The 57,671-nt window shown below is 60.1% G+C and carries 47 protein-coding genes and 1 pseudogene (2 of these 48 only partly in view); 7 read left to right on the forward strand and 41 right to left on the reverse strand.

Annotated elements, in window-relative coordinates; translation table 11 throughout:
* Positions 1 to 1,339: the 3' end of an NEL-type E3 ubiquitin ligase domain-containing protein gene (locus KVG95_RS08530; RefSeq protein WP_217855650.1), read on the forward strand. The gene continues 3,944 nt to the left of window position 1, outside the view; only the last 1,339 of its 5,283 coding nucleotides appear in the window; the start codon falls outside the window, past its left edge; its stop codon occupies positions 1,337 to 1,339.
* A 67-nt stretch (positions 1,340 to 1,406) separates the two neighbouring features.
* On the opposite strand, the gene ureC is transcribed toward KVG95_RS08530, so the two are convergent.
* From ureC to cbiE, 25 genes and pseudogenes are all read right to left on the reverse strand, one after another.
* A complete protein-coding gene (gene ureC, locus KVG95_RS08535; protein WP_217855652.1) occupies positions 1,407 to 3,107 on the reverse strand; it encodes an urease subunit alpha in 1,701 nt (566 codons plus the stop codon).
* Between the two features lie 141 nt (positions 3,108 to 3,248).
* Positions 3,249 to 3,554, reverse strand: a complete 306-nt coding sequence (locus KVG95_RS08540) for an urease subunit beta (protein WP_030128285.1) — start codon at positions 3,552 to 3,554, stop codon at positions 3,249 to 3,251.
* On the reverse strand, positions 3,554 to 4,087 hold the full coding sequence (locus tag KVG95_RS08545) for a GNAT family N-acetyltransferase (protein WP_123721456.1): 534 nt from the start codon (positions 4,085 to 4,087) through the stop codon (positions 3,554 to 3,556). The genes KVG95_RS08540 and KVG95_RS08545 overlap by 1 nt, the downstream gene beginning before the upstream one ends.
* A gap of 5 nt (positions 4,088 to 4,092) precedes the next feature.
* Positions 4,093 to 4,626, reverse strand: coding sequence for a GNAT family N-acetyltransferase (locus KVG95_RS08550; protein WP_217855654.1), 534 nt, complete (start codon positions 4,624 to 4,626; stop codon positions 4,093 to 4,095).
* A gap of 9 nt (positions 4,627 to 4,635) precedes the next feature.
* Positions 4,636 to 4,938 (reverse strand): urease subunit gamma, encoded by a 303-nt coding sequence (gene ureA, locus KVG95_RS08555; RefSeq protein WP_007937143.1) that lies wholly within the window; start codon positions 4,936 to 4,938, stop codon positions 4,636 to 4,638.
* 173 nt (positions 4,939 to 5,111) lie between these two features.
* Entirely contained in the window at positions 5,112 to 5,951 is an 840-nt protein-coding gene (locus KVG95_RS08560; RefSeq protein WP_217855656.1) for an urease accessory protein UreD, read from the reverse strand.
* Positions 5,952 to 5,981: 30 nt separating this feature from the next.
* The gene (urtE, locus tag KVG95_RS08565) at positions 5,982 to 6,680 is read right to left on the reverse strand and encodes an urea ABC transporter ATP-binding subunit UrtE (RefSeq protein ID WP_007907370.1); all 699 of its coding nucleotides are present in this window, start codon (positions 6,678 to 6,680) and stop codon (positions 5,982 to 5,984) included.
* 129 nt (positions 6,681 to 6,809) lie between these two features.
* On the reverse strand, positions 6,810 to 7,682 hold the full coding sequence (gene urtD / locus KVG95_RS08570; protein ID WP_217855658.1) for an urea ABC transporter ATP-binding protein UrtD: 873 nt from the start codon (positions 7,680 to 7,682) through the stop codon (positions 6,810 to 6,812).
* Positions 7,679 to 8,758 (reverse strand): urea ABC transporter permease subunit UrtC, encoded by a 1,080-nt coding sequence (gene urtC / locus KVG95_RS08575; protein WP_217855660.1) that lies wholly within the window; start codon positions 8,756 to 8,758, stop codon positions 7,679 to 7,681. The genes urtD and urtC overlap by 4 nt, the downstream gene beginning before the upstream one ends.
* Positions 8,758 to 10,260 carry an urea ABC transporter permease subunit UrtB gene (urtB, locus tag KVG95_RS08580; protein ID WP_217855662.1) on the reverse strand — a complete coding sequence of 501 codons (1,503 nt, stop codon included), beginning with the start codon at positions 10,258 to 10,260 and terminating at the stop codon, positions 8,758 to 8,760. The genes urtC and urtB overlap by 1 nt, the downstream gene beginning before the upstream one ends.
* Positions 10,261 to 10,424: 164 nt before the next feature.
* On the reverse strand, positions 10,425 to 11,690 hold the full coding sequence (urtA, locus tag KVG95_RS08585; protein WP_217855664.1) for an urea ABC transporter substrate-binding protein: 1,266 nt from the start codon (positions 11,688 to 11,690) through the stop codon (positions 10,425 to 10,427).
* 501 nt (positions 11,691 to 12,191) lie between these two features.
* Positions 12,192 to 12,563 (reverse strand): DUF6124 family protein, encoded by a 372-nt coding sequence (locus KVG95_RS08590; protein ID WP_217855666.1) that lies wholly within the window; start codon positions 12,561 to 12,563, stop codon positions 12,192 to 12,194.
* 429 nt (positions 12,564 to 12,992) lie between these two features.
* Positions 12,993 to 14,003 carry a FecCD family ABC transporter permease gene (locus tag KVG95_RS08595; RefSeq protein ID WP_217855669.1) on the reverse strand — a complete coding sequence of 337 codons (1,011 nt, stop codon included), beginning with the start codon at positions 14,001 to 14,003 and terminating at the stop codon, positions 12,993 to 12,995.
* On the reverse strand, positions 14,000 to 14,959 hold the full coding sequence (locus tag KVG95_RS08600) for an ABC transporter substrate-binding protein (RefSeq protein WP_217855671.1): 960 nt from the start codon (positions 14,957 to 14,959) through the stop codon (positions 14,000 to 14,002). The genes KVG95_RS08595 and KVG95_RS08600 overlap by 4 nt, the downstream gene beginning before the upstream one ends.
* Complete coding sequence (locus KVG95_RS08605) at positions 14,956 to 15,744, reverse strand: ABC transporter ATP-binding protein (protein WP_217855673.1); 789 nt, start codon at positions 15,742 to 15,744, stop codon at positions 14,956 to 14,958. The genes KVG95_RS08600 and KVG95_RS08605 overlap by 4 nt, the downstream gene beginning before the upstream one ends.
* A gap of 219 nt (positions 15,745 to 15,963) precedes the next feature.
* Positions 15,964 to 17,343, reverse strand: a complete 1,380-nt coding sequence (locus KVG95_RS08610; protein ID WP_217855676.1) for a PepSY-associated TM helix domain-containing protein — start codon at positions 17,341 to 17,343, stop codon at positions 15,964 to 15,966.
* Between the two features lie 215 nt (positions 17,344 to 17,558).
* Positions 17,559 to 19,676: a TonB-dependent copper receptor gene (locus KVG95_RS08615; protein WP_217855681.1), complete on the reverse strand. Its 2,118-nt coding sequence runs from the start codon at positions 19,674 to 19,676 to the stop codon at positions 17,559 to 17,561.
* A gap of 84 nt (positions 19,677 to 19,760) precedes the next feature.
* A complete protein-coding gene (locus KVG95_RS08620) occupies positions 19,761 to 20,198 on the reverse strand; it encodes a DUF2946 domain-containing protein (protein WP_217855683.1) in 438 nt (145 codons plus the stop codon).
* Between the two features lie 21 nt (positions 20,199 to 20,219).
* Positions 20,220 to 20,699, reverse strand: coding sequence for a copper chaperone PCu(A)C (locus KVG95_RS08625; RefSeq protein ID WP_217855685.1), 480 nt, complete (start codon positions 20,697 to 20,699; stop codon positions 20,220 to 20,222).
* 48 nt (positions 20,700 to 20,747) lie between these two features.
* Positions 20,748 to 21,146, reverse strand: coding sequence for a DUF2946 domain-containing protein (locus KVG95_RS08630; RefSeq protein WP_217855687.1), 399 nt, complete (start codon positions 21,144 to 21,146; stop codon positions 20,748 to 20,750).
* Positions 21,147 to 21,245: 99 nt separating this feature from the next.
* A complete protein-coding gene (locus KVG95_RS08635; RefSeq protein WP_074873403.1) occupies positions 21,246 to 21,536 on the reverse strand; it encodes an addiction module antidote protein in 291 nt (96 codons plus the stop codon).
* 3 nt (positions 21,537 to 21,539) lie between these two features.
* Positions 21,540 to 21,843: pseudogene (locus tag KVG95_RS08640) on the reverse strand (type II toxin-antitoxin system RelE/ParE family toxin).
* Positions 21,844 to 22,037: 194 nt separating this feature from the next.
* Positions 22,038 to 22,766: a cobalt-precorrin-6A reductase gene (locus tag KVG95_RS08645; protein ID WP_217855689.1), complete on the reverse strand. Its 729-nt coding sequence runs from the start codon at positions 22,764 to 22,766 to the stop codon at positions 22,038 to 22,040.
* Positions 22,763 to 23,860: a cobalt-precorrin-5B (C(1))-methyltransferase gene (locus tag KVG95_RS08650; protein ID WP_217855691.1), complete on the reverse strand. Its 1,098-nt coding sequence runs from the start codon at positions 23,858 to 23,860 to the stop codon at positions 22,763 to 22,765. Before KVG95_RS08650 ends, KVG95_RS08645 begins: the two co-directional genes overlap by 4 nt.
* Positions 23,853 to 25,064, reverse strand: a complete 1,212-nt coding sequence (cbiE, locus tag KVG95_RS08655; protein ID WP_217855693.1) for a precorrin-6y C5,15-methyltransferase (decarboxylating) subunit CbiE — start codon at positions 25,062 to 25,064, stop codon at positions 23,853 to 23,855. Before cbiE ends, KVG95_RS08650 begins: the two co-directional genes overlap by 8 nt.
* A gap of 144 nt (positions 25,065 to 25,208) precedes the next feature.
* Here cbiE and cobG point away from each other — a divergent pair, with 144 nt between their 5' ends.
* The 5 genes from cobG to KVG95_RS08680 all read left to right on the forward strand — a co-directional run bounded on the left by cobG (position 25,209) and on the right by KVG95_RS08680 (position 37,246).
* A complete protein-coding gene (gene cobG, locus KVG95_RS08660; RefSeq protein ID WP_302470495.1) occupies positions 25,209 to 26,531 on the forward strand; it encodes a precorrin-3B synthase in 1,323 nt (440 codons plus the stop codon).
* Complete coding sequence (locus KVG95_RS08665) at positions 26,524 to 27,150, forward strand: precorrin-8X methylmutase (RefSeq protein ID WP_217855697.1); 627 nt, start codon at positions 26,524 to 26,526, stop codon at positions 27,148 to 27,150. Before cobG ends, KVG95_RS08665 begins: the two co-directional genes overlap by 8 nt.
* Entirely contained in the window at positions 27,150 to 27,881 is a 732-nt protein-coding gene (locus KVG95_RS08670) for a precorrin-2 C(20)-methyltransferase (protein ID WP_052965857.1), read from the forward strand. The genes KVG95_RS08665 and KVG95_RS08670 overlap by 1 nt, the downstream gene beginning before the upstream one ends.
* Complete coding sequence (gene cobJ, locus KVG95_RS08675; protein WP_217855699.1) at positions 27,881 to 29,584, forward strand: precorrin-3B C(17)-methyltransferase; 1,704 nt, start codon at positions 27,881 to 27,883, stop codon at positions 29,582 to 29,584. The genes KVG95_RS08670 and cobJ overlap by 1 nt, the downstream gene beginning before the upstream one ends.
* Before the next feature lie 576 nt (positions 29,585 to 30,160).
* Positions 30,161 to 37,246, forward strand: a complete 7,086-nt coding sequence (locus KVG95_RS08680; protein WP_217855701.1) for a TcdA/TcdB pore-forming domain-containing protein — start codon at positions 30,161 to 30,163, stop codon at positions 37,244 to 37,246.
* 70 nt (positions 37,247 to 37,316) lie between these two features.
* Here KVG95_RS08680 and KVG95_RS08685 read toward each other — a convergent pair whose 3' ends face one another.
* From KVG95_RS08685 to gcbA, 16 genes are all read right to left on the reverse strand, one after another.
* The gene (locus KVG95_RS08685) at positions 37,317 to 37,913 is read right to left on the reverse strand and encodes a MarC family protein (protein ID WP_017336334.1); all 597 of its coding nucleotides are present in this window, start codon (positions 37,911 to 37,913) and stop codon (positions 37,317 to 37,319) included.
* Positions 37,914 to 37,977: 64 nt separating this feature from the next.
* Positions 37,978 to 40,755, reverse strand: coding sequence for a hybrid sensor histidine kinase/response regulator (locus KVG95_RS08690; protein WP_217855702.1), 2,778 nt, complete (start codon positions 40,753 to 40,755; stop codon positions 37,978 to 37,980).
* Positions 40,756 to 40,854: 99 nt separating this feature from the next.
* Complete coding sequence (gene purD / locus KVG95_RS08695; RefSeq protein ID WP_038978776.1) at positions 40,855 to 42,150, reverse strand: phosphoribosylamine--glycine ligase; 1,296 nt, start codon at positions 42,148 to 42,150, stop codon at positions 40,855 to 40,857.
* A gap of 152 nt (positions 42,151 to 42,302) precedes the next feature.
* Positions 42,303 to 43,910, reverse strand: coding sequence for a bifunctional phosphoribosylaminoimidazolecarboxamide formyltransferase/IMP cyclohydrolase (purH, locus tag KVG95_RS08700; protein WP_217855705.1), 1,608 nt, complete (start codon positions 43,908 to 43,910; stop codon positions 42,303 to 42,305).
* A gap of 81 nt (positions 43,911 to 43,991) precedes the next feature.
* The gene (gene fis / locus KVG95_RS08705) at positions 43,992 to 44,312 is read right to left on the reverse strand and encodes a DNA-binding transcriptional regulator Fis (RefSeq protein ID WP_007907419.1); all 321 of its coding nucleotides are present in this window, start codon (positions 44,310 to 44,312) and stop codon (positions 43,992 to 43,994) included.
* Complete coding sequence (gene dusB / locus KVG95_RS08710) at positions 44,309 to 45,319, reverse strand: tRNA dihydrouridine synthase DusB (RefSeq protein ID WP_007907421.1); 1,011 nt, start codon at positions 45,317 to 45,319, stop codon at positions 44,309 to 44,311. Before dusB ends, fis begins: the two co-directional genes overlap by 4 nt.
* 185 nt (positions 45,320 to 45,504) lie before the next feature.
* The gene (locus KVG95_RS08715) at positions 45,505 to 46,725 is read right to left on the reverse strand and encodes a DUF3426 domain-containing protein (protein ID WP_217855707.1); all 1,221 of its coding nucleotides are present in this window, start codon (positions 46,723 to 46,725) and stop codon (positions 45,505 to 45,507) included.
* 30 nt (positions 46,726 to 46,755) lie between these two features.
* Positions 46,756 to 47,634: a 50S ribosomal protein L11 methyltransferase gene (prmA, locus tag KVG95_RS08720; protein ID WP_052965847.1), complete on the reverse strand. Its 879-nt coding sequence runs from the start codon at positions 47,632 to 47,634 to the stop codon at positions 46,756 to 46,758.
* 340 nt (positions 47,635 to 47,974) lie between these two features.
* The gene (gene accC / locus KVG95_RS08725; protein WP_052965846.1) at positions 47,975 to 49,333 is read right to left on the reverse strand and encodes an acetyl-CoA carboxylase biotin carboxylase subunit; all 1,359 of its coding nucleotides are present in this window, start codon (positions 49,331 to 49,333) and stop codon (positions 47,975 to 47,977) included.
* A 17-nt stretch (positions 49,334 to 49,350) separates the two neighbouring features.
* Positions 49,351 to 49,812, reverse strand: coding sequence for an acetyl-CoA carboxylase biotin carboxyl carrier protein (accB, locus tag KVG95_RS08730; protein ID WP_038978781.1), 462 nt, complete (start codon positions 49,810 to 49,812; stop codon positions 49,351 to 49,353).
* Between the two features lie 48 nt (positions 49,813 to 49,860).
* Positions 49,861 to 50,313, reverse strand: a complete 453-nt coding sequence (gene aroQ / locus KVG95_RS08735; RefSeq protein WP_007937215.1) for a type II 3-dehydroquinate dehydratase — start codon at positions 50,311 to 50,313, stop codon at positions 49,861 to 49,863.
* A 132-nt stretch (positions 50,314 to 50,445) separates the two neighbouring features.
* Positions 50,446 to 52,185, reverse strand: a complete 1,740-nt coding sequence (locus KVG95_RS08740) for a protein-disulfide reductase DsbD (RefSeq protein WP_217855709.1) — start codon at positions 52,183 to 52,185, stop codon at positions 50,446 to 50,448.
* 360 nt (positions 52,186 to 52,545) lie between these two features.
* Entirely contained in the window at positions 52,546 to 53,010 is a 465-nt protein-coding gene (locus KVG95_RS08745; protein ID WP_217855711.1) for a hypothetical protein, read from the reverse strand.
* Positions 52,988 to 53,326 (reverse strand): polymorphic toxin type 44 domain-containing protein, encoded by a 339-nt coding sequence (locus tag KVG95_RS08750; protein WP_217855713.1) that lies wholly within the window; start codon positions 53,324 to 53,326, stop codon positions 52,988 to 52,990. The genes KVG95_RS08745 and KVG95_RS08750 overlap by 23 nt, the downstream gene beginning before the upstream one ends.
* A 198-nt stretch (positions 53,327 to 53,524) precedes the next feature.
* Complete coding sequence (locus KVG95_RS08755) at positions 53,525 to 55,474, reverse strand: methyl-accepting chemotaxis protein (RefSeq protein ID WP_437180786.1); 1,950 nt, start codon at positions 55,472 to 55,474, stop codon at positions 53,525 to 53,527.
* Positions 55,475 to 55,522: 48 nt separating this feature from the next.
* Complete coding sequence (gcbA, locus tag KVG95_RS08760) at positions 55,523 to 57,193, reverse strand: diguanylate cyclase GcbA (RefSeq protein WP_217855715.1); 1,671 nt, start codon at positions 57,191 to 57,193, stop codon at positions 55,523 to 55,525.
* A gap of 289 nt (positions 57,194 to 57,482) precedes the next feature.
* On the opposite strand from gcbA, the gene KVG95_RS08765 reads away from it, so the two are divergent.
* A protein-coding gene (locus tag KVG95_RS08765) for a DUF2333 family protein (RefSeq protein ID WP_048396187.1) crosses the window boundary here: on the forward strand, positions 57,483 to 57,671 show its start. It continues 879 nt past the right edge of the window; only the first 189 of its 1,068 coding nucleotides appear in the window; the start codon lies at positions 57,483 to 57,485; its stop codon lies beyond the right edge, outside the window.

Here is a 57,671-nt window from a genome sequence, read left to right on the forward strand (position 1 = left end):
CAGCCAAATGCCCCGGCTACAGGTGCTGCTGTTGAGCGAAACGGGGCTGGACAGTTGGCCTGTCGGACTGTTTTCCCAGCCGCGCCCGCGCAATATTTTCCTCGATCTGCGCAACAATCCGCTCAGTCGAGTACCGGAGGTAGCACCGGGTTCGTTCCGCGCCGAATTGCTGGCCCGCACATTTCTCAGTCGCGAACCGCAATGGCTATCGGCGAAGAATCTGAACACCCTCAAGCTTTACATCGAATCGGTCGGCCTGGATCCCGAGCGCACATTCCCGCCCCGAGGCACACTGGACAGCGCCGATTGGGCGCATGGAATGTCCGAGCTCCAGTGGCAGGCCAGAGAGGAGATCTGGAACGCGGTTGAAGATGAGTTCCACTCGGAGGCCTTTTTCAATGAGATCAGGCAACTCACCCAGTCCGCCGATTTCAATGAAGGCGGCACCTATTGCGAAGAGTTGACGGCGAAAGTCTGGCGAATGCTGGAGGCCATGGCCGATAACAGCGAGTTGCGGGCAAAGCTCTTCAGCGAGGCTGTTACGCCCACGGAGTGCGTGGACGGCGGCACGCAGCTGTTCAATGCCATGGGGGTGGAAGTGCTCATTCACGAAGCCTACAGGTTGATCCGCCCGGACCTGATTGAACCTCAGTTGCTTGAACTGGCTCGAGGAAAATCCCGGCTGGATGAGCTTGGGGCCATCGCTCGTCAGCGAGTCGCTGCACGGTTGGCCGAGGGGGAACAGTTCAGGCGAATCGACCCTGAAGGGGAAGTCACCGGAACCATTGATGAAGTCGAAGTCCATCTGGCCTACATGACTGATCTGGCCGAGCGTCTGGATCTTCCGTGGCAAGCCCGGGGCATGCGATTTCGCAAGATGGCGGGTGTGACGAAAGAGATGATCGAGGCGGCGTTTGAGCGGGTCAAAGCCTTGGAGGAAGGTGACCTGCTGCGCGACCAGATTCTCAAGCAACCGCTCTGGAAAGCCTGGCTGGAGGATTCGAACCGGGAAGCTTTCAACGGCTTCAAGCGCCGAATCGACGTAACCACTGACTTACAGGACGCCTTGCAGAGACGGGCCAACGGGACAGATCTTTCTGTAGCGCAAATGGCCGACCTTGAGATGCAAATCAAAGCGCTGGCCGTAGAGTCAGGCAAACCGGAAGACGAGTTCGCTCACGGGCGTGCCATGACGGAGGAGGAATACACACAAGCGTTGAGTGAAATAGACGAGCAGATGAAGGCGCTGATGAATCGGCTCACTCAACAGGCTATAGATCGAGCGGGTCTACAAAGGGTTGATATTCCCTTCACGATTGACCCCGAGTATTCGCTATAGGTCGTAGCTGAAGCCTCGGCTCAAGGGATATGCCTTGGCCGAGGCTTTTTTCATTGCGGGTGAAGGCTCAGAACAGGAAGTAGCGCTGCGCCATCGGCAATACATCCGCCGGTTCACACCACAGCAACACACCGTCGGCCTTGACCTGATAGGTTTGCGGATCGACGTCGATGTCTGGCAGGTAATCGTTGTGGATCAGGTCGGTTTTCTGCACGTCGCGACAGCCTTTGACCACGGCGATTTTCTTCTTCAGCCCCAACGCTTCGGGCAAGCCAGCCTGCTGCGCCGCCTGACTGATAAAGGTCAGGCTGGTGGCGTGCAACGAGCCGCCGTAACTGGCGAACATCGGGCGGTAGTGCACCGGCTGCGGTGTCGGGATCGAAGCGTTGGCGTCGCCCATCAGGCTGGCCGCAATGGCGCCACCCTTGAGGATCAGCGTCGGTTTGACCCCGAAAAACGCCGGGCGCCAGAGCACCAGATCGGCCCATTTACCCACTTCCACCGAGCCCACTTCATGGCTGATGCCGTGGGTGATCGCCGGGTTGATGGTGTATTTGGCGATGTAGCGTTTGGCGCGGAAGTTGTCGTTACCTTCGCCGTCACCGGGCAGCGGGCCACGCTGCTTTTTCATTTTGTCAGCGGTCTGCCAGGTGCGCGTGATGACTTCACCGACGCGGCCCATGGCCTGACTGTCGGAGCTGATCATCGAGAACGCGCCGAGGTCGTGAAGGATGTCTTCGGCGGCGATGGTTTCGCGGCGGATGCGGCTTTCGGCGAAGGCCACGTCTTCGGCAATGCTCGGGTCCAGGTGGTGGCAGACCATCAGCATGTCGAGGTGTTCGTCGATGGTGTTGCGGGTGAACGGCCGGGTCGGGTTGGTGGAGCTCGGCAGCACGTTGGCAAAACCGCAGGCCTTGATGATGTCCGGGGCATGACCGCCACCGGCGCCTTCGGTGTGGTAGGTGTGGATGGTGCGGCCCTTGAAGGCGGCGAGGGTGGTTTCGACGAAGCCGGACTCGTTCAAGGTGTCGGTATGGATCGCCACCTGCACGTCGTACTGATCGGCCACGTTCAGGCAGTTGTCGATACTCGCCGGGGTGGTGCCCCAGTCTTCGTGCAGCTTGAGGCCGATAGCGCCGGCCTTGACCTGTTCGATCAACGGCTCTGGCAGGCTGGCGTTGCCCTTGCCGGTGAAGCCGATGTTCATCGGAAACGCATCGGCGGCCTGAAGCATGCGCGCCAGGTGCCATGGCCCGGAGGTGCAAGTGGTGGCATTGGTGCCGGTGGCCGGGCCAGTGCCGCCGCCGATCATGGTGGTGACGCCGCTCATCAGCGCTTCTTCGATCTGCTGCGGGCAGATGAAGTGGATATGGGTGTCGATGCCGCCGGCGGTGAGGATCATGCCTTCACCGGCGATCACTTCGGTGCTGGCGCCAACCGCGATGGTGACGTTGGGCTGGATGTCCGGGTTGCCGGCCTTGCCGATGGCCGCGATGCGCCCGTCCTTGAGGCCGACGTCCGCCTTGACGATGCCCCAGTGGTCGATGATCAGCGCGTTGGTGATCAGGGTGTCGACCACTTCTGCGGCCAATAATTGGCTCTGGCCCTGGCCATCGCGAATGACTTTGCCGCCGCCGAATTTCACTTCTTCACCGTAGGTGGTGAAGTCCTGCTCCACTTCGATCCACAGCTCGGTGTCGGCCAGACGGACCTTGTCACCGACGGTGGGGCCGAACATGTCGGCGTAGGCCTGACGGGAGATTTTCATTCGTTCGCCTTGAGATTCAATTGAGTTTGAGACTGTTCGCTTCGCTCACAGATTCGCGAGCAAGCCCGCTCCCACATTCGATCGCATTCCTATGTGGGAGCGGGCTTGCTCGCGAAGGGGCCGGGACAGACGCTGCATCACTTAGAGATCCCCCATAATCCGCCCGGCAAACCCGAACACCCGGCGATGCCCGGCCAGATCCACCAACTCGACCTCGCGGCTCTGCCCCGGTTCGAAGCGCACGGCGGTGCCGGCGGGGATGTTCAGGCGCATGCCGCGGCTGGCGGCGCGGTCGAAGGTCAGGGCGTCGTTGGTTTCGAAGAAGTGATAATGCGAGCCGACCTGGATCGGCCGGTCGCCGCTGTTGGCCACCTTCAAACTGAGGGTGCGGCGGCCAACGTTGAGTTCGATGTCGCCGGGCTGGATCTGGTATTCACCGGGAATCATCAATGGGCTCCTTGGAGAATCTTGTAGTAAAGGGCCGTCGGTTTGTAGCGGCCGTTCGGGTCGCAGGCGTAGTCGGGGATTTCGCCGGCGCGGGTGTAGCCCATCGCCTTGTAGAAGTCTTCGGCGGGGGAGCCGGCCTCGGTGTCGAGGTAGAGCATGCCGCGTTTGTGTTGGCGGGCTGCAAGCTCAAGGGCATGCATCATCTGTTGGCCCAGACCGCGACGGCGGGCGTGTTCACGCACCAGCAATTTCTGCACTTCGGCGCGATTGAGCCCATTGGCTTTCTGGCACAACGTCAGTTGCACGCTGGCCTGCACCTGTTCGTCCTTGACCACCACCCACAGCAGTACGTTGCCTTTGTTCAGGTTCTCCTGGACTTCATCGAAATAGGCTCGGGCCTGAGTCGCGTCCAGGTCCGCCATGAACCCGACACTGGCGCCATAGCCGACGGCGTCGAGCAGCAAATCAATCAAACCCTGACGATAGTGCGCAAAGCTTTCAACATTGACGCGGCGCAGTTGGGCGGCGTTCATGGGTATCACTCCTTGTGGGGACCGGGTGGCATTGCGCCCGGGTCGAGGATCAGTTGCATGAAGGTCAGATCCAGCCAGCGGCCGAACTTGGTGCCCACCTGCGGCATTTGGCCGGTGACGACGAAGCCGGCCCTCTCGTGCAGCCGAATCGAGGCGCCGTTACCGCTTTCGATGGCGGCGACCATCACGTGTTTGTTGCAGCCTTTGGCGCGTTCGATCAGCGCTTCCATCAGTTGCGGCCCGAGGCCATTGCCCCGCTGGTCGTTGCGCACGTACACCGAGTGTTCGACCGTGTGGCGGAACCCATCGAACGGGCGCCAGTCACCGAATGAAGCGTAGCCGAGTACGCTGTTATCGCCGTCGACGATCACCAGGATCGGATAACCCTGGTCTTGTCGGGCGCTGAACCAGGCCTGGCGGTTGCCCAGGTCCACGGCCTGTTCGTTCCAGATCGCCGTGGTGCTCCGCACGGCGTCGTTGTAGATGTCGCGGATCGCGGGCAGGTCGGCGAGCAGCGCATCGCGTATGTGGTAAGTCATGGCGCGGCCTCAGGCGATCGGTTGGTGAACGGTGACCAGTTTGGTGCCGTCGGGAAACGTCGCTTCAACCTGGATCTCCGGGATCATTTCCGGGATGCCTTCCATCACTTGTTCGCGGCTCAGCAGGGTGGTGCCGTAATGCATCAGCTCGGCCACGGTCTGGCCGTCCCGCGCGCCTTCGAGCAGCGCCGCGGAAATATAGGCCATGGCCTCCGGGTAATTGAGCTTCACGCCGCGAGCCAAACGCCGCTCGGCCACGAGGCCGGCGGTGAAGATCAGCAGCTTGTCTTTTTCGCGTGGGGTCAGGTCCATCGTTTGGAATCCATCTGGGCAGATAAAAAGGTATTCGGATTTGTGAATAAAAAACCTGTGGGAGCGGTGGTGCGGCATTCCGACTTGCTCGCGAAAGCGGTGTGTCATTCGACAACGATGCTGACTGACCCGCCGCCTTCGCGAGCAAGCCCGCTCCCACATTGAATCGCATTTCAGGTACTCCAGATTCGCGGTGGTATGGCTTCGCGGCCCAGTAGCGCCGGGCGCAATAACCGCCACAAATCAATCAGCCAACCACGTGCCAACAGCGCTTCACTGGCCAGGCAGCGGGCGACCAAAAGCCCCGGCAGCTGCGTCAGATCTCCGCGCACGTCATTGGGCAGCGAGCGGCACTTGTCCAGCAATTCGCTATCGATTTCACCCGTCACCAGCAACGACGCAAACACCGGTTGGCCATCCAGGCCTATCGGCGAATCCAGCAAGCCATCATTCCCGACAATGCGCTGGCGTTCGTGCCAGAGCAACTGGCCGTCGCGGCGGATATCCAGGTGCGCCTGAAAGTGCCCGAGGTCGAAGCGCTCGCCACTGGCCGGGCGACCCAGCGCCACCACGTCCCAGTAGAACAACCGCGCATCGCCCTCAAGGTCGATGCTGGTGCTGAGTTCCGCCTGAGCATCGCTGAAGATAATCGTCTCTTGCGGCAGCCACTCCAACGTAGCACCGGCAGCCACGTGCAGGTCGAGTTTCTGATAAGCCGGCCCCGCCGCGCGATACCACTTGGCGGCGCCGGGGCTGGTGATTTGCGCCCAGGCGTCCGTGCCGACGCTGGCCGAGATGTCCAGCCGATCACCCCCGGCAATCCCGCCCGGCGGGTGGACGATAATGTGCTGACACACCTCGGGGCCTTCGGCGTACAAATGCTTCTGCACCCGCAGCGGGCCTTTGTGGCGACGCTGCACCGGGCGTGTGCTGTCGCCGAAACGGGCGTAGCCGAGTTCCAGTTCGGCATGCCAGCTGGGGGTGAACAGCGTGATGGGGGCAGGTAAATTCATGATTTCTAATTATCGTCAGGAGGCTGCAGGTTAGATCGTAACCAGTCCACGGACACCTTCGGCTTCCATATTTTCACCGCGACCCTGCTGCACGATCTCTCCCCGGGACATCACCAGGTACTGATCGGCCAGTTCGGCGGCGAAATCGTAGAACTGCTCCACCAGCAAGATCGCCATATCGCCGCGTGCTGCAAGCTGCTTGATCACCGCGCCGATTTCTTTGATCACCGACGGCTGAATGCCTTCGGTGGGCTCGTCGAGAATCAGCAGCCGTGGTCGGCTGGCTAGTGCTCTACCAATAGCCAGTTGCTGTTGCTGACCACCAGACAAATCACCGCCGCGCCGTTGCTTCATTTGCAGCAGCACCGGGAACAGCTCGTAGATGAACGCCGGGACTTCCTTCGCTTCAGAGCCGGGAAACCGCGACAGGCCCATCAGCAGGTTTTCTTCCACGGTCAATCGACCAAAGATTTCCCGCCCCTGAGGTACATAGGCGATGCCGGCATGCACCCGTTGGTGCGGCTTGAACGTGGTGATCGGTTTGCCTTCCCAGTTCACCGCACCTTCCTTGGCCGGCAGCAAACCCATCAGGCATTTGAGCAGGGTGGTCTTGCCCACGCCATTGCGTCCGAGCAGGCAGGTGACTTCGCCGACCTTCACCTCAAACGTCAAGCCCCGCAGGATGTGGCTACCGCCGTAGTATTGGTGCAGCTTGTCGACTTGCAGCATGTTCTAAATTCCCCTCAATCCCCTGTGGGAGCGGGCTTGCTCGCGAAGACGGATTCAAATTCAACATTTGGGTCGCCTGACACCGCCTTCGCGAGCAAGCCCGCTCCCACATTGGAATGTGTTTGCAATCTAACGACCGAGGTACACCTCGATCACCCGTTCATTGTCCTGCACCTGTTCCAGCGACCCTTCGGCCAGCACGCTGCCCTGGTGCAACACGGTGACGTGGTCGGCGATCGAGCCGACGAAGCCCATGTCGTGTTCCACCACCATCAGCGAATGCTTGCCCGCCAGGCTCTTGAACAACTCGGCAGTGAATTCGGTTTCGGCGTCGGTCATGCCCGCCACCGGCTCATCGAGCAGCAGCAGTTGCGGGTCTTGCATCAGCAGCATGCCGATTTCCAGAAACTGCTTCTGACCGTGGGACAACAACCCCGCCGGGCGATTGACCGAGGCGGTCAGGCGAATGGTTTCCAGCACTTCGCTGATGCGATCTTTCTGTTCGCCACTGAGACGAGCCCGCAGGCTGGCCCATACCGACTTGTCGGTTTTCTGCGCCAACTCCAGGTTTTCGAACACGTTCAGGGCTTCGAACACCGTCGGCTTCTGGAATTTGCGGCCGATGCCGGCCTGGGCAATCTGCACTTCACTCATCTGCGTCAGATCGAGGGTTTCACCGAACCAGGCTTTGCCGTGGCTGGGCCGGGTCTTACCGGTAATTACGTCCATCAGCGTGGTCTTGCCTGCGCCGTTGGGGCCGATAATGCAGCGCAATTCGCCGACGCCGATGTACAGGTTCAGATCGTTCAGCGCCTTGAAACCATCGAAGCTGACGCTGATGTCTTCGAGGGTCAGGATGGTGCCGTGTCGGGTATTCAGACCTTTGCCGGCGCTCTGGCCGAGGCCGATGGCATCGCGGCTGCTGCCGGCGTCCCTGTTGGGCTCCAGCGGCGGAAAAAAGGCCGGCTCAAGCATGAATTCAGCCGTTGCAGTCACTCTCATTGCTCACCCCTTTTCTTCAGCAACCCGATCACACCTTTGGGCAGGTACAACGTCACGACGATGAACAGCGCGCCGAGGAAGAACAGCCAGTATTCCGGAAACGCCACGGTGAACCAGCTCTTCATCCCATTGACCACACCCGCGCCGAGCAGCGGACCGATCAACGTTCCGCGACCACCCAGCGCCACCCACACGGCGGCTTCGATGGAGTTGGTCGGCGACATTTCACTCGGGTTGATGATCCCGACTTGCGGCACATACAGCGCGCCGGCCAAGCCGCACAGCACCGCGCTCAAGACCCAGACAAACAACTTGAAGCCGCGCGGGTCGTAGCCGCAGAACATCAAGCGGTTTTCCGCATCGCGCAACGCGGTCAGCACCCGGCCGAACTTGCTCTGCGCCAGCCGCCAACCGATGAACAGGCTCGCCACCAGCAACAGCACCGTGGCGAAAAACAACACCGCACGCGTCCCCGGTTCAGTGATGCCAAACCCGAGAATGGTGCGGAAGTTGGTGAAGCCGTTGTTGCCACCAAACCCGGTTTCGTTGCGGAAAAACAGCAGCATCCCGGCGAAGGTCAGGGCCTGGGTCATGATCGAGAAATACACGCCCTTGATCCGCGAACGGAAGGCGAAGAAACCGAACACCAGCGCGAGCAGGCCCGGCGCCAACACCACCAGGCACATAGCCCAGAGGAAGCTGCTGGTGCCTGTCCAGTACCACGGCAATTCGGTCCACGACAGGAACGTCATGAACGCCGGCAAGCCATCACCCGAGGCCTGGCGCATCAGGTACATGCCCATCGCATAACCGCCGAGGGCGAAGAACAGACCGTGACCCAGCGACAACAGACCGGCGTAACCCCAGACCAAATCGAGGGCCAGAGCGACGATGGCGTAGCAAAGGATTTTGCCCACCAGGGTTAGCGTATAGGCCGAGACATGAAAGGTGCTGTCCGCCGGCAATAACGACAGCAATGGCAACGCCAGCAGCAGAGCGAGGATCACTGCGCCAACGGCAATCGTGACTTTGGGGCCGGCTTTTTGTGTTGCGGTAACGAGTAGGGGCTGGTTCATCAGTCGATCACCCGTCCTTTCAGTGCGAAGAGGCCTTGCGGACGTTTCTGGATGAACAGAATGATCAGCGCGAGGATCAGGATTTTGCCCAGCACCGCACCGATCTGCGGTTCGAGAATTTTGTTGGCGATGCCCAGACCGAAGGCGGCCAGCACGCTACCGGCCAATTGACCGACACCGCCGAGTACCACCACCAGGAACGAGTCGATGATGTAGCTCTGGCCGAGGTCTGGGCCGACGTTGCCGATCTGGCTGAGCGCCACACCGCCGAGGCCGGCAATGCCGGAGCCGAGGCCGAAGGCGAGCATGTCGACGCGCCCGGTCGGTACGCCGCAGCAGGCGGCCATGTTGCGGTTCTGGGTGACGGCGCGCACGTTCAAACCGAGGCGAGTCTTGTTCAGCAACAGCCAGGTCAGCACCACCACAAACAAGGCGAACGCGATGATCACGATGCGGTTGTACGGCAGCACCAGGTTCGGCAGCACCTGAATCCCGCCCGACAACCACGCAGGGTTGGCCACTTCGACGTTCTGCGCGCCGAACACCAGGCGCACCAACTGAATCAGCATCAGGCTGATGCCCCAGGTGGCGAGCAGGGTTTCCAATGGGCGACCGTAGAGGTGACGAATCACCGTGCGCTCCAGCGCCATGCCGATCCCGGCGGTGACGAAAAACGCTACCGGCAGGGCAATCAGCGGGTAGAACTCGATGGCCTGCGGGGCGAAGCGCTGGAACATCAGCTGCACCACGTACGTCGAGTAAGCGCCGAGCATCAGCATCTCGCCATGGGCCATGTTGATCACACCGAGCAGGCCGAATGTGATTGCAAGACCTAGCGCCGCCAGCAACAGAATTGAACCGAGGGACATGCCGCTGAAGGCCTGCCCAAGCATCTCGCCGATCAGCAATTTGCGCTTGACCTGGGCCAGACTGGTTTCGGCGGCGGTGCGCACATTGGCATCGGCTTCGACGCCGGGTTCGAGCAAGCCTTCGAGGCGGGTGCGGGCCAATGGATCGCCGGTTTCACCGAGCAGACGCACAGCGGCGAGGCGCACGGCCGGATCGGTATCGACCAGCTGTAGATTGGCCAACGCCAGACTCAGGGCGGCGTGAACGCTTTCGTCTTTTTCACTAGCCAGTTGCTGGTCGAGGAATTTCAACTGCGCGGGTTTTGCGCTTTTCTGTAATTGCTGCGCGGCGGCCAAGCGGATTTTGGCGTCGGCGGCGAGCAACTGGTGGCTGGCCAAAGCGGTGTCGATCAGACCGCGCAGGCGGTTATTCAGGCGCAGGGTTTTCGGTTGGCCATCGACAGTCAATTCGCCTTGTTGCAGGGCGTTGATCAGTTCGATACGGACCGGATCAGGCTGCGCGGCCCAGGCTTCCAGAAGTTTTGCTTGTTGCACGGGATTGGCTGCGACGAAGTCTTCGGCGTCGCCGGCGTGGGCGGCCATCGGCAGCAAAAGTGCGATGGCGAAAATGAGTCGGTAAAGGGCAGTGGGCATGTCATTGGCCTTGCGCGAACTTAATGTGGGAGCGGGCTTGCTCGCGAAGGCGGTGTGTCAGTCGCCATCGATGTTGCTTGTCACACCGCTTTCGCGAGCAAGCCCGCTCCCACAGGGGGTTATGTCAGCCCTGAGCTCCATGCCCGGGCCCGACATTCAGTGGCTTAGTTGCTCTTCACCGCATAATCCGGCTTCTTGTCATTACCCGAGATAAAAGGGCTCCACGGTTGGGCGCGGATCGGCCCCTCGGTCTGCCACACCACGTTGAACTGACCGTCGGCCTGGATCTCGCCGATCATCACCGGCTTGTGCAGGTGGTGGTTGGTCTTGTCCATGGTCAGGGTGTAGCCGGACGGCGCAGCGAAGGTCTGGCCGGCCAGGGCTTCACGGACTTTGTCGACGTCGGTGGACTTGGCTTTCTCCGCCGCTTGCGCCCACATGTGGATGCCGACGTAGGTGGCTTCCATCGGGTCGTTGGTCACCGCTTTGTCGGCGCCCGGCAGGTTGTGTTTCTTGGCGTAGGCTTTCCAGTCGGCGACGAACTTTTTGTTCTGCGGGTTCTCGACCGACTCGAAGTAGTTCCACGCCGCGAGGTTGCCCACCAGCGGTTTGGTGTCGATGCCACGCAGTTCTTCTTCGCCCACGGAGAACGCCACAACCGGAACGTCGGTGGCTTTCAGGCCCTGGTTGGCCAGCTCTTTATAGAACGGCACGTTGGAGTCGCCGTTGACCGTGGAGATGACTGCCGTCTTGCCACCGGCGGAGAATTTTTTGATGTTGGCCACGATGGTCTGATAATCGCTGTGGCCGAACGGGGTGTAGACCTCTTCGATGTCCTTGTCCGCCACACCTTTGGAGTGCAGGAACGAGCGCAGAATCTTGTTGGTGGTGCGCGGGTAGACGTAGTCGGTGCCGAGCAGGAAGTAGCGCTTGGCGCTGCCGCCTTCTTCACTCATCAGGTATTCCACCGCCGGAATCGCCTGCTGGTTGGGCGCCGCGCCGGTGTAGAACACGTTCGGCGACATCTCTTCGCCTTCATACTGCACCGGGTAGAACAGCAGGCCGTTGAGTTCTTCGAACACCGGCAGCACCGATTTACGCGACACCGAGGTCCAGCAACCGAACACCACCGCCACCTTGTCCTGAGTCAGCAACTGCCGGCCCTTTTCGGCGAACAGCGGCCAGTTCGATGCCGGGTCAACCACCACCGGTTCGAGCATCTTGCCGTTCACGCCGCCCTTGGCATTGATTTCGTCGATGGTCATCAACGCCATGTCTTTGAGCGAGGTTTCGGAGATCGCCATGGTGCCGGACAACGAATGCAGAATACCGACCTTGATGGTCTCGGCGGCCTGGACCGTCCAGGCCATGCCCATCGCGGCAATGCTTGCCGATAGTGTGAAAGCCTTGATCAAACTGCGACGCTTCATTGTGCGATCTCCATGAACGTTAAAGTTTTTTATGGTTGGCAGATGCGGACGACTGAAGGGTCTTTAGCAAGGGCTGTGCCCGGTCGGACAAGGGCAAGGAAATGTCGTATTAGAGCGGTTGCGCGGTGTGGGCGACGCACCATGAAGGACCGCGACTGGCGCGTTGGTGCGAAGAGATGCGCCACATTGGGGCGCAGGCAGTGCAGACACCGCAGATCAAATGTGGGAGCGGGCTTGCTCGCGAAAGCGGTGGGTCAGTCACAGTGATGTTGAATGTGTCGCCGTCTTCGCGAGCAAGCCCGCTCCCACAGTAGATGTGTGTCGTGCGCGGAATCCGTGAGCAACGATAATCCCTGTGGGAGCGGGCATATACAAAATCTGTGTACGACACAAATCCTGTGGGAGCGGGCTTGCTCGCGAAAGCGGTGTGTCAGTCTCGGTGATGTTGGATGTGCCGCCGTCTTCGCGAGCAAGCCCGCTCCCACATTGTTTGCGGTGTGTCTACGCCGGATCGACGTTATCCAGCGCCCGGTTCACCGCCAGCTCTGCCAGCATGATGACCTGTTGGATCGCCAATGCCGTGTGGCGCTGCGGGCCGATCAGATCGTTGGCGAAATCGCTGGCCAGGACACTTGCTGTGGCCAACGATTCGTAGGCGTGGGCCAGGAGGCTTTCGGTATCCATATTCGGGGCGACGATGAACATGGTGCTGGGGCGACGGGGTTTTTCGGTGTATTGCGCCGGGGGATCGAGGTAGTAGTCGAGGGCGCGTTTTATGGCTTCGCGGTCTTTGAGTAATTCTTCAGTGCGCGAGGCTTCGGCGTTGGGGGTGGTGGTATTGAAGGGTGGGTCTGGTACGAGTTTCTTATTCATTGAAATGTCCTCTAATCAGTTGAAGCCATCACTCGTCGTTTCTCACGCGACGGAGTGGTGGCAGCTATGTGCGGAGTGAGAAACCGGTAGAGGATCAAACCCGGCCGGACCGAAGTCCGCCCGCACACAGCCGCCATAGAGCATTGCTGGCAGCGGATAAGCTGTCGGCGATTATGGTGGTACTGGCGATGGATTAAAACCTCTTCCGGGCTCTCACACCCGATCGCTGAGTTTTCAGCGACAGCCCAAGACTAGAGGGCTCGCGTCCGACGAACAACCTGAAAAAGGCGTGGGAAAGTTCCCTGTTTTGACACATCCATTAAACATTCAAAAGCGGAACGCGGAGCGTCCCTGGCGGCATTCCCACGCGGGAGCGTGGGAACGATCAAAACAGGCACAGGATCGCAACTCCTGTGGGAGCGGGGTGTGTCAGCGGCGGCGCATCAGGCCGATGAAGAACAACCCGCCAATGGCGGCGGTGGCGACGCCGATGGGCAAGTCTTCCGGGGCGATCAGAGTGCGTGCGGCCACATCGACCCAGACGAGGAACAGGCTGCCCAACAACACGCACACCGGCAGCAATCGCCGGTGTTCAGCGCCCACCAACCGCCGCGCAATGTGCGGCACCATCAGCCCGACAAACCCGATGGACCCGCTGATCGACACCAACACCCCAGTCATCAACGAAGCAATCAAAAACACCCGCAACCGCACGGTGCGAGCATTCAAGCCGAGAGTCACGGCGGTCTGTTCACCCGCCATCAACGCATTCAACGGCCGAGCCATCCCCAGCAACAACACCAACCCGAGCAACACACTCGCCGCCGGCACCGCGAGCAATTCCCAGCGCGCCAGACCGAGCCCGCCAAGCATCCAGAACATCACCGCAGAACTGGCGCGATGATCCCCGAGAAACAACAGCAAATTGGCGATCGCCATCATCACGAACGACACCGCCACGCCGCACAACAGCAGCCGATCACTGTCCAGCCGCCCATGACGATTGGCAATCATCAGCACGATCAACATGCTCAGCAGCGCGCCAATAAATGCCGCGATGGGCAACGTCAGCAACCCGACAATCTCACCGACATGCAGCACCACAATCACCGCGCCGAGGGTCGCGCCGGAGGTCACACCGAGCAGGTGCGGATCCGCCAGCGGATTGCGCGTCACCGCTTGCAGCACCGCGCCAATCAACGCCAGGCCGGCGCCCACCAGTGCACCGAGCAACATGCGCGGCACGCGGATCAGCCAGACGATGTGTTCCTGGCCGGCCGTCCAGTCCGGAACACCGAAACCAAAAATCTTGTGCAGCAATATTCGCCACACCACCTCCACCGGAACCCGCGCCGGGCCGAAGCCTAGCGACACCACGCACGACACCAGCAACAGCGCGCCGAGGGCCATCAGCAACAAGGCATAGCGACGATCGATCATTCGCCGTGGAAACCCTTGGCCAGGGTTTCGACCGCCAGCACGTTGTCGATCCCGGGCGTGGCTTGCACGTACGGGATGACGATGAAGCGCTGGTTCTTGATCGCATCCACCGATTGCAGAGCCTGATTGTTCAGCAGGAATTGTTCCTTCTGCTCGGCGGTGACTTCGCCGTAATCGACGATCACAATCACCTGCGGATTGCGCTCGACCACGTTCTCCCAATTCACCCGAGTCCAGCTCGCCTCGACGTCGTCGAGAATGTTGCGCCCGCCGGCAGCGTCGATCAGCGCTTGAGGCATGCCGAGACGACCGGAAGTCATGGCCCGATCCTCGCCGCTGTCATAGAGAAACACCCGAGGTTTTTCCGTCGGCAGATCCTTGCGCACCTCGGCCACTTGCGCCTGCATCTCGGCGATCACGGTGTTGGCGCGGTCCTGCACGTCGAAGATTTTCCCGAGGTTGCGCAGGTCGTTGTAAGTGTCTTCCAGACTGGCGGGCGGGCGCTTCATGACGAAGGCGCAGGACTCGGTGAGTTCGTAGACGTTGATGCCCAGCGGTTGCAGGGTTTGCGGCGTGAGATCACCGCCGACGCGCATGCCGTAATCCCAACCGGCGAAGAAGAAGTCGACGTTGGCGTTGAGCAGGGTTTCCACCGACGGGTACTTGGCTGCGAGTTCTGGCAAGCCATCGAGGATGGTCTGCATCTCGGGCGTCACCGACTTCCAGCCTGTGACGCCGCTATACCCCGTCATCCTTGGTTTTAGGCCGAGGGCGAGCATCATCTGGGTCATGTTGATGTCATGGCTGACCGCGTGTCTCGGCGCTGCCTTGAAGGTGACTTCGCGGTTGCAGCTCTGAATCGTCAGCGGGTAATGCGTGGCTTCGGCAACCACTTGGGCGCTGCCTAGCAATAGAGCAATGGTGAGGCTGGAGAGCAGCAGGGAACGCAAAGTCATGGTTGGGTTATCCAGGTAATTCGTGGGTAGCCGTGCAAGGGGTGGTCATCGATCAGGGCGTCGACGCCGAACACGTTGTGCAGCAGTTGTGCGGTCAGGACTTCTTTGGGCGGGCCGCTGGCCACGATGCGACCGTGATTGATCACGTACAGCCGATCGCAGAAGGCCGCTGCCAGATTGAGGTCGTGAATACTCGCCAGCGTGCCGATCTGCAGACGCTTGACCAGTTGCAACAGCTCCAGCTGATAGCGCGGGTCGAGGTGATTGGTCGGTTCATCGAGGATCAGCAATTGCGGTTGTTGAGCCAAGGCGCGGGCGAGGATCACGCGCTGTTTTTCACCGCCGGAAAGGGTGGCAAAGGCGTGCTCTTCGAAGCCCTTGAGGCCGACCGATTCGAGGGCGTGGGTCGCGAGTTTTCGGTCTTCAAGGGTGTCGCCATCAAACAACCCTTTGTGCGGCGTGCGGCCCATGGCGACCACTTCCTCGACAGTCAGACCAAAGGCGTCGGGGAATTCCTGCAACACCACGGCGATGCGTTGCGCGCACCAGCGTGAGGATTGCTTCCAGACGTTGTGGTGATCGAGTTTGACCTCACCGCTTTCCGGTTTGCTGAAACGATAGGCGCAACGCAACAGGCTGGTTTTGCCGCTGCCGTTGGGGCCGATCAACCCGACGAACTCACCGGCGGCCACGTGCAGTGATGCATCACGCAGCTGGAACTGGTGATGGCAATGGCCGTGGCCCAGAGGTGTCCAGGCGAGGTTCGTGAGGTTCAGCGAGGTCATGCAGTTCTCTTGGGTTTTTTGGTGTTGCTGATGACGCCTTCGCGAGCAAGCCCGCTCCCACATGGGAATGCGATCAAATGTGGGAGCGGGCTTGCTCGCGAAGGGGCCCTATACTTCAAAACCGATAATCAGTAGTGACAAAAAATGATCGCGGTTCGCCGAGGATCCACTGCTGGCCCGTATTGTATTGGCTTTGCGCGTACGCGTATCTCACCTGCTTCATGATGAAGCTGAAGTGGATTCAGTTTGCCGGCTCAAGCGCGACAGCAGCACCCGATCCAGTACCCACACGACCACCAGCGAAGCCCCCACCAACGGAAATATCACCGCCAGCCCGAGCATGATAACCATCGCGTTTTTCCATTTCGGCAGGTCGTGACGCAACGGTGGTACGCCGAACTTGCCCTGTGGCCGGCGCTTCCACCAGATCACCACACCGCTGACCGCGCTGAGCAAAATCATCAGGCAGATCAGCAGCACGATGATCTGATTGAACGGGCCGAACATCTTGCCTTCGTGCAGCATCACGCCGACTTCGGTGGCCCGGGCGACGTTGCTGTAATGATGCCAGCGCACGTCGGCGAGGACGTCGGCGGTGTACTGGTCGACATGCAAGGTGGCGTCGTTGCGCGGGTCGTCGGCGAACACCGCAATGGTGAACACGCCGGTGGCTGTCGTCGGGAAGGTGATGCTGTAACCGGGCTCGACCTTGCGTTGCACGGCGATGTTTTGTACGTCTTGCAGGCTGATGGTCGGCGCTGCCGGACCGGTTTGCGTGCTGGCGTGGGCCATGTGTTCGGCGTGGTCGCCGGACATCGGCATCGGCGTGTTTTCCATAGCCCACGGTATGGTCTGGCGCGTGGCGCTGTTGAGGCTGCGGGCCTCGACGTCGGACTTTGGCACGTCATTCCACATGGCTACCGGGAAGCGGTTCCAGAGGTCGGCGTATTGCTTGCCCCAGAACCCGGTCCAGGTCATGCCGCTGAGCAGCATCACCAGCAACAATGCCGCGCCCCAGAACCCGGTCACCGCGTGCAGGTCACGCCAGAGCACTCGGCCACGACTGTTCAAGCGGGGCCAGAGAATCCCGGCGGACTGGCCGCGCGGCCACCACAAAAATACCCCGGAGACCACCAGCACGACGCCCCAACCGGCGGCCAGTTCCACCAGTCGATCACCGACGGTGCCGATCATCAATTCGCCGTGAATCGAGCGCGCGACTGCTTGCAGATTCTGCTTCGCGTCTTGCTCGCCAAGGATGTCGCCGTGGTACGGATCGATGAATACGTTCAGTTCATGACCTTCATTGATCACCACAAATTGCGCACTGCGCTCGGCGTTGACCGGCGGCAGGTACTGTTTGATCTGACCTTGTGGGTACGCCTCTTTTACGCGTTTGAGCAGGTCGTCGGCGGAGACTTTGTGATGAGCAGCCGGGACGTTCAGCAGGCTGCCGTACATCAACGGATCGAGTTGCGGTTTGAACAGGTAGATGATGCCGGTCAAGGCCAGCATCACCATGAATGGCGCGACGAACAGGCCGGCATAGAAATGCCAGCGCCAGGCCAGGTTGTAGAAATTCGGTTTGGGGTGTTGCATTTAGAGTGCTCCGCTAGGCTTGGATCTGTTTTAGTTGTATGGCAATCGATCGCGGGTAAGGAGTGAACACCGCCCCCCTGTGGGAGCGGGCTTGCTCGCGAAGACGGCGGCACAGCCAACATTGATGTCGTCTGACACACCGCTTTCGCGAGCAAGCCCGCTCCCACAGGTTGCGCGTCTTGACTGAGAGGCATTGAGGCTTGCCCGCGATGCTTTTAGAAGCTCATATCAACCTTGGTCCAGAGCGTACGCCCTGGTTCGTTGATGGCTTGCGGATCATTGGCCGGGAAGCCGAAACCGGCGTTGCCCGCCAAGTTCAAGTGTTCGGCGTAGGCCTTGCCGAACAAATTGTCGACGCCACTGCTGACCTTCCAGTTCTTGTTGATCCGGTACGCGCCGTTGAGCGAGAACACGCCAAAGCCCGAGCTCGTGTCGAAATCTTTGCCGACCACGTTGCCCTTGTTCTGGTCGATGCGGTTTTGCGCCGCAACCACTCGCCACAAGGCGCCGGCGCTCCAGTTGTCTTCGCTGTAGGTCAGGCCGAAACGTGCATCCAGCGGTGGCATCTGCGGCAGGGCGCTGCCGTCGCTGCTGTTCTTGCCCCAGGCGTAGGCCAGGGTCGCGTCGGCTTTCCAGTTGGCCGTCAGCTTGTAGGCTGCACCGAGTTCGCCGCCCATGATTCGCGCGTCGATGTTTTCGGCTTGCGAGGTCATGCCCATCATCCCCGGCGTGTAGTTGAACAGGATGTAGTCACGCACCTGCCCGACGTAACCCGAGGCCCAGGCTTCGAGGTCTTCGGTCTTGTATTGCAGGCCAAAGTCGAGCTGGGTGGTTTTCTCCGGCTTGATCGAGTCGAAGGCATTCACCGAGCCGGCGGGACCGGACTTGGGCGAAAACAGCTCCCAGTAATCCGGGAAACGCTGGGAGTGACCGAGGCCCGCATACAGCGTGGTCGGGCTGTCAGCCAAGTCATGTTCGTAACGGACGAAACCGCTGGGCAGTGTGTCGGCGCGGGTGTCGTCGGCCGTCGGGTTCGGGCGGGCCATCATCCCGGAGCCGATGGTCTGCCGATAATCCTTGGCCGACGCGCGATCCAGTCGCGCACCGGTAATCAGCCGATCACGGTCGGCGGCGTACCAGGTCAGTTCGCTGAACACGCCGTAATTGTGGAAGTCGGCGTCCTTGTTGCGCGGTACATCCTTGTAGGCGTCGACGCCCATGGCGCTGCGTTGGCGATGCTCGTTGGTTTGCGCATCCAGGCCACCGATCAGTTGCACATCGGCCCAGCGCCAAGTGGCTTTGATCCGCGCGCCGAGGGTCCGGCGGTCGACGTTGGAGGCCATGGGGCCGGCCATCATCCCGGTGCCGGACGGCGTGCGCAGGGTGTAGTTGTCCATCACGTGGTCGGCGTAGTTGTAGTAGACCTGCGCCTCGACCTTATCCAGCACCTCACCGATGTTCGACTGCTCGAAACGCAGGCCCAGGCTTTCGCGCAAGAACTGCGAACCGTCCATGCCACGCCCGGCGTAACGGGCTTCGCCATCGCCCTTGCCGGCGGTCAGTTCCAGCAGCGTGTCGGAGCTTGGGGTCCAGCCGACAGCAACGTCGCCGTTCCACTTGTCATAGCGCGAGGGCACGGTGTCGTTGTTGCCGTCCTTGTAATCGTCAGAATGCGCGGTGTTGCCGATCACGCGCACGTAACCCAGCGGCCCACCGGCAGCGGCGTCCACCACTTTGTCGAAACGGCCGTTGGAACCGGCCAGCACGCTGGCGTTCACCCGGGTGCCGAGTTCGCCGAAGCTTTCCGGCTCACGGTCGAACAGGACGGTGCCGGCCGATGCGCCGGGGCCCCAGAGCACGGTTTGCGGGCCTTTGATGACGGTGAGTTTGTCGTAGGTTTCCGGTGAAATGTACGAGGTCGGGGCGTCCATGCGGCCGGGGCAGGCGCCGAGCATCATGCTGCCGTTGGTGAGAATATTCAGTCGCGAGCCGAACATGCCGCGCAGCACCGGATCGCCGTTGGTGCCACCGTTGCGCACCAGCGCGAAGCCGGGGATGGTCTTCAGATAATCGCCGCCGTCGCTGGCCGGCACCGGTTGGCGCGGGTCCTTGGGGTTGGTGACAATGGTCAGTGGCGAACTCGGCGCGATGGCGGTGATCACCGTCGGGCTCAGTTCTTCGGTGTGGTCGGCGTGTTCATCGGCCAGCACCATCGGTGTCAGCAGCAAGCCGCAAAGAACGGCAGTGGCGTGCCTGAAACGAACGCGAGATTCGTTCAGGGCAAAAGAAGCCTGGGCAGCGCCCAAACGTGTGTCAGCAGAAAACCTGGACATGACAATTTCCATCGAACAGTCGTAAACGACACGGCCGGCAGCCTGCGGCTGTCTTCTAAACCGTGTGAGATCGGAGGTGGGTGTTTACGCGACGATGGGCGGCGCACGGGTGCGGGCGCCGGGGAAGAAGGTTTGCCGGGCGTGGCCCAGGCGGGTAGCGGGAGTGCTGAAAGTGGTTGTCTGTGGACTGTCGAAAGCGACGAAGGACTGACCGCCAGTGAGCGCAGGGCAATTGAACAGCAGGCTGCAATAGCCGCATTTTTCCCAGAGTGCGTGATGGTCAGTTTTGGGCGGGCAGTGCTCGGCGGCGGGTTGCGCGCCATGCTCCATGGCCGGCATGTCCATGGGCATGTCCATCGACATGCTCAAGGACATCGAGGCGCGTTGATCCATCGGCATCGATTGAGAAATCAGCGGGCCGATAAAGATCATCAGCATGGCGAACAGGCTGATCCAGCTGCCGCGCGTCAGGCTCATTGGCTGACGGCGGTGCACGGATGACCTGGTGCCAAGCGGGCGCATGGGCGTTTTCAACGTCGGCGATTACTGAGCGTGCATGTGTTCTTGCATGCTGTCAGGCGCCTTTTTCTGCACCGCGACCTCGACCGTCACATCGCCGGACTTCTCGAAGTGCATCGTCAGCGGGAAGCGCTTGTCGTCGCTCAACAGGCTGCGGTCTTTCAGTTCCAGCAGCATCACGTGATACGCCATTGGGGCGAAAGTGACTTCGCCGCCCGCCGGAATCTCGACGCTCGGCACTTGCTGCATTTTCATCAGATCGTTTTGCTTCACGTGCTCGTGCAGCTGGGCAACACCTGCGATCGGCGAGTCGACGCTCAGCAGTCGGTCGGCGGTTTTGCCGTTGTTGTGGATCACGAAATACGCTGCGACGGTGGGCGCGTTGGGCGGTAACTCTTGCGACCACGGATGGGCGATCTCAAGCTCGCCAGCCTTGTATTCGTGAGCATTGGCAAAACAGGCAGGTAGCAGTAATACAGCCAGAACGATGAGTTTGTTCAACATGGCAGTTCTCCAGAACGATTCAAAACGCAGGTCAATTGCGAGAAGGAATCACGCCAGAGGGGACGCTCGGGGGTTGAGACTCGGCCATTGCTGGCGCGGTGTAGGGAAGTCGAGCGTGGCAGGCGGCAGGCTTCGATTGGCCTCGAAACGTGCAAAATACAACTGCGGCGCATGCCCCGGCAACGCCACCAATGGCGCGGAGCCCGAGCAACACCAGCAATGTTGCATATTGGAATGATCGTCGCTCTGTGGAGCTTTCTGCTCGATATCGCCCAGGGAAATCGCCACCAGCTTGGTGCCGTTGGAAGAGCAGAAACTGCCCCACAACAACTGCTCTGCAGGCGATTTCGCCGTTTGCGCCATCGCTCCGGACATCGGCATGGCGAGCATGTTGAACAGCACTGCAAAGCAGGCGATCCAGGCAAATGCAAGCCGTTGTCGGGACATGAGGGCAGATCCGGTTGAGTGAGCAATCAGGCGCGGCTATTTAGCCTGATCAGGGGCGATAAGTAAAAAGGCCGGGTGCGGTGTGGTGTCGCAGTGCAATCATAGAGCGCTGGCATGCAGCCGCAGGCCCAATGCTTTCATCACTTTCATGATAGTCGCGAATTCCGGGTTGCCAGTGCTGCCCAATGCTTTGTAGAGACTCTCGCGGCCGAGCCCGGCATCACGGGCAATCTGTGTCATGCCTTTTGCACGCGCTATGTCGTTAAGTGCGGCACGTATGAGAACGCCGTCACCTGCATCTTCTTCAAAGCAGGCATCCAGATAAGCGGCCATTTCTTCTGGTGTTTTGAGAAACTCGGCGGCGTCGAATCGGGTGAATTGTTCGGCCATGACTTACTCCTCATTACCGATGTTTTGCGCCATTTGGAGAGCGCGTTTGATATCTCGTTTTTGAGTCGACTTGTCACCGCCCACCAGCAGCAGATAGACCACTGCCCACTCGACGAGTGAAATACATCCTGTAGCCGGGGCCGTAATGAACACGCATTTCATAAACAGCCTCGCCTACGGATTCGCAATCACCAAAATTACCGTGTTCGGCAGCTCGGAGCCTGGCGATAATGCGAGCTTTACCGATGATGTCTCTCAATGAGTTGAGCCAATCGGCAAACGCACGAGATCGTTCGAAGTCGATCATGTCGGATCGTATTCCTTGGGATACAAGTTGGCAAGCCACACTTTTCTCGGCCCAATGGGAGGCCTTACCCATGAGTGGTATGGGTGGTGTTGCTAGCTAGGATCAGGGGAATCGAATATAGAGTTGAAGCGCTTGCCGGGAACAGTCGGCCCTCTCCTGGAAAGTTGTCGGCAAAGTCGCAAGGTCGTGCAGGCTCAGGAAATGTCTGACACTGACAAAGCCGCCAAGACGTCATCCACCGCCCCAAACTCCCGCTCAACTCCCGGCAACACCGGCCGCTTCAACACCAGCACCGGCACTCCACGCTCTCGCGCCACTTCCAGTTTCGGTTCAGTCGCGGTGCTGCCGCTGTTTTTGCTGATCAGCACATCGATCTGCCGACGCTCGAACAGCTCGCGTTCATCCTCGATCAGAAATGGCCCACGCGCGCCGATCACTTCGCAGCGCTCATTCCCGGGATAAACGTCCAGTGCACGCAACGTCCAGAATTGCTCTGGCGGGATTTCGTGCAGGTGCTGCAGCGGTTCGCGTCCGAGTGTGAACAGCGGTCGCCGGAAGGGTTTGAGCGCTTCGATCAGTTCGGCCCAGTCGCTGACTTCGCGCCAGTCATCCCCGGCTTGTGGTTGCCAGGTGGGACGGCGCAAAGCCCAGCACGCAATGCCGCTCAACTTCGCGGCGGTGGCGGCGTTCTGGCTGATTTGGGCCGCGTAGGGGTGGGTCGCATCCAGCAGTAGATCAATGCCTTCATCCCGAATGAATTGCGCCAGACCTTCAGCGCCGCCATAGCCGCCAACCCGAACCTGGCAGTTCAGATCCGTCGGCACACGACCGACACCGGCGAGGCTATAGATGTGTTCCGGCCCCAGAGTCCGGGCGATGGCCAGGGCCTCAGTGACGCCGCCGAGCAACAACACGCGCTTCATTGAAATACTCCTGCATGGCCGACAATCCCGCCCTGGCGATCGATGGCGAATACTTCGACCTGAACCTGCGCCGGCACCACGCTGCGGGCAAAGTCCAGAGCGTGTTGACACACTGCGTCACCGAGAGCGATCCCGGCAGCGCTGGCCATGGCCAATGCCTGCTGACTGGTATTGGCTTCGCGGATCGCCTGTTGCAGCGCCGCATCGGCACCGACCGCCGCGGCCCATTCGGCCAATTGCGGCAGGTCGATGCTTGAATGCCGACTGTGCAAATCCATATGCCCGGCCGCCAGTTTGCTGATCTTGCCGAAGCCGCCGCACAGGCTGAGTTTATCCACAGGCACTTTGCGCAAATGTTTGAGCACCGCGCCGACGAAGTCGCCCATTTCGATCAGGGCGATTTCCGGCAAGTCGTAGACTCGGCGCATGGTGTCTTCGCTGGCGTTGCCGGTGCACGCGGCGATGTGTAGGTATCCGTTGGTTTTGGCGACGTCGATGCCCTGGTGGATCGAGGCGATGTACGCCGCGCAGGAGAATGGCCGGACGATGCCGCTGGTGCCAAGGATCGACAAGCCGCCAAGAATCCCGAGTCGCGGGTTCATGGTTTTCAGCGCCAGGGCTTCACCGTCCTCGACGTTTACCGTGACCTCGAAGCCGCCCGGGTAATCAAGCTCCTCGGCCAGCAGCGTCAGGTGCTCGCTGATCATTTTGCGCGGCACCGGATTGATCGCCGGTTCGCCGACGTTCAGCACCAACCCGGGCCGAGTGACGGTGCCCACGCCCCGGCCGGCGCTGAAGCGAATGCCCGGCTCGCTGTGCAGGCGCACCTGGGAAAAGAGCAGGGCACCGTGGGTCACGTCCGGGTCGTCGCCGGCGTCCTTGATCGTTCCGGCTTCGGCGCCGTTGTCCATCAGTCGACAGAATTCCAGGCGCATCTGCACCCGTTTGCCTTTGGGCAAAATGATCTCGACGGCGTCTGCTTCCACGCCACTGAGCAGCAGGCGTGCCGCCGCGAGGCTGGTGGCGGTGGCGCAGCTGCCGGTGGTCAGGCCGCTGCGCAGCGGTGCGGGTTGTTCGGCGGTTTCGTCACGCATCGAGGGGTTTCGTCACGTCCAGCAAGGTAATCGGCAGCGCCTGCCGCCAGGTGTCGAACTCGCCCAGGGGTTGCGCCTGAGCGACGTGGATGCGGGTCAGTTCACCTCCATGCCGTTCGCGCCAGGCCATCAGGGTCACTTCGCTCTGCAGGGTGACGGCGTTGGCAATCAACCGGCCACCGGGTTTGAGTTGCGCCCAGCATGTGTCGAGCACGCCTTCGCGGGTGACACCGCCACCGATGAAAATCGCGTCCGGGCGTTCTAGCCCGTCCAAGGCTTGCGGCGCTCTGCCGCGAATCAGTTGCAGACCGGGGACGCCCAAGGCATCGCGGTTGTGTTCAATCAACAACTGTCGCCCCTCATCAGCTTCGATCGCCAGCGCCCGGCAACTCGGATGAGCGCGCATCCATTCAATGCCGATCGAACCGCTGCCGGCGCCGACGTCCCACAGCAGTTCGCCGGGTGTCGGTGCGAGACGGGCGAGGGTGATGGCGCGCACGTCGCGCTTGGTCAGTTGGCCGTCGTGCTGGAAGGCTGAGTCCGGCAGGCCGGCCAGTCTGGACAGGCGCGGCGTGTTCGGTTCGGCGATGCATTCGATGGCGATCAGGTTCAGATCGGCGATCACCAGCTCGCTCCAGTCATTGGCGATACCCTCAATGCGTCGTTCGGCTTCGCTGCCCAAATGTTCCAGCACGGTGAGGCGACTTGGCCCAAAACCGCGCTCGCGCAGCAACGCCGCGATGGCCGCCGGACTCTGGCGATCGTTGCTCAACACCAGCAAGCGCACACCACTGAACACATGGGCATTGAGCGCGGCGATGGGGCGGGCGACTACTGAAAGCGTCACCACGTCCTGCAACGGCCAGCCCAGGCGAGCGGCCGCCAATGACACGGAAGACGGGGCGGGCAGGATCAGCATTTCCGCACCGGGCAGTTGCCGCGAAAGGCTGGCACCGACGCCATAGAACATCGGGTCGCCGCTGGCCAACACACACACCGGCTCGCCACGCAGTGCCAGTAATGGTTCAAGGGAAAACGGACTTGGCCACAATTGCCGCTCGCCACGAATGCACACCGGCAACAAATCCAGTTGCCGCTGGCCGCCGAAGATCCGCGAGGCGCCCAGCAGGGCGCGACGGGCATTCTTGCCCAGGCCCTTGAAGCCGTCTTCACCGATACCTACTACTGTCAGCCAGGGTGACATCTGCCGTCCTCAAAAAAAGTCCACAAACGGACTGTTCCGACGGGCAGGCTTTTCATGCCGTCGGACAAAGCAGGCATAATACCGCGCCTTCGCCCGCGAAGCGCCTTTCCCACACAGCCGGTCGCCCCTTTGAACGAACGCCCGATGTCCACCGCCTTACGCCCCTCGGCCTGCCCGGGGTTACTGCGTATTGTCCCGGCGCTGGACGGCGGCATCTGCCGGATCAAATTGAACGGCGGCTGGATCAGCGCCGCCCAGGCTGAAGCGGTGGCCAGCGCGGCCGAGCGGTTTGCCGGGGGCGTGATCGAGGCGACCAACCGCGCCAATCTGCAGATTCGCGGGATTGGCAGCGAGCAGACGGCCTTGATCGACAGCCTGCTCGCCGCAGGATTGGGCCCGCGTACCGCGGCAGGCGACGATGTGCGCAATCTGATGCTCAGCCCGAGCGCCGGGATCGACCGGCAGATGTTGCTCGATACGCGCCCGCTGGCCGAACAGATCCTCACCAGCCTGCAAAACCATGAGCGTTTTCACCAGTTGAGCGCCAAGTTTGCCGTGCAACTCGATGGCGGCGAAGGCCTGGCGATGCTCGAGCATCCTCACGACTTGTGGTTGAGCGCCGTTGAGCAAGAGGGCGAGTGCGTGCTGGCCTTCGGTCTGGCGGGTTGCCCGACGCAGACTCCGTCGGGCGCGGTGCGACTGGAGGACGGCCATGCGCTGGTGATCGCGGTGCTTGAGTTGTTCCTCGATCTGGCGCGTTCCGACCAGACGCGCATGCGTCATCTGCTGGCCGAATACCCGGTGGCCGGGTTTGTCGCTCAAGTGGCCGAACGTGTGCCGTTATTGTCCACCGTGAGCGGGGCGCGCGTTACGAACTCGAACGTTCTGCACTCGAGTGTTCTGCATGTAGGCGCTCATCCTCAGCGTGAAACCGGCCGTGTCTATGTCGGCGCGACGCCGCCTCTGGGCCGGCTCGATCCCGCCATGCTGCGGGGCGCCGCACAACTGGCCCGCGAACGAGGTGACGGCAGCCTGCGTTTCACACCTTGGCAAAGCCTGCTGTTGCCCGATATCCACGAACGCGATGCCGCTGAAGTTATCCACAGCCTGGAAAACTTGGGCCTGCGCTGTTCGGCAGACGATGCCTTGGCGCATCTGATTGCCTGTACCGGTTCGGCGGGTTGCGGCAAAGGTCAGTCCGACACCAAAGGCGATGCGCTGCAACTGGCGACGTTGTTGCAACGTCACGGCCAAGTCTTTGATGTGCATCTGTCTGGCTGCGCGCGTTCCTGCGCGGCGGCACACATTACGCCAGCGACGTTGCTGGCCGTCTCACCCGGTCACTACGACCTCTATTTTCGCGACGCAGCTCAGCCGGGTTTCGGCGCGCTGCACGCACGCAACCTTACTATTGAAGCGGTCGCGGCCTTGCTCGACGCCCGCTCACGGAGCCCCCTTGATGCTTGATTACATCCGCGACGGTCAGGAGATCTATCGCAACTCCTTCGCGATCATTCGCGCCGAGGCCAACCTTGCGCGTATTCCGGCCGATCTGGAGAAACTCGCGGTGCGGGTGATCCACGCCTGCGGCATGGTCGAGTCCATCGACGGGCTGCAATTTTCCGAAGGCGCCGGCAAGGCCGGGCGCGATGCGTTGGCGGCTGGTGCGCCGATTCTGTGCGACGCGCGGATGGTCAGCGAAGGCGTGACCCGCGCGCGTTTGCCGGCCAATAACCCAGTGATCTGCACACTGCGCGATGACAGCGTCCCGGAGCTTGCCCGCGAGTTGGGCAACACCCGTTCCGCTGCCGCGCTGGAGCTGTGGCGTCCGCACCTGGAAGGCAGCGTGGTGGTGATCGGCAATGCGCCGACCGCGCTGTTTTATCTGCTGGAAATGCTCGACGCCGGCGCGCCGAAACCGGCGCTGATCCTCGGCTTCCCGGTGGGTTTCGTCGGCGCCGCCGAATCCAAGGCGATGCTCGCGGCGGACAGCCGTGGCGTGCCTTTCGTCATCATGCAAGGCCGGCTGGGCGGTAGTGCCATGGCCGCCGCCGCCGTCAACGCCCTCGCCACGGAGATCGAATGATGCAGCAACCTGGACGTTTGATTGGCTTGGGCGTCGGCCCCGGTGATCCGGAACTGATTACTGTCAAAGCCTTGCGCCTGCTGCGCGAGTCGCCGGTGGTGGCGTACTTCGTCGCCAAAGGCAAGAAAGGCAACGCCTTCGGCATCATCGAAGCACACCTGCAGGACGCACAAACCCTGCTGCCGCTGGTTTACCCGGTGACCACCGAAGCGCTGCCGGCGCCATTGTCGTACGAACAAGTGATCAGCGATTTCTACGATGCGGCCGGCGAAGCACTCGCCGCGCATCTGGACGCTGGCCGTGACGTGGCGGTGATCTGCGAAGGCGATCCGTTCTTCTACGGCTCTTACATGTACCTGCACGATCGTCTGGCCGAACGCTATGAAGCCGAAGTCGTGCCGGGCGTCTGCTCGATGCTCGGCGGTGCGTCGGTACTCGGCGCACCGCTGGTGTATCGCAATCAGAGCCTGTCGGTGTTGTCAGGTGTGCTGCCCCACGAAGACCTCAAGCGGCGACTGGCCGATGCCGATGCCGCGGTGATCATGAAACTGGGGCGCAATTTTCCCAAGGTTCGTCAGGTGCTCGAAGAACTCGGTCTGGCGGAGCGTGCGCTGTACGTTGAGCGCGCGACCATGGCCAATCAGAAAATCGTGCCGCTGGATCAGGTCGAGCCGATGTCCTCGCCGTACTTCTCGCTGATCATCGTTCCCGGTGAAAGGTGGCAAGGCTGATGGCCCATTCCGCTCCGGCGATTGTCATTCTCGGCAATGGCAGCCTCGCGACCGCCCGCAAGATTCAGCAGGTGTACCCGGGCGCATTGATCCATGGATTGGCCGAACGGGTCGAAGGCGCGGACCGTGTTTATCACGAGTTCGGCGCGACCCTGCGCGAACTTTATCAACAGGACACGCCGATCATCGCGCTGTGCGCCGCCGGGATTGTGATCCGCACCCTGGCGCCGTTGCTGCTGGAAAAAGGTGCCGAGCCGCCGGTGCTGGCCGTGGCCGAAGACGGTAGCGCAGTGGTGCCGCTGCTCGGCGGTCTCGGCGGGGTGAATGTCATGGCGCGCGAGATTGCCGCTGGCCTCGACGTCGCGGCGGCGATCACCACCAGCGGTGAATTGCGTTTCGGCACGTGCCTGCTCAATCCACCCAGCGGCTATGCCTTGGGCGATCTGGAATTGGGCAAGCGCTTCGTCTCGGACTTGCTGGCCGGTGAACACGTGCGCATCGAAGGCGCTGCGCCCTGGTTGGCGCAAGCACAATTGCCGCAAGATCCTCAGGCGCATTTGTCGATCCATGTCGGCAGCGCCGAACGGCCGCCGGCCGCCAATGAATTGTTGATCTACCCGCGCAGTGTGTTGTTGGCAGTCAGCGCCACGATGGCGGATTTGCCCCAGGCGATTCGCGCGGCGCTGCGTCAGGCGCGAGTCGCCGTTCAATCGCTGGCGTGCCTACTGGCGCCGGTCTCGGAGATGGCCAGCCCGGCGTTGCGCGAAGCGGCGCTTGAACTGGGGGTGCCGCTGCGTTTTGCCTCCCCCGCCAACGATGCCGGCGAGTTGGCTCGCACGGCTGTTCCCGACGCGACAATTCTCCCGATTGACGCGAACCTGGCGCTGGCAATCGCCGAACAGCCCCTGGACGTTACGCAGATCGGCCGCCCTCGCGGTCGGCTGGCGGTGATCGGCCTGGGCCCGGGTGCTGCCGAATTGAGGGTGCCTGCGGTGAAGGCCGAACTGGCCAAAGCCACGGATGTGCTTGGCTATGAAACCTATGTACGCATGGCCGGCCCGTTTCGACCGGATCAAGTGTTGCATTGCACCGACAACCGCGAGGAGATGCAGCGTGCCCGTCACGCCTTCGAACTGGCGGCCCAAGGGCGTTCGGTGATTGTGGTCTCGTCCGGTGACCCCGGCGTGTTCGCTATGGCAGCTGCCGTGCTGGAAGCCTTGCACGAGTCGAGTGAGCCCGCCTGGCACAGCGTCGACCTGGAGATTCTGCCGGGGGTTTCCGCTTCTCTGGCGACCGCCGCTCAGGCCGGTGCGCCGTTGGGGCATGACTTCTGCGTGATGTCGCTGTCGGACAACCTCAAGCCGTGGTCGATCATCGAGAAGCGTCTGGACCTGGCCGCCGAAGCCGATCTGGCGCTGGCTTTCTACAACCCGATTTCCCGCTCGCGGCCGTGGCAGTTGGGCCGTGCTCTGGAAATCGTCGCACAGCATCGCACGCCTGAAACTCCAGTGGTTTTGGGCCGTGATATCGGCCGGCCCGGCCAGACGCTGCGGGTCACCACACTTGGTGCGCTCACGCCGGAGCAAGTGGACATGCGCACCATGGTGCTGATCGGTTCGTCCACTACCTGCGTGTTCCCCCGCGCCGACGGTGGCGACTGGGTCTACACACCGCGCTGGTATGGCAGCAAACCCCTCTGCTGAACCCTGGCGGCCCGTTCGGGCCGCCTTCATCACCTGAATCCCGTTATTTCCCCGATTGTTACGGCATTTGTGCGCGTAAGCCTGTTCGGTCATTTGAGTGGGATTGGGGTTGTCTGTCCAGGAAGAACTTTGATCCTGCGTTGTAGGAAGTTTCACTTTTATGTCGGTGTTCTTCAGGTGTTACAACTCATAACTTAAGACGAATGTTACAAGGTCCGGCTTATGGTGAGCTTTTTCAGGGCTTTAATGTGTATGTCATTAGTAAACGAGGCTGTGTGCGTTAAGTCTGTAACAGTGAATGTGCTGTCTGCTTTGTAATTAATTGAATTCGTTGTTGGTTGAGCAATATTTGGGTGGTGGGTTAGTTTGGTTTTGGGTTTTTGGTATTAGTTGGTTTTAGAGAGTTTATGGTGTTCTCTCGATATTAAGTGATGTCGGCGTTTATCCAAGAGTGGCGGCGCCTTTTTGTATTGTTGCATATCGGTGGAATGCACGAGTGTCTGAGTGCGCGTGTGGAATCATCATTGTCTAGAGTCGATCCCGACTATTTATATACGATAAATGGAAGTGTTGTTTATGAGTGAATCCAAGTTCTCGATTGCGGATGGCTATGTCGATTTTGTGGGGCTGTTTAATCGGGAGGACCTTGAGCAAGCCTTAATATCGCACAAGGGCACCGATCAATATGATGCAGTGTTCCGATATTACTTTGGTTGTTTCAATGTGCCGGATTCTTCCCGGTTGTTGGAGCCGTTAGGGCTGCTCAAGCAAGCGTTGGGGGCCTTGGAAGGAGGTACCCGGCGCCGTCGTGCGGCAGAGTCGGAAGCACCCATGAGTCCTGGTGTCGCGGGGAATCCTGATTTGGCGGAAATCTACAACAGAGTGGAGGGGTTCGAGACACGTCTGTACAACGGCCTCGAACAACTGAAGTTACCCGCCACCGACGTGCCGAAAAATCTGCATTTTGTCTGGCTTGGGGGTGGTGTCGGGGAGATTCAGCGCGATTACATCAACATTTGGAAGCAGGTGATGGCCAAGGAGGGCTACGGGCTGAACGTCTGGTATGACAGTGATGGGTTGCTGGTTCACGAAACCAACCGAATCATTGTCGAGGCGGCAAAGGCTGATGTGTTGTCCAGAGAAGGGCAAAAGGTTACCTCCGGTCATGATTTGGCCGATCTCTACGAAGAGCGAGCCACGGCGTTGAAGCGCCAGATGTATATGCACATCAATCAGGCGACCGAACTCGGTCTGAGTGCTGATCAGGCGCGCATGGACTTACTGGTTCGCGGCTATGGTCAGGACGAGACAATTCTGCAAGCCCTGCGGGATAAAAACGCTCAAGTCATGGCCCGTCTCAATGATGAGCACATCCGCTTGCGCGATGTTCATGAACTCCAGGCATTCGCTCGATTGGGCGATTTCTATAACCGTGAAATGTCTTTGCGCGGCAATCTCGCGGCGGCCTCGGATATTGTGCGGGTACTGGTGGAATACGGCGAAGGAGGGATCTACAACGACGTAGACTTTTTGCCGCCGCTTGCTTCGAACATGGCGGGTATTGAAGTTAACAAATTAGAGTTCGACGCACGACTCGGTATTTTGCAGCTGTTAATGGACCACAATGCTGACTGGATGCCGGGCCGTCAGAACGTGCGCAGTCGCTATGCCGACTATATCGAGCGAATCCCCGCGACGCACCGCGAGGCCTTGGAATGGTTTGCCAAAAGTTCGCCTACGTTGGAGCAGGTGTTTGTTCCATTCAAGGATCGCTCTGTTCGGCCCAATAGTTTGCGGTTGGCGATGATCGATAACGGCGAATCCAATGCGCTGATTGTTAGTCATCCCGGGTCAGCTGCGCTGGAAGCCATTATCGAGCGCTTCGAAATCCACCAGCGTGTGCTGCTGGCGGTTGAACTCGAGGCCGACAAGCACAAAATCAAATACTACGAAAGCAATCGCATCTATGAATTGACAGAGAAAGTATTAAATACGGATTTCGATATCTTCGACCAAAAAGCTGGCGACGAAGATTTTCAGGCCACTGACTTGTGCAGGGGGATAAGCGATTACTTCAGTGATGGCATCCGCCCCCAAGCCCAGGGCTCGATATTCTTGACGGGGCCGGGAGCTGTGCGGGCCGGTCTATTGGACTTCGAAAGCAAGCACTTGACGCCGTGGGGGGCTGATGCATTTCGGGATGCCGTACGGTTGCGCACCGGGTTCAACAGCGCTACAGAGGAGGATAGGGACCACTCGTGGAAAGAAAACGCTGGGAACATGGAGGCCTGGCTCGAAACGGAACAAAAGCGCTGGACCGACGGCGAATTGAAAGCCCGTTACAAAGGAAATATGGCAGAACTGCTCAAGCGCCAGAGCATTGATTTCGATGCAGGCTGGCCGGTGATCGAGGGGCGTCATGTACTGTCCGCCGACCTGTTGCAGCATCTGGCCGATGAGTTGGGTGAACCGTTCATGCGCATGATGAATCGTAGCCATAACGGTGCGGTGACCTTCGACAAGGCTGTACCGCTGAGCTTCGATGATCGCCAATCGATTCTCGCCCAAAGCGCCGATGCGCTACCCCCTGCATCGTTGGGCGATCCGGAGATGCAAAAGTTGTCGATTGATGAACTCCTGAGCGGAATCGCCAAGGGGACTGTTCACGTGACTCAGTTGAGCCCCTTGCAGCGCCTGCTGCTTGCAGCCCTGACTGGCGCGCAGGCATTGGATAACCAGAGCTTCGACGCGGCTCGCCCACAGCTGGAGAACCTCGCCAATAGCCTCAGTGAACTGGGGACGGCGGGTCGCTACGCGAAGATCGAACACGCACTGTACCAACGCCAGGCTCCGGCGTTTCTGGCCGGGCTTGCCAGTCCTGCCGATCATCCGCCAGCCCATTCCGAAACCGCCTTGGGGTTGAAAAAAAATGCGCTGGAGCAACCACTGACTTTGCGTCAATGGGGCAAGCACGTCGCCAGAATCCAGCAGGTGGCGAAACTTGAATTCCGTGATCAGGTTGCCGAGCGCGTCGGGGTTGTTATGGGCGGCATTGAAGCGGCCACCACCAAGCTTGTACCGCAAGATTTAATGCTTCATGGCACAGGGGATGCGTTGGGTGGACGTTGTTATCCACTGGCCTTGGTGATGGCAGCGGCATTGTCGGAGGGGAAGGCTGCGACCAACACGCTGCGCGAGCGATTCTATCTGGGGGTTATCGAACCTGAGACAAGCGATTCAGCCATTTTTCTACACAGTCTGGAAGCGTTGCGTGGCGTGCAAATCAGCGAGGTGGGCAGCGCGCTGGCGCGCTCGGATCTGAATCAGGTCGTCGACATTCTGAGCACCAGAACAATCACCAGTACGTTGATGCTCAACTCCGATAATCACTCCATGCTCGTGGCCAAAACCATTGAGGGCGAACACAGCACCTATCACTTTTACGACCCGAATTTCGGTGTTTTAGAGTTCGATCAACCGGCCGCGTTCAGACTGGCACTGGAGCAGTTCTTCCTTGAACAGAAGATGGCCGGACCCTACGCAGCCTATGGCGATACGGCGCATCCGACCTTCGATCTGATCGAGCTGGAAGGCGCGCGGGTGTCGGAGGTGGCATTGCCTGGCGCAATTCGGGTCTCGCAACTACTGCAACCCGGCACATTGCCGGGAGAGTCGCGACGCCCGGTGAGGCCGCGTCTGGCCAGTGCCCGCGGTCAATCATTGATGAGTAACTCTCGTCTGGGCAGTTGTCTGCTGGAACTGGACGGTCATTGGTGGGGGCAACAAATCGAGCAAGTGACATCCCGCCTCCGGCAGCAAAATCAGCTGGCACCACAGCTTGTGCCGTTGTTCGAAACCCTGGAGGTCATGCCGGACGGGGCCTACCGGATGAGCCTGATCAACCCTGAAAACCCTGAACACCTGGTACGAATCACCACCGACGACCATCGGCTCTTGCGTATTAAAAACTACCTCTCGGAACGTTTTTCAGCCTTGGCCAACAAATCATCTGTCCCGGGGGATCTGGTCGATCCCACTGATGTGGGTAGCGTTCACACCCTGAACGCCGGCTTCGCCATTCAAGCGCTGATGAATGCGCTGAGGGGACAGGAAGGGCCGGACAAATCCCTGACAATGGCTGTCCGGTTGCACGCCTATGTCAATTACGCGCAATTGGTGCATGGCAACGTGGCCGATGTAGCGGGCCTGGTGGGTCTGGTCCGGCAGGCGCTGGCTGAAGAGAAACTGATTGCCCGTACCGTCGCCCCAGTGGTCAAAGCCGCTGTGGGGCCGAGCGTGGGCGAAGCGACCGGCGGACTGTTGCAACTGGCGAATGTCGGGTTCGACATTTATCAATTGGCGACTGCGGAAAATGATGTCGAGCGAGCCCAGTTCGGGACGCAATTGGCTTTCGACTCGGCGAGTCTGGTGTTGTCGGTGGGCGCTTACGCTGCCGGCGCCACAATCGCCGGGGCGTTTCTGGGCGGGGCAGCCGTGATTCTGGGGGGGCTGGCAGTGGGATTGGCGGCAGTGGTCAAGGGCTTCGCCACCATTGCCGAAGAAGCCAAACAGGTCGGGCTGTTTTTCGATGAAATCGAGAAGGCTCATCGTCAAGGCTATCGATTCGACGGCGCTTTAGCGGCGTGGGTACCGCACTCATCGCTGATCGTCCAGGCGCTGGATCTGGCCGCCGGCAAACTGCTGCTCGACAGCCCAAAACTGTACCCGCTGCGCGACCATTTCGGGGTACCGACCTTTGACGGCGATTACGAGCGGGCGATCAACATTCGTCGGGAACTGGATCTGCCTAGCCAGATAAAATTCACTCCGCCCACCGGGCAGATCATCGTGCTGCCCTGCACACCACAAACCTGTTACAGCTACGAGTACAAGGCGCTGCCCTTCGCCACGCTGCGCCATGACCCCGGGTTCGACACGGCCCGGCGCCTGGAGAAAAAGAAAACGGACGGCGGATGGCTGTTCCTGTTTTCCTTCTATTCGTTTCCGAGTGAGTACATTCTTTATCGCCTGTTCCCGGTCTATACGCCGACAGTGATCGATGTGCTGCTCGATGCCGTCGAGCGCTCGCTGGTGATACCCGTTCTACCGCCGGCATGGCACGGGAAAGTCGCCTATCGGATTCAGGGCGCCGGCAAGCAATGTGCCTTGGTGCTCAATCCCGGGGTGAGTCTGACACTTGAGTCACCCAGCATTACTACTTCTCGATGGGTGCTGGAGGCGTCGTGGGCCAACGAGAGCGATGTTGTTCTGGAGGGAGCGGCGGGCCTGCAGATCGGTACCGTCAAGGTGGAGTTCAAGGGCCGAGGACTTCATGACGTCCTGATCCGGATCGCCAACAATCAGCTGTTCCAGCTTGATCGCGGAAAACGGCAGATGAACCTCGTCGAGCAGGATGTGCCTTCGGGCATGGATCGGCAGACGTTGCAGGAACATCTCAAGGGACTGGCTCAGGAGCATCGTTTGGTGATGCCGTATACGCCGGTTCATCACTATCTGATTCCGTACGAGAAACCGAGTGAGCCCCGTCACACCACCGCCTGGTACGACGCGAAGGAGGAACGCTTCCTGTACATCCGCAGCAAGGATGTACTCGCCGCTGATGAAGCGCTGCTAGGAGCGGTGGCTGGCGGCTACGGCTATTTCTACGAACCGCAGGGTTTCGTGATTTGGCAAGTCGACGCGGTCACCGGATTGCTCAGTTATCGTTATCGGATACTGCCTAAAGACACGGGAGCCACCATCAAGAGCATTGAGGCGGACGCGCAGGGGGTGATTCATGTCGTACAGGAAATTGCTCGCGAAGATCAGACCAGCGATGTGTTGGTGTACGTGATCCATGACGGGCAACTGCTGCTGAGTTCGGTCACCCGCGACATGGATCCGGGGCTGGAATCAGTCTTCAGTGCCAGCGACACACTGGCTGACTGGTCGCAGGTTCTTGGCAGCTATTACGTTCTTAGGCCTGTTATTGACGATGATGACGTTTCCAACGTCGACTGGCAGCCGGCGCCCTTTGTTTCAGTCTGCTGGAAGTTCGAGGCGAACGCGCGGGACATGGCCTGGGTTCGCGACAGTGACCATCTGATCATCCGTCCCTCTCCACGGCGCCACCGCGGGCGCGGCTGGGCCGATTCGATCAAGAACATGACTGATTTGACGTTGCTCACACCAGCGGACGGCAGCGATGTGTTTGTCATCTACGACAGGCTCAGGCAGCAGCTGTGCCGTAAGCAACGCACCCTGGTGGAGGGCAAAGGACAGTGGTCCGAAACATGGCGACAGCCTGCGAACCTGCAGAATGTCGAGGCAGTCCAAGGCGGGTACCTGGCGCTGACGTCGGAGGGCCTGTTCTTCAATCTGACTCCCCAGGGGTACCTGACGCTGGGAGGTCTTGGCGAGTCGTGGTTAAAGAATCGGATGCACTGGTGGTCCGCATTGGAACCGCTTGCCCGGCAGTACGCGGCTGAGAGCTTTGCCCTGGTCGGCCTGAGCAACTTCAACGATAACGCGAAGTTGTGCGCCTGGTACGTCGGCAATCGATTGTTGCTGGCTGATCTGGGCCATGGCAAAGAAGTGCGCCTGCTCAGCGTTACCCCTGATAGCGAAGCCGCCTGGTTATTCGATGTTTCGAGCGGCGAAGTCTATCGTCAGGCGTTCATCGATCCGCAGCGGCTGGAACCTGCATTTGGCGAAGGCTCGCGTTTGCTGCGTGCTGATGCGCTACCCGCCGCCGAGCGTGAATGGGCGCCCTGGCAGTTTGCCGAGGTGACGGTTGAGGGGGGCGGACTGCGCGGTACCACACTTGAAGGCGTGATACTTGAGCTGCGTTATCAAGAACCGGCATTGATCACCGGCGTCACCCATGAGTGGGTCATGTCTCAGGAGGGGCGAGCGCACGAAAACCTCAAAGAATTGGCGGACAGCCAACCTCATGCGGCACTGCTGTTGGTAGAAGACGTCGGCAGTCTTACATGGTTCGTAGTCGATACCGAACGTGTGATTCGTGTGCCAAAGGCTGCGATTCCAGAATCCTTCGAGCTATTGGGAACGCAACAGCAAACCAACGTATTGCTTCATGAAGACAAGAATGGACTGCTGCTGACTTATCCGGGCATGGGGCATGCCGGGCCACTCAGTTATGTCTGGCTTAATGCCGAGGTACTGGTCATTGAAGGCCAGATGAAGGTCGGCGATGTTCTGCCGCTGATGCCGGACGATGTCACGACCTTGATTCTGCGGATGGGGCAAGGTGCGGTGAGTTACCGCTTGTCGAAGGCTGCCTGGCTGCGGCTTGAGTTGGTCATCCTCGACTGCCGGCATTCGCTGGGCAATGCGCAAACGATTCCCGGCAAGTTGATCTGGGATCTGGATAATCCTGAAAAGCTGTTGCTAAGCATCGTTCAGGAACATCTGGTGATCATTGACCCGGACAGCGGGCACAGTGTGATTTTTCGTGAAGTGTATGCGACGGATGTCACCTTGCGTGGCGAAGCTTTGCTCGGGTTCGAAGGGCATCGACCTTATGCCGTTTCGACACTGGTGCAGAGGCTGGTCGCTCGGCAGAGCATGCATGACAGTGCAACGCTGGGTGAACTTCTAACGGTATCGACTACTGAGTGGGAAAGCAGTCTGGTGGGATAGTCTTGAGCTCGCACCGATAAAGAAGGCCGCGAAAGATTCTGTTCGCGGCCTTTTACTTTCGTCAGTGACTTCAGGGCACCAGATAGCCCTTCACCCCGGTAAAAATAATCTGCGCCGCCAGCGCGCACACGAACAACCCCATCAACCGACTGACAATCTGCAAGCCCTGATCGCCGAGAATCCGTTCTATCCGGTTGGACAAGTAAAGCACCACGCCGACCGTGAAACTGGCCAGGGCAATACTGAGAATGGCCGTCAGCTTGTCATCCCAATGGGGCTGGCTGACGCCCATCACTAACAGAGCACCGATGGTGCCGGGGCCGACGGTCAATGGAATGGTCAGCGGGACGATGGTCACGTCCTGCTGCACATTGTCGGTCTGCACCGCCGATTTGCCTTGAGCCATGCCCAGCGCCGAGATGAACAACACGCTACCGGCGCCAATGCGGAAGGCGTCCACGGTGATGCCGAAGACATTGAAAATTACCCGACCGAAGAGGTACAGCAAGACGCTCGAAACCAGCGTGGCAGTTGCCACTTTCCAGGCCAGGCGTCGTTGCTCCTTGCGCGAATAGCCGCGGGTCAGGCTGATGAAACAGGACAACACGAAGAACGGGCTGTAGAGCACCAGCATCTTCAGGTAAACGCTGAACAACACGTGGAGCATGGTGCAAGCTCACTGGCGAGGGAAGTCGAGGGGGAGTCTATCAGGCGCTGCGGGGGCTGTCGGCTCAGGAGGTCTGAACCGCTGCACGGTTCTGCTGATCACGCTGGGCAACCCAATGCTCGATCAGGTCGCGCAACTGCGACAGCTCGACCGGTTTGGCCATGTGCCCGTCCATGCCCGCCTGGCGCGCGCGCTCTTTGTGCTCGGCGAGGATGTGTGCGGTCAACGCTACCACGGGGGTGCGAATCCGCTGGTTGCCGACTTCCCAGGCACGTAGCTGCTGGGTGGCGGAGAAACCGTCGAGAATGGGCATTTCACAGTCCATCAGTACCAGGTCGTAGCGCTGGGCTTTCATTGCCTGCAAGGCTTCTTCACCATTGCTGGCGGTGTCCGGTTGCAGGTTGAGCTTGCCCAGCATGCCGCGTATGACCTTGGTCGAGATGCTGTTGTCTTCGGCCACCAGGATGCGGAAATCGCTGGGCACCTTGACCGGAAGGGTCGGGCCGGTGGGCAGCTGCTGTGAAACGGAAAGGCCTTTGTTGCGCTGGTTCAGCTCGTCCGCCAGCGTGGTCTTGAGGGTATAGCCGGCCACCGGTTTGGCGAGAATGCGTTTGATCCCGGCATTGCGCGCGATGATCTTGCTCGGGGCATTGCTGATGCCGGTGAGCATGATCAGCAGAATGTCATGGTTCAGGCTCGGGTCTTCCTTGATCTTGGCGGCCAGTTGCATGCCGGTCATGCCGGGCATGTTCTGGTCCAGCAGGACCACGTCGAAATAATCGCGCAGATGGGCCTTGGTGCGCAGCAGCGCCAGGGCCTCCTTGCCGGATGGCACGGCGCTGACATTCAAGCCCCAGGCGCTGCACTGCTGCACCAGCACCTTGCGACAGGTGTCGTTGTCGTCCACGACCAGTACGCGTGCGCCTTGCAGCGGGCTGTCCAGGTCCGACGTCGGATGTTCGAGACGGTCCGGGTCCAGTGGCAGGGTCAGCCACAATGTGCTGCCCTGGTTGGCTCCGCTCTTGATGCCGAACTCACCCTGCATCAAACGGATCAGCTGACGGGCGATGACCAGCCCAAGATTGCCCCCCAGGCTGGTAGCCGAGAGAAAATGCTTGCTGTGCAGTTCGGCATGCATCAACGCGTCGCGTTCTTCCGCCTCCATGGGCTGGCCGCTGTCCTGCACGGCGATGCGCAGCCGCGGTTTGGCGCTGCGTTCATCCAGGGCGACGACGATCAGAATCTCGCCTTCGTCGGTTTTCTTCAGGGCGTTTTCCAGCAGGCTCAGCAGGGTCTGGCGCAGGCGTGTCGGATCACCACTGATGACGCGTGGTACTTGCGGCTGGATAAAGCTGATCAGCTCGACGTTCTGCTGTTCAGCCTTGGCGCGGAAGATGCTCAGGCAGTCTTCGATCAGGGCGTTGAGGTCGAACTGCACGTCGTCCAGTTCGATCTGTCCGGACTCGAGTTTGGAGATGTCGAGAATTTCGTTGATCAGTGTCAGCAACTCGTTGCCGGCGCTGTGGATGGTCTGCACATAGTCGCGCTGCTTGACCGACAGCGGTGTGCCCAGCAGAAGTTCGGTCATGCCCAGCACGCCATTCATCGGGGTGCGGATTTCATGGCTGATCTTCGCCAGAAATTCGGCTTTGGCGTTGATCTCGGCGTTGCTGGCGGCCAGATCGCGACTGACGCTGAAACGGTCTTCGGTGATGCTGCGCTGTCGCTCGCCCAAGGCAATACTCATCAACAGGCCACTGATACAGATAAACACCAGCAGAATAATGATCAGGCCTTGCGGAGCGACAAGGGTCAGCCCCTGCAGTGCCGGCAGGATAATCAATGTGCCGAGGTTGAATACCACCATGGCCGCCACGAACAGGCGCGCCGGGCGATAACCTTTTTGCCAGTGATGGGCACCGACGAACAACATACTCAGGCCGGCCAGGGCAACCAGGGCGTAGGTGATGAGGTTCAGCGGCAGCGTGTTGACGAACAACAACAGCAGGCCGCAGGCCACGATGAACAGGATATCCCCCAGCAGCAGCTTGTTTAGCGGGTGTGGGCCGAGCGGGGCGAAGAAACGGTAGGCGAACATCAGGCCGCAAGGCGCGGTCATCAGCAAGGCGAGGTAGGCACCGGGTGTTTGCACGGCGGACCAGTTCGGCAACCATGGCCGGGCCAGGTTCAGCAGCAACACCAGACTGAGCAGCAACAATCCTTCGCACGCCGCCAGCCAGAGGCTGCTGCGTGAGCGGGTGTAGATGTAACGGGTCAGGTTATGCAGGATCAGCATCCCGAGGCAGCCAAAGAGCAGGCCGTAGATCAGCGTCAGGTTCTGAGTGGCCGCGGTCATGACCGCCGATTGCAGGGTGATATAAGGCCGCAACTGGTGTTCGGAGACCAACCGCAAGTAGACGTCGAGGGTTTTGTCGCTTTGTGGCAGCGGCAACATGAAGTCGCTGCTGGGGAGGGGGCGCGTAGTCTGGAGTTGCCCGCCACCGGTATTCAATTGATCGATCAACTGGTCGCCGTCGAGCACATACAGATTGAGGTGCGACAGGTCCGGTGCAAACACTCGCAGCAACTGTTCATGCTTGCCGGGCGCGAGCCTGAAACGCAGCCATAGCGCACCCTCGGGCGCGGCCGCGGTGAGGCGCTCGAGTTCGATGGGGCTGAATTGATTGGTGTAGCGGCTGGAGCGGATGTCGCTCAGCTGCAGGTCGCCTTGTTCGTCGAGCAATACCGCCCAGCCACTGCCTTGCGCGGCTTGGGCCGGGAGCATGCAGAGCAAGGTCAGCAGAGTGACGGTGAAGCCTATGGCAATCCTGAGCCAGCGCACGGCGAAATCCCTTCGTAGGTTAATGCCAAAGTATAACTATGCGCGGCGCCGGAATAGTCAGGCAAGGGCCGCAAGCCCTTGCCTGGCCGAATGGATGGCTTATTCCTGATTTTCGCCACGCTCGCGGGCAATGGCGCGGTAGCCAATGTCCTTGCGGTAGAAGCAGCCTTCCCAGTCGATTTTAGCTGCCAGTTTGTAAGCTTGCTGCTGGGCTGCATCGACACTGGTGCCCATGGCGGTTGCGCACAGCACCCGACCACCGGCGGTCACTACCTGACCGTCCTTGAGCGCAGTACCGGCATGGAAGACTTTGCCTTCCAGTGTCGCGGCTGCATCCAGGCCGTTGATCGCAACGCCTTTGGCGTAGTCACCCGGGTAACCGCCAGCGGCCAATACGATGCCAACGCTCGGACGTGGATCCCATTGTGCTTCGACCTTGTCCAGCGCTTGCGCCAGGGCTGCTTCGACCAGCAACACCAGGCTCGACTGCAAACGCAGCATCACCGGTTGGGTCTCAGGATCGCCGAAACGGCAGTTGAATTCGATAACTTTTGGATTCCCCGCCTTGTCGATCATCAGGCCGGCATAGAGGAAGCCGGTGTAGACGTTACCTTCCTCGGCCATGCCACGCACGGTCGGCCAGATCACCAGGTCCATGACCCGCTGATGGACTTCAGCCGTGACGACCGGTGCCGGGGAGTAAGCGCCCATGCCTCCGGTGTTCGGGCCGGTGTCGCCGTCGCCGACGCGTTTGTGGTCCTGGCTGGTGGCCATTGGCAATACGTTCTTGCCGTCGACCATGACAATGAAGCTGGCTTCTTCGCCGTCCAGGAACTCTTCGATCACCACGCGGGAACCGGCATCGCCAAATGCGTTGCCTGCGAGCATGTCGCGCACCGCGTCTTCGGCTTCGCTCAGGGTCATGGCCACGATCACGCCTTTACCGGCGGCCAGGCCATCGGCCTTGATCACGATCGGTGCGCCTTTTTCACGCAGATAAGCCAGGGCTGGCTCGATCTCGGTGAAGTTCTGGTAGTCGGCAGTCGGGATCTTGTGGCGAGCCAGGAAGTCCTTGGTAAAGGCTTTCGAACCTTCCAGCTGAGCAGCGCCCGCGGTCGGACCAAAGCAATCCAGGCCACGGGAGCGGAACAGATCGACGACACCGGCGACCAGCGGTACTTCCGGGCCGACGATGGTCAGGGAAACATTTTTCTCGGCAAAGTCAGCCAACTGCTCAAGAGCCAGCACGTCGATAGCGACGTTCTCGCACTTGGCTTCAATGGCGGTGCCGGCGTTGCCCGGGGCAACGAAAACTTTCTGCACGCGCGGATCCTGAGCCACTTTCCAGGCCAGGGCGTGTTCACGGCCACCGCTGCCAATGATCAAAACATTCATTTCAAAAACCTCGGATGACGCTAATTCTGGATAGCACCGTTGGTGCTTTGTGTGGGAGCGGGCTTGCTCGCGAAAGCGGTCTGTCAGTCACATCTATGGTGGATGTGCCGCCGTCTTCGCGAGCAAGCCCGCTCCCACATTCGATCGTCGTATCAGTGACGGAAGTGGCGCATGCCGGTGAAGACCATGGCGATGCCGGCTTCATCAGCTGCAGCAATCACTTCGTTATCACGCATCGAGCCACCTGGCTGGATCACCGCAGTGATACCGACCTTGGCCGCATTGTCCAGACCATCGCGGAACGGGAAAAAGGCGTCGGAGGCCATCACCGAGCCTGCTACCTGCAAACCGGCGTGTTCAGCCTTGATCGCGGCGATACGAGCGGAGTTCACGCGGCTCATCTGGCCGGCGCCGACACCAATGGTCTGACGGTTCTTGGCGTAGACGATGGCGTTGGACTTCACGTACTTGGCGACTTTCCAGGCGAAGATCAGGTCGTTGATTTCCTGTTCGGTCGGCGCGCGTTTGGTTACCACTTTCAGGTCTTCGCTGCCGATCATGCCAATGTCGCGGCTCTGTACCAGCAAACCGCCATTGACGCGCTTGTAGTCCCAGGCCGGAGCGCGATCAGCCGACCACTCGCCGCAGGCCAGCAGGCGTACGTTGGCTTTTGCAGCCACGATCGCGCGGGCTTCTGCGCTGACGGACGGGGCGATGATCACTTCGACGAACTGACGCTCGACGATGGCCTTGGCGGTTTCAGCATCCAGTTCGCGGTTGAACGCGATGATGCCGCCGAACGCCGATTCGGTGTCGGTGGCGTAGGCCAGTTCATAGGCCTGACGAATGCCGCCTTCCGCGTCCGGGCTCACGGCCACGCCGCACGGGTTGGCGTGCTTGACGATCACGCAGGCTGGCTTGACGAAGCTCTTCACACATTCCAGCGCAGCGTCGGTGTCGGCCACGTTGTTGAACGACAACTCTTTGCCTTGCAGTTGGGTCGCGGTGGCGATGCCGACTTCGGCAGGCTTGGCTTCAACGTAGAACGCCGCGCTCTGGTGCGGGTTCTCGCCGTAGCGCATTTCCTGAGCCTTGATGAACTGGCTGTTGAAGGTGCGCGGGAATTCGCTGCGGCCGGAGGTCGAGAGGGTTTCAGCCGCCTGGTTCACGGTGCCCATGTAATTGGCAATCATGCCGTCATAGGCGGCAGTGTGTTCGAAGGCCTTGAGCATCAGGTCGAAACGCTGAGCGTAGGTCAGGCCGCCGGCCTTGAGGCTTTCCAGGACGTTGGCGTAATCACTGGCATTCACCACGATGGCCACATCTTTGTGGTTCTTGGCTGCCGAACGGACCATGGTCGGGCCGCCGATGTCGATGTTTTCGATGGCGGTCGGCAGGTCGCAGCCTGGCTTGTTGATGGTGGCTTCGAACGGGTACAGGTTGACCGCAACCAGATCGATCGGCTTGATGCCGTGCTCGTTCATGATGGCGTCGTCGATACCGCGACGACCGAGGATCCCGCCGTGGATTTTCGGGTGCAGGGTTTTTACCCGACCGTCCATCATTTCTGCGAAACCGGTGTAATCCGCGACTTCCACTGCGGCAACGCCGTTGTCGCGCAGCAGCTTGAACGTCCCGCCGGTGGAGAGGATCTCGACGCCCAGGGCTTCGAGCTCCTTGGCGAATTCAAGGATCCCGGTCTTGTCGGAAACGCTGATCAAGGCGCGGCGGATCGGCAGGCGGGTAGTCTGGTCGGTCATTTCAATTTCCATCAAAAGCAAAGGAGTCAGCAAAAAAGGCGACCGATTTTACGCGGGCGCCTTTCTGGTTTGATTGAATGCTTACAGCAAATCGTACTGCTTGAGTTTCTTGCGCAGGGTGCCCCGGTTCAGCCCGAGCAGCTCACTGGCCTTGGTCTGGTTGCCCTTGACGTAGTTCATCACGCATTCGAGCAGGGGAGCCTCGACTTCGGAGAGCACCAGGTTGTACACATCCGTGACGGCAGCGCCCTCAAGGTGGGCGAAATAATTGTGCAGCGCCTTCTCGACACTCCCGCGAAGGGTCTGACCTTCTTCGCTCGGCGTGTTGAGGTGCTGTTTCAAATTCACGTTGTCGCTCACGGGTGTTGTTCCACTCACTAAAGTCTCGGTCATCATCGTCATGCGGCCACCCCTTCTCCGTCCCCTGTCAGGCTCTTGTAACGTTCGGCGAAGAAGGCCCGAACGTAGGCGCATTGTGCTTCCGTATCTTCCAAACGATTGAAGTGGGCGCGAAACTCCCTGGCGCCCGGCAAGGTTGCGAGATACCAGCCCACATGCTTGCGAGCTATGCGCACGCCCATGACGTCGCCATAGAAGGCATGCAGCGCAGCCAGATGCTCAAGCAGAATACGTTCCACCTCGATCAGTTCCGGTGCCGGGAGTTTTTCGCCGGTACGCAGATAATGGTCGATTTCACGAAAAATCCATGGCTGCCCCTGGGCAGCCCGACCCACCAACAGGCCATCGGCACCGGTCGCGTCGAGCACGTACCGGGCTTTCTCTGGCGAATCGATATCGCCATTGGCGAAGACCGGAATCGACACCGCCTGCTTGATCGCGGCAATGGTGTCGTACTCGGCTTCACCGGTATACAGATCGGCACGGGTTCGGCCATGTACCGCCAACGCCGTAATGCCTGCCTGTTCGGCGATCTTCGCCACGGTCAGGCCGTTCTTGTTCGCCCGGTCCCAGCCGGTACGGATCTTCAGAGTGACCGGCACATCGACCGCAGCCACCACGGCCTGCAGGATCTCGGTCACCAATGCTTCATCTTTCAACAGGGCGGAGCCAGCGGCCTTGTTGCAGACCTTCTTCGCCGGACAGCCCATGTTGATATCAATAATCTGTGCCCCCAGTTCGACGTTGGCCCGGGCTGCATCCGCCAGCATCTGCGCATCTCCGCCAGCGATCTGTACCGAGCGGGGCTCGGGATCACCTTCGTGGATCATGCGCATCCGCGATTTGCGGGTGTTCCACAAGCTCATGTCGCTGGTGACCATTTCCGAGACTACAAGGCCCGCGCCCAGTCGCTTGCACAGCTGACGAAAGGGCTGATCGGTGACACCCGCCATGGGGGCGAGAATCAAGCCGTTGTGCAATGTATATGGACCGATGCGTACCGCCGACATAGGACTTCCCTGTTGTGGGGCCGGATCATGAGAGTTCGAAAAAGGGTTGGCATGATACCCGCTCTCGATGACTGGATAAAGGCTGAATTGGATAAAATCTGAACAGTTAATTCGTTATCGCCAGCGGTTTGGTTGGAACGGTCAAAGTCAGAAAACTGCCGTCAAGCCTGTAACACTCGAGCGTTTCACTCGGGGGAATGAAAGCTCAGGCTGTAGTTCACCGCTTTGGGGCCTGGATCGAGAATGTCCAGCGCGATATGGATCGGCGTTTGTGGTGGCATTTCCGCGAGGCCTTCGAGGTCGCCGCTGAGGTACTCGCCGGGCTTGAAGCGACGGCTGGCGATCAGGTGGCCGTTCAAGTCGGCAAAGCGCAGTTCCAGCAACGGGAAGGGCTGGGAGAAGGGCGCGCGATTGTAAATGATGGCATCGACCACCAGTGCACCGTTGAAGTCCGGGTGGCTGCGGACCACCAGGTTGCTGCTTTTGACTTTTGCGATGTCGACCTTGGACGGCACGGTGCAGCCGATTTGCGGGCACAGTTGCTGAAACCACGGACGGTACTGGTCCTGGCGCGCCAGTTCGTCGAAGTGGTAGGCGACGTATTGGCCAGCGAGGCCGGCGGCGGCGAGCAGGATCAGCAGCAGCCAGAAAAAGCGCCGACCCCAGGGGGAGCGACGTTTTTTCCAATCCAGTTGCAACGGGTCGTCGGTCAGGTCCTCCAACACTTCCGCGCGCAGGGCCGGTCCGCTGCGTTCGCGTCGCTTGCGCAGGGGCTCGACCGAGGGCAGGTCGTCGTCGACTTCATCGGGAGTCGCCGACAGGCTGCCAAAGGGGATCGGGGCGTCGAGCGGGTCGTGCAGGCGCAGCTGTTGGATCTCGGGTTCGTCGTCCAGATCCGCGGGCTCCAGCGACAGCGAAGGCTCGGTGCGCGAGTGTTTGCTCGGCTCGATCGTCGGTTCTGGTGTGGGGGCGTCGACGGTTTGTGCGCGATCGGCGGCCGATTCGCTGAAGAGACTGTCGGACCAGGGCTCCTGATCGTGCTCGGTGGTATCGCGGCGAGCGCTGAGGCTGTCTTCGCGGGGCCGAGTGAATTCCGTTGTTGGCTGGATTTCCCGCTGTTCAAGCCGGGCGAGCTCTTCGTCCAGATCCAGGCTGTCCAGATCCATTTCTGCAGCGGTCCATTGCTTTTGGCTGATGGCTCGCTGCACAGGCGGTTCGACGGGCGCCGGTGCGACCGGTTTGACCGTCTCCTTGCCGGCCCGCTGCTCGAGTAACTGCTTGGCGGCGTTGAACACCTGCAAGCAAGAGCCGCAGCGAACCACTCCACGGGCCGCGCTCAACTGAGCATGGTTGACGCGGAAGCTGGTTTGGCAATGCGGGCACTGGGTGACGAAGCTGTCGGTCATGCGGAAATCCGGTTTATGCAGGCGCTCATTCTAGCGCCGACGGCCAGTAATGCGTACCCAGCCGTCGCGATTGGCAATCGGGTCCAGATCGAAGTCCTGAGCGTAGGCAGCGGCGACTTCTTCACCTTGTTCGGCGAGGATGCCCGACAGCGCCAAGCGACCGCCCGGCTTGACCAGGCTGGACAGTTGCGGCGCCAGCGAAACCAGCGGGCCGGCAAGAATGTTGGCCACCAGCACGTCGGCCTGAACCTGTGGCAGGTCTTGCGGCAGATACAGCGGGAAGAGTTCGTCGGCAATGTTGTTGCGCCCGGCATTGTCGCGGGAGGCTTCCAGCGCCTGCACGTCGATGTCCGTGCCGACGGCTTGCTTGGCGCCCAGCAACAGCGCGGCAATCGCCAGAATCCCTGAGCCGCAACCGAAGTCGAGCACGTTGCAATCTTTCAGGTCCTGACCGTCGAGCCATTCCAGGCACAGTGCAGTGGTCGGATGAGTGCCGGTGCCGAACGCCAGGCCTGGGTCCAGCAGCAGGTTCACCGCGTCCGGCTCAGGCGCGGCGTGCCAGCTCGGGACGATCCACAGGCGCTGACCGAAGCGCATCGGCTGGAAACCGTCCATCCAGCTGCGTTCCCAGTCCTGGTCTTCAATCACTTCGCTGTGATGCTCGGGCAGCGGGCTGCCGGTCAGCAACTCGAGGTGGGCCAGTACGCTGGCGGCTTCGGTGCCGCCTTCGAACAAGGCCAGCAGGTGAGTGTGCGACCACAGCGGGGTGGTGTTGAGTTCCGGTTCGAAGATCGGCTGATCTTCGGCGTCCATGAAAGTCACCGACACGGCGCCCACTTCAAGGAACGCGTCTTCGTAGGTTTCGGCTTGTTCTGGGCTGATGGCGAGACGGACTTGCAGCCAAGGCATGGCGGGCACCTTTGAAAAATATAGATTGCAGCCTAGCGGGCTGCGAGAAGCGCGCAAGTTTACGCGAGCGCGAGGCAGAAGACGACCGGGTAGCCAAGGAATGACGGGATGAGCGGGTACCTGTGGCGAGGGGGCTTGCCCCCGTTGGACTGCGAAGCCGTTCCCCATCGAAGCGCCGAAGTTTCTCCTTACGATACGCATCTGCCGGCTTTGCGGCTGCTACGCAGCCGAACGGGGGCAAGCCCCCTCGCCACAGGGTTTTGTATGCATCAAAAGAAATCAACAATCTCCAGAAACAACAAAGCCGCTCGAAAGCGGCTTTGTTGGTCTGGATCACAGCTTAGTGCTTTTCGCCAGCCAGCTTGTGTTCCAGGTAGTGGATGTTGACTCCGCCTTCGCAGAAGCCAGCATCACGGACCAGATCGCGGTGCAGCGGGATGTTGGTCTTGATCCCGTCGACAACGATTTCGTCCAGCGCATTGCGCATGCGCGCCATGGCTTCGTCACGGTTTGCGCCGTAGGTGATCAGCTTGCCGATCAACGAATCGTAGTTCGGCGGAACGGCATAGCCACTGTACAGGTGCGAATCGACGCGAACGCCATTGCCGCCTGGAGCGTGGAAATGCTTGACCGTGCCTGGGCTAGGCATGAAGGTTTTCGGGTCTTCGGCGTTGATCCGGCATTCCAGCGCGTGACCGCGGATAACGACGTCATCCTGGGTGTACGACAGCTTGTTGCCAGCGGCGATGCTGAGCATCTCCTTGACGATGTCGATGCCGGTGACCATTTCCGAAACCGGGTGCTCTACCTGGACACGAGTATTCATCTCGATGAAGTAGAAGTGGCCGTTTTCGTACAGGAACTCGAAGGTGCCAGCGCCACGATAGCCAATGTCGATACAGGCCCTGACACAGCGTGCGAGGACTTCCTCGCGCGCGTTCTCGTCGATGCCCGGTGCCGGCGCTTCTTCGAGAACCTTCTGGTGACGACGTTGCAGCGAGCAATCGCGGTCGCCCAAATGGATAGCATGGCCTTGGCCATCGGAAAGCACCTGAACTTCCACGTGGCGTGGGTTGGTCAGGAATTTTTCCAGATAGACCATCGGGTTGCCGAACGCTGCGCCCGCTTCGGAGCGGGTCAGTTTCGCCGAGGAGATCAGGTCTTCTTCCTTGTGGACTACGCGCATGCCTCGACCACCGCCGCCGCCAGCGGCTTTGATGATCACCGGATAACCGACTTCGCGACCGATGCGCAGAGCGGTTTCTTCGTCTTCAGGCAGTGGGCCGTCAGAACCCGGAACGGTTGGAACGCCGGCAGCGATCATGGCGTGCTTGGCCGATACCTTGTCGCCCATCAGGCGAATGGTCTCGGCTTTCGGGCCAATGAACGCGAAGCCGGAGTTCTCGACCTGTTCGGCAAAGTCGGCGTTTTCCGCAAGGAAGCCGTAGCCTGGGTGAATGGCGGTAGCGCCGGTCACTTCAGCCGCGGCGATGATGGCCGGAATGTGCAGGTAAGAGTGCGCGGCCGATGCCGGACCGATGCAGACGGATTCGTCTGCCAGGCCCAGGTGCATCAGCTCTTTGTCGGCCTTGGAGTAAACGGCGACAGTCTTGATGCCCATCTCTTTACAGGCACGCAGAATCCGCAGGGCGATCTCACCGCGGTTGGCGATCAGAACTTTTTCCAACTTCGCAGTCATCAAAGTTTCTCCGCGGTTCAAACGATGGTGAACAGCGGTTGGTCGTACTCAACCGGCTGGCCGTCTTCGACGAGGATGGATTCGATCACACCGCTGGCTTCAGCTTCGATGTGGTTCATCATCTTCATGGCTTCGACGATGCACAGAGTGTCGCCTTTCTTCACGGTCTGGCCGACTTCAACGAAGGACGGCGAGGACGGCGAAGATTTACGATAGAAAGTACCGACCATCGGCGAACGGGCAACGTTGCCGTTCAGCACAGGCGCGGCCGGAGCTGCAGGAGCAGCGGCGGCAACCGGAGCAGCAGCGACAGGCGCCGGCGCCGGAGCATGCATAGGAGCGGGAGCGTAGTACTGCTGAGCCGGCGTCTTGCTGTGACGGCTGATGCGTACGGACTCTTCGCCTTCCTTGATCTCGAGCTCGTCGATACCGGACTCTTCCAGCAATTCGATCAGTTTCTTAACTTTACGGATATCCATGAATCATCAACTCCCAAGGGTCGGTCAGGGGCGTTTAACGCTTGTTGTTCAAGCCGTTGCCTGTCTTTCAAGCTGCTCTAGTGCGGCCTCCAGGGCCAGTCGATAACCGCTGGCGCCAAGGCCGCAGATCACTCCTACCGCTACATCGGAGAAGTAAGAGTGATGGCGGAAAGGTTCGCGTTTGTGCACGTTAGACAAATGCACTTCGATGAATGGGATGCTCACTGCCAGCAGCGCGTCACGTAATGCGACACTTGTATGCGTAAAAGCTGCTGGATTGATCAGAATGAAATCCACACCTTCGCCGCGAGCAGCGTGGATGCGATCGATCAACTCGTACTCGGCGTTGCTTTGCAGGTAGAGCAAATGGTGGCCGGCATTGCGCGCCCGCTGTTCCAGATCCTGATTGATCTGCGCCAGCGTCGTTGCACCGTAGACGCCCGGTTCCCGGGTGCCGAGCAGGTTCAGGTTGGGGCCGTGTAAAACCAATAGGGTCGCCATCTGCTGCTCCTTTGTCATCTGTATGCAATTGTCAGAACCCGGCGACTATGCCGCAAAGCCTTTGTGACTGTCCAGTTCTATGCAATAGCCAGCACGATGGCCGATGTTTACGCGAAATATGTGACCGGGTCATTAAATCCGGTCATTTGCTTTCGCAACACGTTCGGCGAAGTTTTTCGCGCTGATCTCGCCGATCACCCGCACATCGGCATGTTCGACGCCATCTTTGCCAAAAAACATCAGTGCCGGAGGACCGAACAGCTTGTAGCGGTCAAGCAGGGCGCGTTGTTCGGCGTTGCTGGCGGTGATGTCGAAACGGATCAATCGATAACCTTTGAGGCGTTCGACGACATTGGCATCGTTGAGGACTTCGTGTTCGATGACTTTGCAGCTGATGCACCAGTCGGCGTACCAGTCGAGCAGTAGCGGCGTGCCGGAGGATTTGGCTTCGGCGAGGACGCGGTCCAGTTCGGCTGGCGTGGTGATGGTTTGCCAGTTGCCGACGATTTGCGGTTGACCTTTGTCGGCGACATTGCGCGGCTGGCCAATAGGGTTGAACGGATCGGTCTGGCCGCTGAAGGCGCCGTACCAACAGGCCAGGGCATAAAACAACAGGAACATCCCGAGCAATTGCCCCAGGCGTTTTCTTGGCGGTTTATAGACGAATTCCAGTGCGCCCATAAACAACCCGACGCCACCGGCGAGCAAGCCGATCAACAGCAAGGTGATCTGGCCCGGCAGTACCCGACTGAGCAAGGCAATCGCCAGCCCCAGCAGCAGCACCCCAATCGCGTTTTTCACGTAGATTAGCCACGGACCGCTTTTCGGCAGCCAGGCCGCGCCGCCGGTCGCTACCAGCAACAGCGGCGCACCCATGCCCAGGCCGAGCATGAACAATTTCAATCCGCCACCCAGAGCATCGCCGCTGGCGCTGATATACAGCAGCGCGCCGGCCAGTGGTGCCGATACACAAGGCGAAACCAGCAGGCTAGACACCACGCCCAGCACCGCCGCGCCCCACAGTGAGCCGCCTTCGGTACGCCCGGCAATCCGGTCCAGGCGGCTGCTGATGGCGTGGGGAAGTTTCAGTTCGAAGACGCCAAACATGGCCAGGGCAAACACTGCGAAAAACATCGCGAACGGCACCAGCACCCAGGCCGACTGCAAGCGCGCCTGAAGATTGAGCTGTGCGCCGAACATGCCCATCAACGCACCGAGCAGGGCGAAACAAACGGCCATCGGCAGCACATAAGCCAGCGACAGGTTGAAACCGCGTAAACCACCGACCTGCCCACGCAGGACCACCCCGGAGAGGATCGGCAGCATCGGCAGCACGCAGGGGGTGAAGGTCAGGCCAACACCTGCGAGGAAAAACAGCGCCAGTTCGCGCCAGCTCCAGGATGTGGTCGCGGCGCCGCTGCCATCAATACTCAGGCGTTCGGTCTCGGGTGGGTAACACAGGCCTTTGTCGGCACAGCCCTGATAGGTCACGACCAGCGTAAAGGCGCGGGAATCGGTGCGCGGCAGATCTATATCGAGAATGCCGTGGTAAACCTCGACATCGCCGAAGAACTCATCGTGCTTTTGTTCGCCCTTGGGCAGTTGCGCCGGGCCGAGCCCAACGTCGGTCGGTTCGGCGCGAAACTGGAAGCGATGGCGATAGAGGTAGTAACCCTCGGTGGCAACGAAGCGCAGCTTGATCGATTGCGGCGTGCTTTCTACCAAGCTCAACTTAAAGGCTTCGCGCACCGGCAGGAAATCAGCGCTGTTGTTGATCGAACCCAGGGTGGAACTGGGCCGACTGTCCAGCAACCCGGCGGCAGAGGCCGGCAGGGCGAGCACTAAAAACAGCAGGCAGAGCAAACGGCGCATGACAATCTCGCGTATCGAAAGTGTGGGCATGATAGCGGACGGCGGCGGGGTGTGCAGGGTGGGGAGTTCTGTGGTGAATGTTCCGACGTCTTCGCGAGCAAGCCCGCTCCCACATTTAACCGAGTTCGCTCAGGGGAATGCGATCAAATGTGGGAGCGGGCTTGCTCGCGAAGGCGGTCTATCAGGCGCGGAAGGCCTGAATGGCTGTATGCAGTCGTCCACCCTGCACCAACAAATTCTCCCCTTGCTCACGCCCCTCACCGATGCGCAGCAAGTTATCCCCACCCAGACACCAGGGGACTGCCCCGTGCTACCGGATCATGACGGTTTTTCTGGTCGCTCCGATGGGCAGCATTGAGCTTACTTTGTTGATTGATCGCTGGCGTGGTTGCACAAGTTGATTGTTACAGGGGTGTAGTGGGTGCTGTTGGTATGCCGAAACAGCGTGCTGCTGTGATACTCGTAGACTTCCTGGTTGGTCGATACATTGATGACCGAGCCTTGGACATCGACCTTTACGGCTGGATCTCGGGTGACGAGAAACGGACCGGCAGTCTTTAGCTCAGATGCTATTTGTTCATCGGATGTCAGTTCGCGATAGACATAGTATCGATAGCTGAACGGCACTGTTGCTCCGCCTTGATCATCCTTGACACCGTAGATGAAGCCATTTTCACCAAGGGGTAGTTTGAGTACTACATCGGTCAACACCGGGGCGCTGGAAGACATAAGCCATGTCCAGCCGATGTAAATCAGGCATACCGCTAGCAGGCAAGAGGTGACGATTGTGTATGCGGTTTTTTTAGTAGTTCCTGAACCGGGCATACCGGACTCCTTTTTTGATCCATTCCTGATCCGCAGGATCATCGCCAAAAGGAGCCTCGCTCCACCAGCTTCCAAATTCTACTTTTGTCGTTTTTGCCTGTGTCTGGGCAACACCGGCGGCACGTAACAGGACACTTTCGGAAAATCCCGCAGCAATCCCGGCCGCGCCGTAATTGAAATTACCGAAAGCCTCATAGTCAGGAGACAGTTTTTTGTAATCCCAAGGGCCGCGATTTCTGACCTGGGTATAGAACCAGGAGTAAATGAATGCGGATCCCTCTTTCAAAACTTTTTTCTTATGGAAGGCAACTGCCATGTTTTCCTCCACAGATACGCCAGGGGGCGAAGGCGGAACTATCACGGGGCACTCCTGTTGCGCGCTCGATTAATTGAAGCGCTAAACCCTAGCATCAAAACGACGACTAAAAACCATCGCATGGCTAAATAGGAGTTTTCATACAAGAGCTTAGGTGGCGATAGTCCAGCTCGTTAGTTGCGTTCGGGCCCGCAGCCCTTAGACTCGAAAGGCCTGAACGGCTGTATGCAACCGCCCGCCCAACACCAACAAATTCTCCCCTTGTTCACGCCCCTCGCCGATGCGCAGCAAGTTATCCCCACCCAATTGGTGAATCCGCTCACTGTGATCGCGGATCTCGCTGACAGCGCCGCTCTGCTGGGCAGTGACATCGGCGATGCGCACGGCGGTGTCGGAAATGGTCTGGATCGCCCCGACGATTTTATCCAGCGCACCGTCAGCCGCCTGGGCCTGATTGGCCGTGGCTTCGGCGTGTTCAACTTGAGCGCGCATGCCTTCGACCGATTGCCGCGCGGCGGTTTGCAGGCCGGCGATCAGCGTCTGGATCTCGGCCGTGGCCCCGGCGGTGCGTTGCGCCAGTGAGCGAACCTCTTCGGCGACTACCGCAAACCCTCGGCCCATTTCTCCGGCGCGGGCCGCTTCGATGGCGGCGTTCAGGGCCAGCAGGTTGGTCTGGTCGGCAATCGAGCGAATCACCGTTAGCACGCCGCCGATGGTCGCCGACTCCTCGGCCAGATGTTCGATCATCTGCGCGTTGCCTTGCACTTCCCCCACCAACGCATGCAGACCGGTGAGGCTCAGCCCGATCACTTTCTGACCGTGTTCTACCGCAAGCCCTGCATGGCGGCTGGCGTCGGCAGCCTGGCTGGCGTCGCCGGCAACTTGTTGAATCGTCGCCTCGAGTTCACCGAGAGAGTCGCGGATCAACGCGGTGTCGCCGGCCTGATGCTCGGCACCGCTGTGCAGGTCATTGCTTAATTCGGCCAAGGTTCGGCTGCTGCCGGCGACTTGCTCGGCGTTGAGGCGAATGGTGCCGACCAGGTCGACCAGATAGGCGCGCAAGCGATTGAGCGAGGCTTGAATATCATGCAATTCGCGATTGGTCGCGCCCAGTTGAATGTCGCGGCTGAAGTCACCTTCGGCCCAGGTCGACAGCGCCGGGGCGAGGTTGGTCAGCGTTCGGGCCAGGCGTCGCTGCAAGGTGTCGATGAGCAATGCGATCAGCAGAATCAGCCCGATCATCACCCCTTGCATCAACCGCACTTCGCTCTGGATCTGCCCGTGCTGGGCGCGCACCACCGGTTCCAGCCCGGCGATGGACTGCTGCACAGCGGCGATTTTCAAGTGCGTCGCGGTGCTGAGGTCGGCGCGTTTCTGGATCTGTTCGCGAGTGCGCGCCAGTTCCGAAGGGTAGCGGGTGAGCAGGCTGTTGAGTTCGCGTTTGAGGCCGACGCCGGCATCTTCGGCGACGGTTTTCTCGGTGTTATCCAACCCCATCATCGCGGCGAAATCATCGGTGTTCGATTCGGTGCTGGCGGTCACACCCAGCAGCGGTAAAGCGTCCAGTTGCTCGGCTTGAGTGCGAATGTTAGCGACTTCGCGTTCGACATCGGCGGCCAGTTCGCTACGACCACTACTGACCAGTTTGTTCCGAGCCAAGGAGAGTTTGCCCAAGTGCTGGGAGGCCACGAGCAAGGGCGTCAGGTACGCCGCGTTGCCGCTGGCGTATTGGCTGAGCTGATCAAGGCTGGCGCCGAGTTCGCGTTCGGCTTGCAGCAGCAACGCCTGCGGGTCGCCAGCGAGTTTGCCGGCAGCCAACAGGTCGGTTTTGCTGAATTCAGCCAGGTTCGACAGGCTCGGACGCAAGGTGTCGGCCAATGCCGGTGGCAACTCACCGAGTTCCTTTTGCAAGGCGTCGATGGCTTGGCTGGCGCTGCTCAGGCGCAGGGCATCGCCGCTGGCCAGGTAATCCTCGACGTTGCGTGCCACTTCATTTTGAAACTGCTGAGACAGTCCCAGATAACGCTCCATCAATAGATAGGGGCGTTCCAGCGCTTTTTGCGACCACCAGAGCGTGGCGCCAAGGGCCACGCACACGGCGACCAAAAGGAGGGTATTGAGATTGGTCAACAGCTTCAGGCGCATCATGGTCTACCAACGGCAGAATGGTAAGTGCCTGAAGTTATTGCGTTTCTGTTACAGAGTTATGACCGAATGGGTCGATTCAGATGAAAAAGTGGCACTTTGCTTTGACTCCCGCGCGGCTTGTACGCGGTTACGTCCGGCGTTCTTCGCACGGTACAACGCCTCGTCCGCCTGGCTGGCCATCAACAGGCTGTCAGAGTCTTCGCGCAGTTCGACGACGCCGGCGCTGAAGGTGCACCAGAGGTCCTGCGGCTGAGCCGGGTAGTGAATTTCGGCAAAGCGCTGACGGATTTCATCGAGCACCTTGTAGGCCGATTCGATATCAGTGTCCGGCATGACAATGGCGAACTCTTCACCACCGTAGCGACCAATGAAATCGGTCTTGCGCAACCGTTGCTTGAGGAACAGCGCCAGGCTCTTGATCACTCGGTCGCCCATGGGATGGCCGTGGCTGTCGTTGACCCGTTTGAAGTGGTCGATATCGAGCATCGCAAAGCTCAGCGGCTTACTTTCGCGACGGGCACGGAATGAACAGTCTTCGAGCAATTGCAGAATGTGGGTGTGGTTGTACAAGCCGGTCAGGCTGTCGCGCACCATCCGTGCTTTCAGATTGCGCGCTCGTGCCGCGCGGTTGCGCACGGTGGTGATCAGGTGCCGTGGCTTGATCGGCTTGGTCAGGAAATCGTCGCCGCCCTCGCTCATGGCGTCGAGCTGCTTGTCCAGGTCGTCTTCGGCCGACAGATAAATGATCGGCACGCTGACATAGCGGTCGTTATGGCGGATCACCTTGGCCAGTTCAGTGCCGGTGCAGGCCGGCATGTACATGTCGAGGATGATCAGGTCCGGCTGGAAATCCGCCAGTTCGGCCATGGCCTGGATCGGTTCGATCAAAGTTCGCGTGACGATCCCGGCGCTGTTGAGCAGGCGTTCGGTGTGCAAGGCCTGAGCGCGGGAGTCGTCGATGATCAGCACTTTATAAGGTTCATACTGGGCGACGCAGGTCAGGACTTCGATCTTTTCCAGCAGGCTTGAAGCTTCGAGAGTGCCGGTGAGAAACTCCTGGCCTCCGGCGCGCACAGCGGCGAGGCGGGTCGGGGTATCGGTTTCGTGCAGGCTGAAAAACAACAGCGGCAAAGGCTGGTCGAGGCCTTCCTGGGCTTCGGCCGCCAGTTTCAGGCCGATGCCGGCGCCACTGAAATCGACGTCCATGACAATCGCCGCCGGCAACCGCTCGACCATCGAGGAGCGAAACGCGGCGACACTGTCGAGGGATTGAGCGCTGAGCCCGAAGAATTCCAGTTGCTTGGCCAGCCGCTCGGCCCGGTCGTGATCCTGCAACATCACGTAGATCGGTTTGCGCAGCGGCGGCAGGAAGGTTTGTTCGAGCTGATCGCCATGGCGCAAGCCGGTGCGGGACAGGCGCTGCATCAAGCGATTGAGGTCAGTGATCAGTCCGCTGCTCAGCCGTCCGCGGTTGGCGTCCACCGCTTCCAGCGACTGGCCGATGTGGCGCGCCAACTGGGTGTGTTCCGGTTGCTCGAAACGTTCGGCAAAGCGCAGCAGGCGCAGATTGGCCTCACTCAGTTCCGACAAGTCGGTGGTGGACCATTCATTGCGTTGCAGGCGTTGCCATATCTCAAGAATTTGACGTGCCTGATGAATTACCCGCTGGGCAAAGTGGTGCTTGAGGCGCTCACGGCTGGGGTCTTCTGGCTCGGTCATATCCTGACTACTAGTTAGGGTGCATGCTGAGATCGACTGGTGGCTCTATGCTAGCACCTCTTTTCGATTGCATGAGTGTCGTACGTCAATAATCTGCAAAGCGACTTCATTCAGTTTCTGACCGACTGGTCGCATAGGCTCAGCGCTGTGCTTCATTTATAGTGGCGACTCGATCGCCGTCATTGTGTGGCTCGCTGTGTCCCGCAGGATTTAATGCGCGGCAAATGACGCACGATGGCGTAGGGTTGTGGTCGAACCGATGAACTCAAGTGATTGAAAGGATACCGCCATGCTGGACTGGAAGAACCGCACAGGCAGCGCGCCTGAGCGTGCCGCTGAACCGAAATCGGCCACCCGCAGTTATTTTGGCGGCCTGTTGTTCAGCCGGGCGCTGGCCACTCTGATTGTTCTTTACCTGTTGGTGGCGATCGCGCTGGGCTGGTACTGGAGCCAGGAGCCGGCGCTGTTCCCGGTTCAG

The sequence above is a fragment of the Pseudomonas farris genome, from assembly GCF_019145235.1.
Taxonomy (GTDB): Bacteria; Pseudomonadota; Gammaproteobacteria; order Pseudomonadales; family Pseudomonadaceae; genus Aquipseudomonas; species Aquipseudomonas farris.

Bases quoted from the DNA above. Each gene is read 5' to 3' on its own strand.
- aroQ (WP_007937215.1), bottom strand. From the start codon at position 50,313: ATGGCGACCCTATTGGTTTTACACGGCCCCAACCTGAACCTGCTCGGC.
- KVG95_RS08715 (WP_217855707.1), bottom strand. From the start codon at position 46,725: ATGACCGACAGCTTCGTCACCCAGTGCCCGCATTGCCAAACCAGCTTC.
- KVG95_RS08540 (WP_030128285.1), bottom strand. From the start codon at position 3,554: ATGATTCCCGGTGAATACCAGATCCAGCCCGGCGACATCGAACTCAAC.
- KVG95_RS08615 (WP_217855681.1), bottom strand. From the start codon at position 19,676: ATGTCCAGGTTTTCTGCTGACACACGTTTGGGCGCTGCCCAGGCTTCT.
- purH (WP_217855705.1), bottom strand. From the start codon at position 43,910: ATGACCGACCAGACTACCCGCCTGCCGATCCGCCGCGCCTTGATCAGC.
- cobG (WP_302470495.1), top strand. From the start codon at position 25,209: ATGTCCACCGCCTTACGCCCCTCGGCCTGCCCGGGGTTACTGCGTATT.
- accB (WP_038978781.1), bottom strand. From the start codon at position 49,812: ATGGATATCCGTAAAGTTAAGAAACTGATCGAATTGCTGGAAGAGTCC.
- KVG95_RS08635 (WP_074873403.1), bottom strand. From the start codon at position 21,536: ATGGCCGAACAATTCACCCGATTCGACGCCGCCGAGTTTCTCAAAACA.
- fis (WP_007907419.1), bottom strand. From the start codon at position 44,312: ATGACGATGATGACCGAGACTTTAGTGAGTGGAACAACACCCGTGAGC.
- KVG95_RS08610 (WP_217855676.1), bottom strand. From the start codon at position 17,343: ATGCAACACCCCAAACCGAATTTCTACAACCTGGCCTGGCGCTGGCAT.
- urtC (WP_217855660.1), bottom strand. From the start codon at position 8,758: ATGAACCAGCCCCTACTCGTTACCGCAACACAAAAAGCCGGCCCCAAA.
- urtB (WP_217855662.1), bottom strand. From the start codon at position 10,260: ATGCCCACTGCCCTTTACCGACTCATTTTCGCCATCGCACTTTTGCTG.
- KVG95_RS08625 (WP_217855685.1), bottom strand. From the start codon at position 20,699: ATGTTGAACAAACTCATCGTTCTGGCTGTATTACTGCTACCTGCCTGT.
- accC (WP_052965846.1), bottom strand. From the start codon at position 49,333: ATGACTGCGAAGTTGGAAAAAGTTCTGATCGCCAACCGCGGTGAGATC.
- gcbA (WP_217855715.1), bottom strand. From the start codon at position 57,193: ATGACCGAGCCAGAAGACCCCAGCCGTGAGCGCCTCAAGCACCACTTT.
- cobJ (WP_217855699.1), top strand. From the start codon at position 27,881: ATGGCCCATTCCGCTCCGGCGATTGTCATTCTCGGCAATGGCAGCCTC.
- KVG95_RS08600 (WP_217855671.1), bottom strand. From the start codon at position 14,959: ATGACTTTGCGTTCCCTGCTGCTCTCCAGCCTCACCATTGCTCTATTG.
- ureA (WP_007937143.1), bottom strand. From the start codon at position 4,938: ATGGACCTGACCCCACGCGAAAAAGACAAGCTGCTGATCTTCACCGCC.
- KVG95_RS08685 (WP_017336334.1), bottom strand. From the start codon at position 37,913: ATGCTCCACGTGTTGTTCAGCGTTTACCTGAAGATGCTGGTGCTCTAC.
- urtD (WP_217855658.1), bottom strand. From the start codon at position 7,682: ATGAGAGTGACTGCAACGGCTGAATTCATGCTTGAGCCGGCCTTTTTT.
- KVG95_RS08670 (WP_052965857.1), top strand. From the start codon at position 27,150: ATGCAGCAACCTGGACGTTTGATTGGCTTGGGCGTCGGCCCCGGTGAT.
- KVG95_RS08665 (WP_217855697.1), top strand. From the start codon at position 26,524: ATGCTTGATTACATCCGCGACGGTCAGGAGATCTATCGCAACTCCTTC.
- prmA (WP_052965847.1), bottom strand. From the start codon at position 47,634: ATGCCTTGGCTGCAAGTCCGTCTCGCCATCAGCCCAGAACAAGCCGAA.
- urtA (WP_217855664.1), bottom strand. From the start codon at position 11,690: ATGAAGCGTCGCAGTTTGATCAAGGCTTTCACACTATCGGCAAGCATT.
- dusB (WP_007907421.1), bottom strand. From the start codon at position 45,319: ATGTCGGCGGTACGCATCGGTCCATATACATTGCACAACGGCTTGATT.
- KVG95_RS08740 (WP_217855709.1), bottom strand. From the start codon at position 52,185: ATGCGCCGTTTGCTCTGCCTGCTGTTTTTAGTGCTCGCCCTGCCGGCC.
- KVG95_RS08620 (WP_217855683.1), bottom strand. From the start codon at position 20,198: ATGCGCCCGCTTGGCACCAGGTCATCCGTGCACCGCCGTCAGCCAATG.
- KVG95_RS08650 (WP_217855691.1), bottom strand. From the start codon at position 23,860: ATGCGTGACGAAACCGCCGAACAACCCGCACCGCTGCGCAGCGGCCTG.
- KVG95_RS08630 (WP_217855687.1), bottom strand. From the start codon at position 21,146: ATGTCCCGACAACGGCTTGCATTTGCCTGGATCGCCTGCTTTGCAGTG.
- KVG95_RS08755 (WP_437180786.1), bottom strand. From the start codon at position 55,474: ATGATGCGCCTGAAGCTGTTGACCAATCTCAATACCCTCCTTTTGGTC.
- KVG95_RS08750 (WP_217855713.1), bottom strand. From the start codon at position 53,326: ATGGCAGTTGCCTTCCATAAGAAAAAAGTTTTGAAAGAGGGATCCGCA.
- ureC (WP_217855652.1), bottom strand. From the start codon at position 3,107: ATGAAAATCTCCCGTCAGGCCTACGCCGACATGTTCGGCCCCACCGTC.
- KVG95_RS08545 (WP_123721456.1), bottom strand. From the start codon at position 4,087: ATGAACGCCGCCCAACTGCGCCGCGTCAATGTTGAAAGCTTTGCGCAC.
- KVG95_RS08560 (WP_217855656.1), bottom strand. From the start codon at position 5,951: ATGAATTTACCTGCCCCCATCACGCTGTTCACCCCCAGCTGGCATGCC.
- cbiE (WP_217855693.1), bottom strand. From the start codon at position 25,064: ATGTCACCCTGGCTGACAGTAGTAGGTATCGGTGAAGACGGCTTCAAG.
- KVG95_RS08550 (WP_217855654.1), bottom strand. From the start codon at position 4,626: ATGACTTACCACATACGCGATGCGCTGCTCGCCGACCTGCCCGCGATC.
- KVG95_RS08605 (WP_217855673.1), bottom strand. From the start codon at position 15,744: ATGACCTCGCTGAACCTCACGAACCTCGCCTGGACACCTCTGGGCCAC.
- urtE (WP_007907370.1), bottom strand. From the start codon at position 6,680: ATGCTGCAAGTCGACAAGCTGCACCAATACTACGGCGGTAGCCACATC.
- purD (WP_038978776.1), bottom strand. From the start codon at position 42,150: ATGAATGTTTTGATCATTGGCAGCGGTGGCCGTGAACACGCCCTGGCC.
- KVG95_RS08645 (WP_217855689.1), bottom strand. From the start codon at position 22,766: ATGAAGCGCGTGTTGTTGCTCGGCGGCGTCACTGAGGCCCTGGCCATC.
- KVG95_RS08595 (WP_217855669.1), bottom strand. From the start codon at position 14,003: ATGATCGATCGTCGCTATGCCTTGTTGCTGATGGCCCTCGGCGCGCTG.
- KVG95_RS08745 (WP_217855711.1), bottom strand. From the start codon at position 53,010: ATGCCCGGTTCAGGAACTACTAAAAAAACCGCATACACAATCGTCACC.
- KVG95_RS08680 (WP_217855701.1), top strand. From the start codon at position 30,161: ATGAGTGAATCCAAGTTCTCGATTGCGGATGGCTATGTCGATTTTGTG.
- KVG95_RS08590 (WP_217855666.1), bottom strand. From the start codon at position 12,563: ATGAATAAGAAACTCGTACCAGACCCACCCTTCAATACCACCACCCCC.